Raw genomic sequence first — 56,972 nt, 5'->3', positions numbered from 1 at the left:
GCGTACTCGGTGGGAGTCGGAGTTCTAGTCGGTGGCGGGCTGGAGCAGGTCCCAGCGGTTGCCGTACAGGTCCTGGAAGACGGCGACGGTTCCGTACGGCTCGTGCCGCGGCTCCTCCAGGAACGTGACGCCCGCCGCGGTCATCCGGGCGTGGTCCCGGGCGAAGTCGTCGGTGTGCAGGAAGAACCCGACCCGTCCGCCGGTCTGGTCCCCGACCCGGCCGGCCTGCGCCTCCCCCTCGGCACGCGCGAGCAGCAGACCGCTGCCCGTGCCCGGAGTCCCGGGTTCGACGACGACCCAGCGCGATCCGCCGGGCCGGGGAGCGTCCTCGGCGAGCCGGAACCCGAGGGCCTCGGTGTAGAAGCGGATCGCCTCGTCGTAGTCGTCGACGACGAGGGTGACCAGGGCGATACGTCGCATCAGGGCCTTTCGGAGCGTGTGGTTGACGGGTGAGGTTATACGTAACACGCGCGGGACGCAAACAGCCCCGGCGTTCTGTACCTACTAGTATGTACACTCGCGGCAAATGACCCTGCGACTCCGGGAGACCCATGCCCTTCGTCCGCATAGACACGCTCCGGGCCGGCCCCGAGCGACTCGCCGCAATCGGCCGCGCCGTCCACGACGCCCTCGTCGAAACGATCGGCATCCCACCCGACGACCGCTTCCATGTCCTGGTGGACCACGATGGCGCGAGCAGCGCCCTCCGCTACGACGACTACCTCGGGGTGCACCGCGACGACGGCATCGTCTACGTCGCGATCACGCTGCGCTCCGGTCGCACGCCCGCGCGGAAGCAGGCGCTGTACCGGCGGATCGCCGAGCTCGCGCACGCCTATGCGGGCACGGAGCCGCGGAACGTGTTCGTCGTCCTGACGGAGAACGGACCGGCCGACTGGTCGCTCGGAGAGGGGCGGGCGCAGTACCTCGACACCCCGCGACCTAGGTCCACGGCCTACACCCCCAGCCCGAGGTGTTCCGCCCGGCCGGCCGCTAGCGTCGCGGGCATGAAGATCACCGAACCGTCCCGCACGCCCGAGCAGCGCAAGGCGGACCTCCTGCACCGTCTGGAGCGGGAGATGGACATCTGGGTCGCCACGGCGGACCCCGAAGGCGTGCCGTGTCTGGTTCCGCTCTGGTTCGTGTGGCACGACCAGACCGTGTGGCTGTGCACACGGCTGACCAATCCCACGGGCCGGAATCTGCGGGACGGCCGACGGGCCCGGCTGGCCTTGGGCGACACCCGGGACGTCGTGCTCGTCGACGGTGACGTGGAGACGTTCACGACCCCCGAGGTGCCGCCGGAGGCGGCCGAGGCGTTCCGCGCGAAGACCGGCTGGGATCCGCGCGAGGCTCACGCGTCGTACGCGTTCTTCCGGGTGCGGCCGAGCGCGGTCCAGGCGTGGTGCGAGCAGCACGAGCTGCCGCGCCGGCATCTCATGCGGGACGGTGCCTGGGTGGTCTGACCGGTCAACCGGCCTTTCGGCGCGGCGGCGCGTTCAGCCGGTCGAGTTCTTCGTCCGTGAGGCGGATCGCGCCCGCCGCCACGTTCTCCACCAGGTGATCGGGGTTGCCGGTGCCGGGGATGGCGAGCACATGGGGGCCCTGGTGCAAGGTCCAGGCGATGCGGATCTGCGCCGGACTCGCGCCGTGGGCGCGGGCCACGGCCCGCACCTCCTCGTCATGGGCGGTGGTGGCGCCGCGCTCACCGCCCTCGCCGGCGACGGCGTAGAACGGCACGAACCCGATGCCCTGTTCGCCGCAGATCCGCAGCAGTTCGTCGGTGGCGGGGTCGGGGCGGTCGAGGGCGTACCGGTTCTGCACGCAGACCACAGGCGCGATGGCCTGCGCCTCGGCGAGGTGGCGGAGCTCGACGTTGGAGATCCCCAGGTGGCGTATCAGGCCCGCCTCGCGCAGTTCCGCGAGGGCGCCGAAGTGCTCGGCGATCGAGTCGTACTGCGGCATCCGGCGCAGGTTGACCACGTCCAGGTGGTCACGGCCGAGCTGGCGCAGGTTCTCCTCGACGTGGGCGCGCAGGTCCTCGGGGCGGGCCGAGGTGCCCCACTCCCCCGACCAGGTCCGGTACGGGCCCACCTTGGTGACGATGACCAGGTCGTCGGGGTACGGCGCCAGCGCGGTGTTGATGAGTTCGTTGGCGGAGCGCAGCGACGAGAAGTAGAAGGCGGCCGTGTCGATGTGGTTCACGCCCAGGTCGATCGCCTTGCGCAGAACGGCGATCGACCGGTCGCGGTCACTCGGAGTGCCGAGATGGAAGGCGGCACTGCCCGTCAGCCGCATCGCGCCGAAGCCGAGGCGGTGGACGGGCAGGTCGCCGAGTTTCCAGGTTCCCGCGGCGTCCGCGGTGATCGTCTGTGAGCTCATCGGCGGAGTCTCACACAGACCTCGCCGTCAGCAGTAGAGGTTGCCGCCGGGGGACGTCCCGAGGATCTGCGTGAACCGCTGGTAGTTGTTCACACGGCTCTGCACCTGCGCCGGGTTCTTGCCGTCGCACTCCAGGGAGCCGTTGATGCTGCGGATGGTCTGGCCGAATCCGGCGCCGTTCACCATGGCGTTGTGCGGGGTCATGGTGCCGGGGCCGGTCTGGGTGTTCCAGTACCACAGGGCCGTCTTCCAGGCGACGGCGGCGTCGTTCTGGACCAGCCAGGGGTTGTTCAGCAGGTCGATGCCGAGCGCGTCGCCCGCGGCCTTGTAGTTGAAGTTCCAGCTGAGCTGGATCGGGCCGCGCCCGTAGTAGGCGGCCTGGCCGGCCGGACAGCCGTAGGGGCGGCTCCAGTCGCAGTAGTGCGGGTAGTTGGCGGTGTTCTGCTCCACCACGTGGACCAAACCGCCGGTCTCGTGGCTGACGTTGGCGAGGAAGGCGGCGGCTTCCTGCTTCTTCACGGTGTCGCTGCCGGTGTTGGCGAAGCCGGGGTAGGCGCTCAGGGCCGCGGTGAGACCGCTGTAGGTGTAGAAGGGATTCCGGTTCGGGAACATCTGATTGAACTGCGCCTCGGTCACGACGAAGCGCGCGTCGGGCGTGCCCGGACCGCTGTCGCAGGCATAAGGCTCCCAGTACCAGGTGCTGATGGTCGGGTCGTAGCCGGGGTTGGCGTGCTCGGCTATGTACGCCTTGCCGTCGGTGTAGCGGACGATGTCGCCGGCGGCGTACGACTTCCCGGCAACCCAGTTGGGATAGCTGGAGCACGCGGCGGCGGAGGCGCTGGTGGCGGGCAGGAGCACCGGCGCGGTGCCCGCGAGGGCGAGGGCGGCCAGGACGGCGGAGACGCGGCGTCTCGACACGGGATCAACTCCTTTGCGGGACACGGCCGCACCCGTCGCGGGCAGGGCGGAGCAGAGCCTTCACCGCACGCACCGGGAGGACCGGTCACGGCGTGGGCGCGGCCGTGGTGGGGGGTTGTCGGAGGCACACTCAACCGCGTTGGTCTGTACCAGTCAAGGGTGTAGACCAGTCATCCGCGCACCGGGGTCACCCCGGGCTCACACGCGCGCCGACTCCGCCGGCGTCGCGGTCAGCCGGTCCAGCAGGGACCGCGGCAGTACGTCGTCGCCGTCACCGAGCGGCGGCCGGCCGGTGCGCGGTGCGCATCCTTGACGGGGTTGGTCGAACGACACACCCCGGGATCGACACCCCGCGCCGCACGAGCGCGAGAATTCCTCCCATGAGCTCCGCATCCCCCGCCTCCCCGCCCCACCCCCTCGTCACCCGCGCCCAGCGGCTGGCGCACGATCTCCTCGTCCCGCACGCCGAGCGCGTCGACCAGGAGGGGGTGCCGGCGAGCCACATCGAGGCGGTGAGGCGGTCGGGCCTGCTCGGGCTGGGCGCGCCGGAGGAGTACGGCGGGGCGGACGCGCCCGCCGCCGTGGCGCGGGAGGTCGCGGAGATCCTGGCCGGGGCATGCTGCTCCACATGGTTCGTGCAGACACAGCACCACACTCCGGTGAAGCTGCTCGCCACGTACGACTCGCCGGTCCGGGAGAAGCTGCTGCGCCCGCTGGCGACCGGAGAGTCGCTGGCCGGCATCGCGTACGCGCACGTCCGTGCCTTTCCCCGCGTACCCGTGCGGGCCGTGCCAGAGCGGGGCGGCTGGCGCTTCGAGGGCACGGTGCCCTGGTACACGGGCTGGGGTCTGAACGACGTGATGCTGCTGGCGGGTGTGACGGACGCGGCCGAGGTGGTGTTCGTCGTGGCCGAGGCCCGCGAACAGCCGGGGATGCGCCCGTCGGCGCCGATGCGGCTCGCGGCCCTCACCGCCGCCCGTACGGTCTCCCTGGAGCTGGACGGCCTGTGGGCGCCGCAGGACGCCGTCGTGCTGCGCACCCCTCAGGAGCAGTTCGCCCTGGTCGACCTGCCCAGGGCCGCCAACACCAGTCCGGCCGTCTTCGGGGTGGCGAGCGCGGCGCTCGACCTGGTGGCGGACGCCCCGGACGGCCGGGAGCCGGCCCGGTCGCTGCGGGCCCGGCTCGACGAGGTCCGGCGGGAGGCCTACGCCCTGGCCGACCACCCCGTCCCGCACGAGTGCGTCCCGGAACGCCTGGCGCTGAAGACACGGGCGTACGACGTACTGCGGGCGGCCACGACCGCGGCGATCGTGGCCGGGGGCGGCCGGTCCATGGCCCTGGACAGCCGGGCGCAGCGGCTGGCCCGCGAAGGGATGTTCCTGCACGTGCAGGCCCAGACGGCCGAGGCACGCCGGATGCACCTCGGCGCGCTGGCGTCCGGCTAGTCCAAGCGGGGCAGCGCCGACGGTTCGTCCGTGCGGGACGGGACCCTGCCGCAGAACTCCGCTTCGATGACGTTGATGTAGAGCGAGGGGTCCGGGAGCCAGTCACCGTTGATGTTGAACGTCAGCTGGTGTTTCCCGTCCCGCGTGCCGACCATCGCGGACAGGGAGCCGTTGGTGCGGCCGCTCTTGCCCACGACCTTCACGCCGCAGGACAGCTGTGCGAACTCGACTCCGAGTCCGTACCCGAGCCCGCCCCCGGCGGGGACCTCGTCGAGCATCTGCGCCATCTGCTTCGGGAGCAGCAACTCGCCCTTGATCAGAGCCCTTTGGAAGCGGTTCAGATCGCCGCTGGTGGAGATGACATCGCCGGCCGCGCCCAGCCAGGTCATGTTCTGTTCGGTGGCGTCATGGATGAGGGCGTCCGGGGCGTCCTCGTGGAGCCGGGAGTAGCCGACGGGGTGGGGTTTCGGCATGTGGGGTGACGTGCCGGGGAACGACGTGCCGCGCAGCTTCAGCGGCCGGATGATCCGGCGGGTGATCTCCTGCGCGTACGAGCGGCCCGTCGCCTTCTCGATGACCATGCCGGCGATGACGAAGTTGGTGTTCGAGTACACCGGTGTCGTCTCCGGGTCGGGCAGCGGCGGGTACTTCAGCGCGACCGCCACGAGTTCCTCGGGCGTGTGCGTGTCGTACCGGTGCTCCGGGAAGCCGGGACCGGCGGCGTCGTGGCTGAACGCGGCGTCGTCGGTGTAGTTGGCGATGCCGCTGGTGTGGTTGAGGAGCTGCCGCAGTGTGATCTTGCCGCCGTCGTAGCCGTTGCCCCGCACGAGACCCGGCAGCCATCGCTCGACCGTGTCGTCCAGGCTCAGTCTGCCTTCGGCCTCGAGTTGGAGCAGGACGGTCGCGACGAACGTCTTGGTGATGCTGGCCCCGCGGAAGTGGTCGCGGGGGGAACGCTCGCGGCCCGTGCCGGTGTCGGCGTGGCCGGCCTCCGCGGACCAACTCCCCTTGCGGTCAAAGACCTTGGCGGCCACTCCGGGCAGTCCGCCCTTGTCGACCAGGTCACGCAGTGCGGTGCGGGTCGCCTCGTGGTCGCGCTGCGGCTGTGCCGCGTGTGCGGACGGGGCGAGTGCCGCCGTTCCGGCCGCCAACGCCACGGCCAGGCCGAATGAGACGGTGCGTGAAGCCCGCTGCTTCATGGATGTGTGCCTCCCGTTCACCGAGGGGCAGGGCTTGCCCCTCGGTGCGGATGACGCCCAACACGGGCTCCTGGGTTGATCGTTGGGGTGGGAGGCTGAGGTCTAGCTCGCAAAGGGCGCGAGCACGGCGGATTCGGTGGGCGGCGTGAGTGCGGTGGGTGCGGCTTCCTTGTCCGCGGGGTGTTGCCACAGCCCCTGTGCGGCGAGGCGCGGCAGCACGCCCTCACCGAACCAGTACGCCTCCTCCAGGTGGGGATAGCCGGAGAGGATGAACTCGTCGATACCGAGGGCCTGGTACTCCTTGATCCGCTCCGCGACCTCGTCGTGGCTGCCGACCAGGGCGGTCCCCGCGCCGCCGCGCACCAGGCCGATGCCGGCCCACAGGTTGGGGTGGATCTCCAGGCGTTCGCGGCTGCCGCCGCCGTGCAGGGCGAGCATGCGCCGCTGCCCCTCGGACTCGCTGCGGGCGAGCCCGGCCTGCACCGACGCCACGGTCTCCGGGTCGAATCCGTCCAGCAGCCGGTTCGCCTCTGCCCAGGCCTGCTCGGCGGTGTCGCGGGTGATGACGTGCAGCCGGATGCCGAAGCGGAGGGTGCGGCCCTCGGCGGCGGCCAGCGAGCGGATCCGGTCGAGCTTCTCGGCGACCTGTGGGGGCGGCTCACCCCAGGTGAGATAGACGTCGGCGTGCCGGGCGGCGATCTCACCGGCGATGGGCGAGGAGCCGCCGAAGTACACCTGGGGAACGGGGTCGGGCACGCGGGAGAGCTCCGCGCCCTGCACACGGAGGTGCTCACCGTGCAGGTCTACTGTCCCGCCCTGCCACAACTCCCTTACGACGTGCAGGAATTCACCGGTCCGGCGGTACCGGCTGTCCTTGTCCAGGAAGTCGCCGAAGGCACGCTGTTCCTGGTTCTCGCCGCCTGTGACGACGTTGAGCAGCAGTCGTCCGCCGGTCTGCCGCTGGAAGGTGGAGGCCATCTGCGCGGCCAGGGTGGGCGAGATCAGTCCGGGCCGGAAGGCGACGAGGAACTTCAGGCGTTCGGTGTGCTGGCTGACCATCGCCGTGGTGAGCCACGCGTCTTCGCACCAGGCGCCGGTGGGCGTGAGGGCCCCGGCGAAGCCCACCTCCTCCGCGGCGCGGGCGATCTGGCTCAGGTAGGCGACCGACGGCGGCCGGTCCCGGCCGGATGCGGTGGCCGGGGTGCCGTGGCCGCCGCCGACGACATGGCGGCTGTCGCCGTTGGTGGGCAGGAACCAGTGGAAGGTGAGGGGCACGGGGATCTCCCATCGATGTGGAACGTTCGTCGGCGCGGCGGCCGGCGGGTGTCAGCCCGCCGCGGTCAGGAGCGGTGTCAGCCCGCCGCGGTCAGGAGCGGGGTCAGCCCGCCACGGCCAGGAGCGGGGTCAGCCCGCCACGGCCAGGAGCGGGGTGCGGTCGAGCGCCGCGGAGAACTGGTCGACGACCTGGGTGAGCGCCTCGGTGGCGGCCGGCGCGACGGTGAGGAACCCGTCGTCGTGCACGGTGATGTCCTTGTCGAGGGTGAACCAGCCCTGCACTATGTGGGCCGCACCCATGGAGGTGAGCACCGGGCGCAGGGCGTAGTCGATGGCCAGGACATGGGCGATGCTGCCGCCGGTGGCCAGCGGCAGCACGGTCTTGCCGGTGAGTGCGTACTGCGGGAGCAGGTCCAGCAGTGCCTTGAGGACACCGGAGTAGGAGGCCTTGTAGACGGGCGTGCCGACGACGACGCCGTCGGCACGTGCGAACAGGTCGGCGGCCTCGACGATCGCGGGGTGCCGGAAGTCCGCGCCGAACAGGGCCTCGGCGGGGAGGGCGCGGACGTCGAGGGCGATCACGTCATGGCCCTGCGCGGACAGCCGCTCGTCCAGGTGGCGCAGAAGTCGGCTGGTACGGGAGGAGGCGGAGGGGCTGCCGGAGACGGACAGGACAGTGGCCATGGGGTCTCTTTCCGGGAGAAGGCGCGACTGCGCGTGGCAACGCCGAATTCGGGGCCGCCGCATTCAACGGGCATGGCTGAGTGCCGGATTCAGGCGTGAGGAAAACGCACCGCGCATGACGTGCCGTCGGCGCGACGGTGATCAGCCGACGGCGATCACGGCGGTGGGGAGAAGCGGCGAGCCGGGAGACTCAGGCTGCGGCGCGACAGGAAGCGCTGGAGACGCGTGCGAGGTCGACATGGCGTCGCCGCGTGAGGTCCAGTCGCATGGTCATGCCATGGATCGTGGCAGTGGAAGACGACGGCCGTCAAGGAGATCACGGCTCGTCTCGTATCCCGGACCACGGATTTCGGGACCTAGGAGTTCGGGGCCCTTGAATTCGGGGCCCTGGAACTCAAAACCCTGGAATTCAGTCGTCGTCCGACGGAACCACTACGAGGAAGGCGTCCGACTCCAGGTCCATCACGACGGTGGCCGGCTCACCCTCGGCGCGGCGGCGCGCCGCGTACTCCTCCGCCGGCCATGATCCGCGCGGAGATCCCGCCGGGAACCGCTCCAACACCTTCGCGCCGATGGCCGCAGACACGTCCGCTGCCCTCCCCTGTCCCGCGCCGCCTCCCGACGACGTCGATCGGTCACTGTCGTACACATCCGCTTGCCCCCGATCCGCCTGGACATGTACCGCCCGGTAGAAGTCCACGCCTCTGCCAACCTCTACACATAAAGGAAAAGTAAGCGCAGAATGAACATACGCGGCGCTTACCGCACACCCCACCAGACGCGGTCGCCCTGCAAGACGAAGGAGACGAATCATGGCCAACGTCTCGCCCACCAGAGGTGACATCACCAGTCACCCTGATGCCTCCGAGATGCGGGATCGGTACGCCCGCGTGCTCGGTGGCCGCGATGTCGCGCTCGTGGACGGACCGGTGTTCCTGCTCGGTCTGTACTGCGCGGCCTCCCCGTGGATAGTCCACTACACGACCAGCCAGCCGCCGCTCGTGACCCACAACCTGATCATGGGCATCGCGATCGGCCTCCTGGCGCTCGGGTTCACTCGCGCTCCGGAGCGTATGTACGGCCTGAGCTGGGCCATGTGCGCACTCGGGGTGTGGATGATCATCTCGCCGTGGGTCGTCGGCGAGAGCCCGGACGCCGGCGTCGTGTGGAACAACATCATCATCGGTGCACTGGCCGTGATTCTGGGTCTGGTGTGCGCCGGCACGGCGGCGAAGGCCTCCAAGAGGCCTTAGACCCATCGGAAGCAACCGAAGGCCGGTCCGCGCCCGGACCGGCCTCTCCGTGTCCGCACCGGAGTGTCCCGGCCGTCCGAGGGCACAAGCATCACAGCGGGGGTCCCGAGGAGAAGGGGCGGAGATGGAGATCGACGGCATCATCAGTGCCATCGTGATCGGCATCGTCATCGGCGTCCTGGGCCGGCTCGTCGTCCCGGGCCGTCAGCGGATCGGAATCCTGTGGACGATCCTCGTCGGCATCATCGCCGCGCTGGTCGGTTCCGCGATAGCCTCCGCGTTCGACGTCGCCGACACCAAGGGCGTCGACTGGGTCGAGTGGCTCATCCAGATCGGCCTCGCCGCGCTCGGCGTGGCCGCACTGGACCGCTCGAAGGCACGCCGCTGACCGCGTAGGACGGCGCGACGTCACGACGAGCGACAGCACGCGCGTGACACGAGGACACAACGCTGGCACCCGGCGTGCCGTGACCCGGCGGCCCGGCACGCCGGACCCGTGTGCCCACCGGCATCAGCGGCCCGCCGACCGCATCGCGGCGAGCCCCTCACGGCTTGACGGGTACAGCGGCGTCCAGCCCAGCTCGCGTTCCGCCTTGGCGCAGGACACCACCAGGCCCGACGACATCACCGTGTGCATGTACGACATCGGCTTCACCAGCCACAGCGGTACGCGCATCGGCTTCGGCAGTCCGAACACCCCGGCCCCGGCCTCGACGTGGGCGCGGAGGCCGAGCGGGGTGCGGTCGGCGATGTTGTACGCCTGCCCGGGCCGGCCGCGTTCCACGGCGGCGACCACCGCGCGGGCCGCGTCGGTGAGCTCCACCCACGGCAGCACCCGGCCGCGGTCGGCGGGCAAGGGCATTTGCCGCCTGCGCAGCAGGGGCAGCAGGGCGTCGGTGCCGCCGGGGCCGTAGAACAAGCCGAAGCGGAGCGCGACGCCCTCCAGCGCGTCGGTCTCGAAGGCGAGCCGCTCCTTGGTCCGCATCGCCGCGATGTGCCGCTCCAGCTGCGGGGTCCTGCCGCGCGGGCCGAAGGGGCCGTCCTCGGTGACCGGCCGATCCCCGTGGTCCCCGTAGCCGTAGCCGAAGACCATCGACTCCACGACGAAGCGGCGGGCACCGGTGACCCGGGCGGCTTCGACGAGATGCGCCGTGCCCTCGGTGCGCAGGGCGTCGGTGGCGAACATGTCGCGGTCGCGCATGGGGGGCTTGCGCAGCGCGGTCGCGGCGTGGATCACGGTGTCGAAGTGGTGTCCGTCGACGGCGCGCAGCAGCGCTTCGCGGTCCATGAGGTCGGCGCGGATGCCGTTGCCGGGGCTCCTGCCGAGTCCGGTGACCTTGTGGCCCGCCTCGGTCAGGGCGCGGGTGACGTGCCGGCCGAGGACTCCGCTCGCGCCGGCGAGGAGGATGCTCTGGTTCTTCTGGATCGTCGTCATGACCATGCGACGGATCGGGCGGGCATGGATGTGACATTTGCGCGGGAGCCGGGCGGCCGGCTACGGCGTGTACACGTAGGGTGTCGTCGTGGTCAGCGGTGTGAAGCCCAGCCGTTCCAGGATGGGGCGGCTCTGGTTGGAGGCGTCGACCTGGAGGTAGCGGTAGCCGCGTTCCGCGGCGACGTGGGCGCGGTGGGCCACCAGGGCGCGGTAGATACCGCGGCCGCGCCAGCTCTGGACGGTGCCGCCGCCCCACAGGCCGGCGAACCGCGTGCCGGGTACCAGTTCCATACGGGCCGCGCTCACCGGCTCGTCGCCGGCCATCGCCACGACCGCGACGACGGTGTCCGGGTCGGCCGAGAGCTGGGCGAGGAGCTCGTCGCGCAGCCGGGAGCTGTCCGTGCCGAACGCCTTCTCGTGGACGTCGGCCACGAGGCCCACGCCGGTCGGGCCGGTGACCGGCTCCAGACGGACGCCCGGCGGCGGTTCGGCGTCGAGAACCAGCTCGCCGATCTCGCCGATCATCAGCGTCTCCTCGGGTTCGGGCCTGAACCCGGCCGCACGCAGCCGCTGCCCGAGATCCGCCGGCCGGTCGTGCCCGTACAGCTTCCACTCGAATTCGAGACCGAGTCCGGTGTAGTGGGCGACCTGCCCGGCGATCGCCGCCTCCGCCTCCGCCTCGTCGAGGGCGGACCACACGACGCCGTTCCAGCCCTGCCCGCCGGCGACCCGGCGCACCACGCCACCGGTCCGTTCGACGCGGACGCCGGGGCCGTCCGGCCGCGCCCTCTCGCGCAGCTCGCGGTCGAACAGGGCGAGCAGCGCGGTGTGATCCATATGAGCCATGGGCACACCTCAGCAGGCACCTGACGTCCGGGCAACGCGTTTTCCGGTGCGGCCGAAAGCCCCAGGCGGCCGTACAGTCCTGTCGGTCACGTCGTCACCGGAGAGGACCCCGGCACCATGGTCGTGAAGGACACGGAACTGCCGTACCTGCGTCGCTGCGTCGAGCTCGCGGCCGAGGCGCTCGAGGCCGGGGACGAACCGTTCGGCTCGGTACTGGTCGGCGGGGACGGCACGGTCCTCGGCGAGGACCACAACCGGGTGGCCTCGGGCGATCGCACACGGCACCCCGAGTTCGAACTGGCGCGCTGGTCGGCGGCCCGTCTCACGCCCGGAGAACGGGCGGCTGCCACGGTGTACACCTCCGGCGAGCACTGCCCGATGTGTGCGGCCGCGCACGCCTGGGTCGGTCTGGGACGCATCGTCTACGTCGCCTCGTCCGAGCAACTCGCATCCTGGCTGAGCGAGTTGGGGGTCCCCGCGCCGCCGGTACGGACACTCCCCGTTCAGGAGGTCGCACCGGGCGTAGTCGTGGACGGGCCGGTGCCCGAACTCACGGAACGGGTGAGGGAGCTGCACGTGCGGTTCCATCGAGGGCACGCCTGAGGCGTCCCGGCCGGCCCCGGCCTGCCTGAGGCATTCCTCCCGCCACCGGGACCACACGGGGCCGGCCGCCCGAGATGCAGGGCGGTGCGGGCGAACTTACGATCGAATTCAACAGACCAGGCCTACGCCTCGGTCTCCCCGACGGGGGGAGCCGCATGTCCTTGCTGTCAGCACGTCGGCTGATGGCCGCCCACATCGCCCTCGTCACGGTTGCCACCATCGCCTACATGACCGTCCCGGCGGCGGCTCCGTCCCTGTGGGCAGCCATCGGACTCTCCGGCGTCGTCGCCGTGGTGATCGGCATCCGTGTCCACCGGCCCGCCCATCAGTGGCCCTGGTGGTTCCTGGCCGGCGGCCTGCTCACCTTCATCACGGGCGACACGTACTACAACGTGGTGGAGGAGCACTTCGGCACCTCCAACTCGTTCCCCTCCCCCGCCGACGCCTGCTACCTCGCCACCTACCTGCTCTTCGCGATCGGACTGTCGGGGCTCGTACGGTACCGGTGGGCCGGCCGCGACCTGCCGAGCCTGCTGGACGCGCTGATCATCACCGCGGGCCTCGCGCTGCCCGTGTGGGTGTACCTGGTGCAGCCGCTGGCGGTGGTGGAGGGGCTGACCTGGCAGCAGCGCGCCATCAGCATCGCCTATCCCCTCGGCGACATCCTCGTGCTGGCCCTGCTGACCCGGCTGCTGACCCCGAGTCCGCTCGACGGGCCCAACCGGGCCGTGCGGCTGCTGGTCGTCGGCACCCTGACGCTGCTCGGCTTCGACATCGCATACGGAATCCTGCAACTGAACGGCCTGTGGCAGACCGGCACCCTGCTGGACCTCGGCTGGATCGCCTTCTACACCGCCTGGGGCCTGGCCGCCCTGCATCCCTCGATGATCACGCTGACCGCATCCCTGCCGCAGCGGGAGTCCCTGCTGCCGCCGCCGCGCCGGCTGGTCGTACTGGCCGTGGCCACGCTGATCGCGCCGGGGATCCTGCTGTACGAGGGGCTGAGCAATCAGACCCGGGACGCCGCCGTGATCGCGGCCTTCTCCGGCGTGCTGTTCCTGCTGGTGATCCTGCGGCTGGCGGGGATGGTCGTGGCCCATCGCCGGTCGGTGACACGAGAGCTCGCGCTGCGCGGTGCCGCCGCCTCGCTGGTCTCGGCCTTCCGGCGGGAGGAGGTCGCCCAGTCCTGCCGCACGGCGGTCGACCGGCTGTTGGGGCCGGACGCACCGCACCGGACCCTGCTGCTGCCGACGGAGCGCGCGGCGGACCTCGGCGCCCGCGGCACCCACCTGGTGAGTCCGGCCGCCCTCGACCCCGGCGTCGTCGCCGAACTGGACGGCCTGCCCTCCGTCCTGGTCTGCCCCATGACCCAGCCCGACCGTCCGGCCGGGACCGTCCCGGGTGTCCTGCTGGTCGCCGCCCCCGAGCGACAGCTCACCGAGACCTGGGGCTCGCTGGAGATCCTGGCGTCGCACGCGGGCCTGGCCATGGAACGGGTCACGCTGCGCCAGGAGGTCTTCCGGCGGGAGAGCGAGGCGTACTTCCGCACGCTCGTCCGCAACGCCTCGGACGTCATCCTGATCCTGGAGGACGACGACACGATCCGGTACGCCAGCCCGTCCGCGCGAGCCGTGTTCGGCACCGACGACCTCATCGGCGTCTCGCTGCCGGATCTGGTGGATCCCGGAGACCGGGAACGGGCCGCGCAGGAACTGGCCACCGTACGGGAGAGGGGGGCGCGGGCCGGACACGACCACTGGTGGGTGCGGCGCCAGGAAGGACGTGTCGAGGTGGAGGTGCGGTGCAGCGACTTCCGGGACGAGCGGACCGTGTCCGGCCTGGTGGTGACACTGCGGGACGTGACCGAGCAACGGCGGCTGGAGCAGGAGCTGACGCAGCGGGCCTTCCACGATTCGCTGACCGGTCTGCCCAACCGGACCCTGCTGCTGGAGCGGATCGAACGCGCCCTGCTGCGCGGCCGCCGCGAGTCGTCCCTGACCTGTCTGCTCTTCATCGACCTGGACGACTTCAAGCTGGTCAACGACACGATGGGGCACCGGGTCGGCGACCATCTGCTGATCGCCGTCGGCAACCGGCTGTCCCGGGCACTGCGGCGCACCGACACCGCGGCCCGGCTCGGCGGGGACGAGTTCGCCGTGCTGATGGAGGACGCCAAGCAGCCGCTCGACGCCGAGCTGCTGGCGGCGCAGGTGATCCAGACGCTGGGCCGGCCGTTCGACCTGGCCGACGAGTCGGTGACGGTGTCCGCCAGCGTGGGCGTGGCCACCGCGCGCGACAGCACGGACGCGGAGGAGCTGCTGGGCCACGCCGACCTCGCGTTGTACGCCGCCAAGGCGGCGGGCAAGCGGCAGTGGCGCCGCTACCGGCCGCTGCTGCGCAGCCGCATGGTGGAGCGGCACGACCTCCAGACCCAGCTGGCCCAGGCGGTCGCCGACAAGGCGTTCGCGCTGCGGTACCAGCCCGTCGTGGACATCGCCGGAGGCGAGGTCGTCGGGTTCGAGGCCCTGGTCCGCTGGCCGCACGAGCAGCGGTCGGCCGTCGCGCCGGACCAGTTCATCAGCCTGGCCGAGGAGACCGGGCAGATCGCCTCGCTGGGGTCGTGGGTGCTGGAGAACGCGGTCAACGACATCGCGGACCTGCAACGGCTGCCGGGCCCGGCCCGTGCGCCGTACGTCAGTGTGAACGTCTCCGCGCGCCAGTTCCGCGACGCCGGGTTCATCGGGCAGGTCGGGCAGGCGCTGAGCACGCCCGGGCTGGAGCCCGGGTCGTTGCAGCTGGAGCTGACGGAGACCGTCCTGCTGCACCGCGACGACCGTCTCCAGACGGTGCTGCACACGCTCAAGGAACTCGGGGTGCACATCGCGGTCGACGACTTCGGCACCAGCTTCTCCTCGCTGCGCTATCTGCGGGACTTCCCCATCGACGTGTTGAAGATCGACAAGTCGTTCATCGACGACATCGCGCACGACGCGCAGCAGGTCGCGCTGGTCGAGGGCATCGTGCGGATCGCCGACACCCTGGGCCTCCAGGTCATCGCGGAGGGCATCGAGAACACCGCGCAGCGGGACCTGCTGGCCGGGATGGGCTGCCGGTTCGGGCAGGGGTACCTCTTCGCCCGGCCCATGACGGTGGAGCAGAGCGCGCACGTGCTGCGGGAGCCCAGCGCCCACCCCTACGCGCCGCCCCGTCCGGGGCGGCCGCGTCTCGACGCCGCCAAGGGACGCCGGGAGGCGCGCTGGGCGGACCTGGAGCATCTGCGCCGCACCAGCCCCATGAGCGACGCGGTCCTCGACGAGGTGCGCGGCCGGCACATCCGCAGCGGCGACCACTGGCTGATCGACTTCGCGTCCTGCAACTACCTGGGTTTCGACTGGGACCCGGAGATCATGGCGGCCGTCGAGCCCGCGGTACGCGCGTGGGGAACGCACCCCAGCTGGTCGCGGCTGCTGGGCAGCCCTCGGCTGTACCCCGACGTCGAGGAGCGGCTCGCCGCGCTGCTGGGCGCGCCGGACACAATGCTGCTGCCCACGCCGACGCTGATGCACACCTCGGTGATCCCGGCGCTGGCCGAGGACGGGCACGTCGTCGTGGAGGCGACCGCGCACCGGACCGTCTACGACGGCTGCGTGGTGGCGCGCGCGCAGGGCGCCACCCTGCACCGCTTCCACGCCGAGCGGCTCGACGAACTGTGTGCCCTGCTGTCCGGGGTGCCGCCGGGCACACCCCGGCTGGTGTGCCTGGACGGCGTCAGCAGCATGAGCGGCAACATCCCCGACCTGCCCGCGCTGGCCGCGGTGTGCCGGGCCGAAGGAGCGACGCTGTACGTCGACGACTCGCACGGCTTCGGCGTGATCGGGGAACGCGGGCCGGACGAGTCCTGCCCGTACGGCATGCGCGGCAATTGCGTGGTGCGGCACACCGGGGAGTCGTACGACGGGATCGTGCTCGTGGGCGGCTTCTCCAAGGCGTACTCGTCGCTGCTCGCGTTCCTGGCGCTGCCGTCGGAGCTCAAGAACCGCCTCAAGACCGCCGCCGCGCCCTATCTCTACTCCGGGCCGTCCCCGACGGCGTCGCTGGCCACCGCGATGGCCGGGCTGGACGTCAACGAGCGCCGGGGCGATGCCATCCGGGCCGATTTGTACCGCAAGACGGTCCGGGTGCTCGATCACCTGGAGGGCCTGGGAGTGGACACCCTCAACACGGACCGGCTGCCCATCGTGGAGGTTCCGCTGGCGAACCCCGCGGACCTGGACGCGGTCGCCGCGTACCTGTGGGAGGAGGGCATCTACGTGACGCTCGCCGCCTATCCGCTCGTGCCCCGTGACCGGGTGGGCTTCCGCATCCAGCTCACGGCGCTCAACTCCGACGACGACATCGACCGCCTGAACGGGACCATGACCCGGCTGTCCGAGCGTTTCCCGCTGCGGCTGAAGGGCTAGACGGCCATGACGACGCACAACGACGACGTGGACTGGGACCGCTGGCCGGTCGCCGACTACCTGCGCGAGAACTACCGCGAGGTGCATCCCTCGGACGCGGCGGTCATCGCGCACCACAGCGCGTTCTACCGCCGCTTCGCGCCCGGCGCCGTCGCCCGCTCGGTGGAGTTCGGCGCGGGGCCCAACCTCTACCCGCTGATCCTCGCGTCCGGCGCGAGCCGAAGGATCGACGCCGTGGAGGCGGGAGCGAGCAACGTCGCCTATCTCCGGGACCAGATCTGTCACCGCATCGACGCGAGCTGGCTCCCCTTCCACGTGCTGTGCCGGCGGCTCAACCCGGACATACCGGCGACCCTGGCCGGGGCGCTGGCGCATGTGAACGTCGTCCACGCCGACGTCCGGTCCCTGCCCCCCGGCTCGTACGAACTCGCCTCCATGCACTTCGTCGCCGAGGGCGCGACGGAGGACTTCGCCGAGTTCGCCGACTTCTGCCGCACCTTCGTCCGTGCCGTCGAGCCGGGCGGCCACCTGGTCGCCGCGTTCATGGAGAGCATGCCGACGTACCGCATCGGCCCGGCCTCCCGCTGGCCCGGCTGCCCGGTCAGCCCGGCAACCGTGACCGAGGTCTTCACCCCCCTGACCCGCGACCTGGATGTGACCCACATCGACGCGGACCCGACCCTGCCGGACTACGGCGATTCCGGGATGGTGCTGCTGACGGGGGTGGCGGAGGCGGTCTGACGACACCGGTCCGGCCGCCGCCGACGGCCGCCCGGCAACCCGCCGGGGCCTGCGGCGGCCGCAGCCTGCGGGCCGACCGGGCGGGGTGTCGCCGTCGACCATCGCAGCACGCTGAGCAGCCCGATGCTCTGGGGCCCACGGCGGCTGCCCGAGCACGAACCCGGCGCGCCGCCCACGCCTCTGCGGTGCGGCACCGCCGAGGGGCACCGGGCCGCTGACCCGCCCGACCGCGGCACACCGGCGTCGCCGTCCGGCGCGACCACCGCCGGGGGACGGCGCGCGTCCAGACGCGAGCGCCACGGCACGTGGCCGCCCGGTGGGACACGAAGGCTCGCTGCATCAGCAGCGGCACGGATGCCGTGGCGTCTCGGGGCCCGTGGGTCCGCGCATGCTCCGCTGCGTCAGCAGCGGAGCGGACGCCATGGCGTCTCCGTCCAGTGGGACCGTGAAGGCTCTGCTCCGGAAGTCCGGCGGTGAGACCGTCGAGGCCTGGCCCGCAGGGCCGTCGGTGCCCCGGCCGTGGCCGCCTGCCGTGGTGGTCGCCCTTCAGTCGTCCGCCCGCGGACGGAACCGTCGGCGCAGGACGACTCCCCCGGCCACCAGTGCCGCGCTCGCCGCGACGGCATGGAGGGTGTGGTCCGTGCCTGTGTGTGCCAAGGCGCCGGTGGCACGGGGGGCGGCGTGCGGGGCCGGTTCGGGGGCGGGGTGAGGCCGGGGCGGGGTGAACGGCTTCCGGGCCGGCTCCGGTGGGTGGTGGGGGCGGACCGGGCGGTCGCCCGGGGTGTTCGAGGACTCGTTGCCGGTCGACGGGTTGTCGATGCCGACCACGTTCACGGTGTTGCCGGTGACGTTGACCGGCAGGTCGACGGGCAGCTGCACGCCGTTGCCGGAGACCACGCCCGGTGAATCCTTTCCGCTGCCTTCCGCGACCGCGCCGCCGGGCTTGCCCGGCCGGCCGGCCCGCCCGTCGTCCTTGTTCGCGCAGCTGTTGCCCGCGGCGGGATTGAGGAGCCCCACCACGTTCACGGTGTTCCCGCACACGTTCACCGGGACGTGCACCGGCAGCTGGACGGTGTTGCCGGAGACCGCCCCGGGTGAACCGGCCGCCGCGCCCTCCGCCCCGGAGCCGGCGTACGCGGGAACGGTCAGGGCCATCGCGCCAGAGGCGGCGGCGACGGCGATCACACCGTTTCGGGTAACCCGTTTCATAGGTTCCCTGCCTTCCAGACATCGTCGCGGGCACTCACCCGCACGAGATAAAACGCGGACGGCCGGTCCGAGTTATGGCTTATCCGCCTTTCACTCCATCGAGCGGCCCGGTTGTCGAACTAGCGGTAAAGCCCTTCGTATACGCGACGCGGCCGCGCAGGATAGGGCACTCCGCCCCCGCCCGCTCGTCCGGAGGCGCGGCTTCCGGTGCCCGCTTATGGTGATCGAGGGCGCCGGTCCCCGGTCCGCTGCGGGGCGCCCCAGGGAGGCATCGATGCTGGCCAAGCTGTCCACGCGCCCTTCGGTGAGGCGCTGCGCGGTCCCCTGTGTGGCCGGGCTGGCCCTGCTGGGTGCGGGGCTGCCGGCCGCGGACGGTTCCGGGCCCGGCCTGGGGCGCTTCTACGACCAGAAGGTCAAGTGGTCGGCGTGCGAGGGCGAGGACATGCCGAAGGACCTCCAGTGCGGCAAGGTCACCGTCCCCCTCGACTACGCCGAGCCCGGGAAGGCGACCCTCGATCTCGCCGTGGCCCGATACCGGGCCACGGGCAGGTCCCGGGGCTCGCTGCTGCTGAACTTCGGCGGCCCGGGCGGTCAGGGCGTGGGCCAACTCGCCATGGCCGGCAAGGACTTCATGGGCCTGACGAACGGCTACGACGTGGTCTCCTTCGATCCCCGGGGGGTCGGCCGCTCCTCACCGGTCAGCTGCGGTACCGCCTCGGACGACGCACTGGACGCGACGGACGGCGACGCCGTGGCCGACCCGCAGGCCGTGCTCGAGAAGCTGCGCGACGCCGCGGCCGAGTGCAGCGAGCACTCGGGTCCGGTCCTGCCCCACATCGGCACGGTGAACGCCGCCCGCGACCTCGACGTCATGCGCGGCGCGCTCGGCGACGGCAAGCTCAACTACCTGGGTTTCTCCTACGGCAGCCGGCTCGGCGCGGTGTACGCGGCCCAGTTCCCCGACAAGGTCGGCAGGATGGTCCTGGACGGCGTCGACACGCTCACCGAGCCGCTGGCCGAGCAGGGTGCGGTGAGCGCGCAGGGGCAGCAGACCGCGCTGGAGAACTTCCTCGCCTGGTGCACGAAGGACATCGCCTGCCCGTTCGGGCAGAATCCGCGGGAGGCCAGGGAGCACGTCGTCCAGGTGGTCGAGTCGCTCGACCGGGACCCGGTGCCGACCGACTTCGGCGAGGCGTTCTCCGGCCAGGACTTCGCGGGCGCGCTGGCGCAGGGGCTGTACAGCAGGGAGCTGTGGCCCTCGCTCCAGCAGGCCGTCGCGCTGTTGCTCGAGGACGGCGACACCAGCCGCCTGGAGGCGTTCGCTTCCGGGGGCGTCGGCCGCCCACCGTGGCGGGCGGCCCACGGCGGGCTCGTCGACCCGCAGGACGTGCCCCTGGACAACCTGTCGGCGGCGCTGATGGCGGTGAACTGCGCCGACGATCCCGACCGCCCCTCCGCCGCGCAGGTCGGCAGGGACCTCGGCCGGCTGCGCGCCCGGTACGAGCGGGCGTCGCCGGTCTTCGGCCGGTACCGGCTCACCCAGGTGCTGATGTGCCACGGCCGCCCCAAGGGCACCGACTTCATCCGTGACGAGGTCAAGGACCTCGACATCCCGAAGATGCTGCTCGTCGGCACCCGGGGCGACCCGGCCACGCCGTACCGCTGGACGGTGGAGACGGCCGAGCGGATCGGGTCGTCGGCCGTGGTGCTCGACAACCGGGGCGAGGGCCACACCGGCTACGGCTCCTCCAAGTGCGTGCACCGCAAGGTCGACGCGTTCCTGCTGTACGGCACTCTTCCGCCGGACGGCAGTTCCTGCGGATCCGATCACGACTCCGAGTGAGCCGGTGCGGACGCGGCGGCCAGGCGCCGCGGTCGTCCGGGCCGCGGCAGGCCATCGTCTCGGTCATCGCGTCCGGGATCGCTGCCTCGGCACTCAGGTCGCGGTCGAAGGAGACCCAACCGGTGACGCCGCACATACGCGCAAGCACGTCCCGCAAATAAGTTGTATCTGCCATCTAGATTTTGAGCGTGTAACAGCGGTCGATGTCGGGCCCCCGACTTCCGGGACGGCGCGGCCGGATCCCCGCCCACCCGAACCGGTGGGTCGGTTGCCCCAAATGCCCCAATCGCGAATCGGTTCTATCGTTCTGTCATGGAGCACGTTATGAGTCCCGCGACCCTTGCCGAGCTGCGGCGCCCGCGCCCCTACCCCGCGGTCTCCGTGCTGACGCCGACCCACCGGCGCGATCCCCACAAGACCCAGGACCAGGTCCGGCTGCGCAACGCGGTGAGCGAGGCCAAGCGGCAGCTGGAGGCCGATCCGGCGATCAGCCGCGAACGACGGGCCGAGGTCGTCCGGCACCTCGACCAGGCCCTGTCCGAGGTCGATCTGACGCACGCCGAGGACGGCCTGGCGATCTTCGCCGCTTCCGGCGAGCACCAGGTGTGGTCGCTCGCCCGGTCCGTGCCCGAGCGCGTGGTGCTCTCCGACACCTTCCTCACCCGCAACCTCGTCTCCGCCCAGACGGCGGAGCGGCCGTTCTGGGTGCTGTCGCTCTCCGCCGACCGCGCGACCCTGTGGAACGGCGGTGTCGACCGCGTCGCCGAGCAACGCGCCGACGGCTTTCCGCTGACCCGCCGCGTGGAGAACTTCGACCCGGAACGGCAGGAGCGGATCGGCGACCTGCCGAGCGCCTTCCGGGAGGAGCGCACCCGCCAGTTCCTGCGCGAGACCGACACCGCGATGAGCACCGTCCTGCGGGAGCACCCGCGACCGCTGTACGTCACCGGCCCGTCGGCCGCCCTCGCCCTGCTGGACGAGGTCGGCAGCGCCACCAAGGGGGCGGTGCACGTCCCGCACGGCGGACTCGCGCACGGGACGCCCGAGTCGGTGTGGCAGGCCATTCGGCCGGTGATCGAGGAGGAGGCCCGCAGGAAGACGGAAGCCGTGACCCGCGCCCTCGAAACGGCCCGCGGGCGACGGGAGTTCGCCGCCGGTGTCGACGAGCTGTGGCAGAGCGCCCGGGACGGCCGCGTCCGGCTGCTCGCCGTCGAGGAGAACTACCGGGTGACGGTCCGCGACGCCGGGGACCATCTGATCCTCGCCGAGAGCGGCGACCTCGAGGGCCGCGAGGACATCGTGGACGAGATCGTCGAGCAGTGCCTGGAGACCGGAGCCGACGTCCGCTTCGTACCGGACGGCACGCTCGGCGAGGCGGACGGCATCGCCGGCGTTCTGCGGTACTGAAACCATCGAACACAGGGCCGTCGAACACTCGCGTCAACCGGGCGTCGCCTTACCGACGAGTCATCAAACCCCCTGTGTACTCTACGACTTGCCCCTCCGGAGAGCATGCTCCGCGCCTACCTCGGAGTAACTCCGTGAGACTGTGGCATATGCCAGAAGCACCACCGTATCGTGTGTCGCCGAATCCCTTACAGGGCGTCGCGCGCTGTGCAACAGTCGTAACGGTCCCTCCGTCCGCCTTGGTCGAACCGTCCCCGCATCGGAGTGCGTCATGCCGTCCCACCTCTCCGCGGACCGCCCAGCCGCCCAGCCGCCCGGACGCGGCTCGGTCGAGTCGCTGATATCGCAGACGCGACGGCTCAAGGGCGACGTGGACGCAGTGCGGCGCGACGTCGAGGAGGACGGACCGGACCACCCCCGGGGACGCTGGCAGCGCGCCCTGTACGACCTGGCCCTGCACCAGCTCAACGACCTCGACGAGCACCTGGCCCAGCTGCGGGACGGGCCCCTGCCCACGGAGGCCCCCGAACCCGCCGCGCCCGCACCCGGCTCACTGCTCAGCCGGGTCGGCAGCGCCGAGTGGAACCTGCTGACGGACGAGGCCAGTTGGTCCGGGGAGCTCTACCGGATCCTGGGCCGCGACCCCGCCGCTCCCCCGCTCACCCTCGACGAGCTGCCGTCCCTGGTCCTCGACGACGACCGGCCGAAACTGACGGCGATGGTCACGGACTGCCTCGTCGACGCCCGGCCCATCGACGGCGAGTTCCGCATCGCACGCCGGGACGGCGACGTACGGACCGTGCACATGATGGGCGAACCGGTCCTCGACGCTGACGGAAGCACCGCCTCGATGTGGGCCGTGCTGCGGGACGTCAGCGAACTGCGCCGCAGCCAACGGGTGGTGAGCGAGACCCGTGACTCGCTCACCGACCGGCGGCAGGACGCGCAGACCGAGCACCGGATCGCGGTCGAGTTGCAGGAGGCCGTGCTGCCGCAGTGGCGCGGCTCCCTGCGGCTCCCGCACCGGGGCCCCATGACCCTCGACCTCGCGGCCCGGCACCTGTCGGCGTCCACGAACACGCTGATCGGCGGCGACTGGTACGACGCGCTCGAACTGGCCGACGGCGAGACGCTCCTCAGCGTCGGCGACCTCACCGGGCAGGGCGTCGGCGTCACGTCGAACATGACGATGCTGCTCGGCGCCGTACGCGGGATGGCCATGGCCGGCGCCCCGCCCGGCCGGCTGATGGCCTGGCTGAACCAGTTACTCGACGCCACCGTGCAACCCGCCCTCGGCAGCGCCGTCTGCTGCCGCTACCGCCCCGGGACCCGCACCCTGGTCTGGGCGCAGGCCGGACACCCCGCCCCGCTGCTGTTCCGCGACGGGACGGGGCGCGTGCTGAACGCACCTGACGGCGTCCTGCTCGGCGCCACCTCGGGCGCCGTCTACGGGCAGGCCGAAGAGACCCTTGAGGTGGGCGACCTGCTGCTCCTGCACACCGACGGGCTGGTGCCCGGGCACACCGGAACGGCTGCCGCGAACCTCCTCCTCGACCTGGCGCCGCGGCTGACCGGGACCTCCACCGCACAGGACTGCCTGCGGACGGTGGTCCAGGAGTTCGGCGAGAGCCAGCGCGCGGACAACGCCTGCGTGCTCGTCGCCAGGGTCACGGCATAGGAAACTCAGGCCTGTGCGTTGGCGCCGCCCCTGCCCTTCGTCTTCGGCAGGGCGAGCTTGATCTCCTCCCTCAGCTCCTGGATCTTCGGGTAACCGGAGTACTGGGCGGTGAGCCGGTACATCTGGCGCAGCCGGTCCCAGGTGCGGTGGGAGGAGTTGGAGCCCATCGACACCAGGGCCAGTCGCGCGTACCGGTCCGCCTGTTCGGGGTCGTCGGCGATGAAGCAGGCCGAGGCCATGGACAGGTAGTCGAAGATCTTCGACCGCTGCCGCCCGTCGATCCGCAGGGCGAGGGCCCTGTCCGCGTAGTACTGCGCGTGCACGGCCGCGTCCGGCTCGAACTCCGCCAGCGTGCGGTAGGACAGGGCCTGCATTCCGTACAAGTCGGCCTCGTCGAACAGCTGCATCCAGCTCGGCGCCGGGACGTCGCCCTTGTCGGAGACGAAGAGGTCCTCCGCCTGCCCCAGGGTGCGTCGCATCGCCTGGCCCTTGCCCATGGACGCCTGGGCCCAGGCCTCCACGGTGCACAGCATGGCCTTGGTGCGCGGCAGCACCTCCTCGCCGGAGCCGGACTGGGCCAGCTTCATCAGGTCCAGGGCGTCGTCCGGCCGGCCCAGGTGCACCATCTGGCGGGCCGCGCGGGACAGTGCCTCGCCCGCGCGGGGCCGGTCCCCGCCCTCTCTGGCCGCGTGCGCGGCGATGACGAAGTACTTCTGGGCCGTGGGCTCCAGGCCGACGTCGTGCGACATCCAGCCCGCGAGAACGGCCAGGTTGGCCGCGACGCCCCACAGGCGCCGCTGGAGATGGGGTGGGTGACGGTAGGCGAGCATGCCGCCCACCTCGTTGAGCTGGCCCACCACGGCCTTGCGCTGGAGCCCGCCGCCGCGGGCCGCGTCCCAGGCGCGGAACACCTCGACCGAGCGCTCCAGTTCCTCGATCTCCTGCGACCCGATGGGGGCGGCCTCGTAGCGGTCGAACCCAGCGGGGTCGGCGTGCAGGGGATGGTCGAGGTCGGGAGCGTCGGCAGCCAGGGCAGGGTCGGTGTGCAGCCAGTCGTACATGGCGCTGCTGAGTGCGGATCCCGCGGCGAGCGCGGCGCCCGCGCCCACCAAGCCGCGTCGGTTGAGCATGAGGTCCATTCCCGTGAATTCGGTGAGGACCGCGGCGGTCCGCTCGGGCGCCCACGGCACTCCGTCGGGAGACTCCGCACTCCCGCCGCCCTGCCGTTTCCCCGCACGCCCGTGCCGCACCAGACCGAGGTCCTCGATGGTCACGACACGGCCGAGACGCTCGGTGAACAGAGCCGCCAGCACCCGCGGTACCGGATCGCGCGGGATCTCTCCCATGTCGATCCAACGCCGCACCCGGGAGGTGTCGGTCGCCAGCTGGGGGTGGCCCATGGCCGCCGCCTGCCGGTTGACCAGCCTCGCGAGTTCGCCCTTGGACCAGCCGGCCAGGCCGAACAGGTCCGCGAGCCGGGTGTTGGGTTGTCCGCTCACGTCAAGCCCCCAGGTTCTCGGCTGAGTTGACAGTAGCCCGGGGAGACTTGCCGGGCGACTATTCGCCAGGGTTCGCCAGGGTGCGCCAGATGGTGTGCCACTGGGCATCGGGTGTCAGGTAGGAACGCGCCACCCCGACCCGGTCGCCGCAGGGACATTCCCCAGGGTGCTCCCGGGAGTCCGGGCCGGGTGGTGCGCTGTCGTCGCAGGCACACGAAGGGATCTGTTCAGCCCATGTACACAGCATCGTCCTCCGTGTCCGCACCGCCCCGGCCGCTGCACCCCCGTCCCACGGACAGCGGCCCCTACCTCGCCCCCGCGCGGCCGGCGGCCCCCGTGCTCGGTGCGGGCAGGGCACGGCGCGGCGCGGTACTCGGCACCCAACCGCTCAGCGGGAGACTCGACTTGTCCGGCCCCCAGGGCGCGCAGCTGCGCACGGCGATCGCGTCGGTGCACCGCATCTGCCCGGAGTTCGCCCCGGTGCAGGTCCTGCGCCGCAACGGACGGGCCGTGCTCCTGGTCGGTACGACCGGCCGCAGCTCGGCCGTCGCCAAGTGTTTACTGGACCACTCCCCCGCCTGGGCCGAGCGGATCCGCCACGAGATAGCGGCGTACCGCTCGTTCGTCCGGCATCGCCCTCCGGTGCGGGTGCCGAGACTGATCGCGGCGGACCCGGACAACTGCACACTGGTGATCGAACGGATGCCGGGGCGGGTGGCGGCACTCCAGCGGCACCCGGCCGAGGCGCCGCCGCGGGCGGACATCAAGGCGGCACTCGGCGCGATCTGCCGGCTGAACGCCTGGCGGCCGCCGGCGGGCACGTTCGACGCCCCGCTGGACTACGCGGCCCGGATCTCGCGGTACCACGAACTGGGCCTGCTCACCGACCGGGACCTGGGTGATCTCCAGAAACTGCTGCACGGCATCGCCCAGGCGGCCGGGCGGCAGGGCATGGGCCAGTTCTGCCACGGCGACGCACTGTTGTCGAACATCCTCCTGTCACCGGCCGGTCCAGTGCTGGTGGACTGGGAGCACGCGGGCTGGTATCTGCCGGGGTACGACCTGGCGACGCTGTGGTCGGTGCTCGGGGACGCACCGGTGGCCCGTCGCCAGATCAGCCAGATCGCCCAGTCGGCGGGCCCGGCGTCCAGGGACGCCTTCCTGGTGAACCTGATGCTGGTGCTGACCCGGGAGATCCGTACGTACGAGACGGCCGTGCAGCGTTCGATGCACGACGCGACCCCGGCGGCACCGGGTACGGCCCACCCTGGTGCTGCGCCGTCCGGCGAGGAGCAGCGGCTGCTGCTGCGGCGGCTGCACGACGACTGCCAGATGGCCCGGCGGGCCGTGCGCGCGGCGGTCGGCACTCGCTGACGGGGACGAAAGGGCCGCTGTGTGCCTGGTCAGGCGCACAGCGGCCCTTTCGTGTGCGGGCTGCCGCCGGGTTCAGCCCTGCTGGAAGAGCTCCGCGGGCAGTGGTTTGAGGAGGGCGTACAGGTCGTCCGTGATGGGGCGGTCCCAGGCGGCGATGGTCACCAGGACGTTGTCGCTGCGGTCGAACTGCACGCAGGAGATGCGGCTCTCGGAGAGCTTGACGCGGCGCACGATCAGGAGGTTGTCGCCCTGCATCACCGGCACGTCCTCGGTGCTGACGACGGTGATCTCCTCGTCGTTCTCCAGCGCCAGCAGCAGCTGGGCCACCTCGAAGGGGACCTGGCCCTCGGGGACGTCCCGGGCCGGTGAGCCTTCCGGCAGATTGCCGATGATCATCGCGGGGCCACGGCCGCCGAAGAGGTCGTAACGCAGGAAGACGCCCTGGCAGGTGCCGTCGGGTGCGGGCAGCAGTCCCGCACCGAGGTTGCCGGGCCAGTCGCCCGGGTCCATGGCCAGTACGTCGAAGTCGGGCCCGGCGGGCGTGGCGCTGCGGCGGCGGAGGAACGACATGCCGCCATGGTACGTGGCCCGGCCTGCGAAGTGTCGGGAGGGCGGCGTCCGATCGGCCCTACGGCGCCGTCCGGTGCCGTTGGTGGTGGCGGGCCACCCGGGCGCGGTTGCCGCAGGACGGTTTGCACCACTCCTGGCGCGGGTGGTCCTTGAGGAAGTACCGCACGCAGCGGGGCGCGTGGCAGGCCCGCAGCCGGTCGCGGTCGGGGCTCGCGAGGAAGGCGATCACGGCGTGTGCAAGGGCGGCCGTGAGGTCGTCGCCGGCGCGTACGGGCTGTGGCCGGACGTCGGGTCCGGCCCCCTCGGGCCAGTCCAGGACGGGCACGGTGGGGGTGCGGGCGGCGGCCTCGTTGAGGCGCCGTACGGCCTCGGGTGCGGGCAGGAGGCGGGCCGCGTCGGCGGGGCTCGGCGCTCCGGGGCGCACGGCGCGGGCGAAGAGCGCGCGGACGGCGGCCCGCAGGTCTCGGACGGCGGCGAGCTGCGCGGCGTCGGCGGTGAAACGGCCGGCGTCCGGCAGGGCCTCGGGGTGTGTCCGGACCCAAGCGGTCAGGCCTGCCGGTTCGGTCAGGTCGTCGGCGACACCGCCGTTGCCGTCGTGCCGGACGGTGAGGGCCAGGTCCAGGGCGAGCCGGGCGTCCCTGCTGATCGGTTCCCGCATGGGCCTAATGATAGGCCTGCCGGTTTCCATTACAGCGGGGTCAGTCCTCCGGCGGTGCCGGCGGGACCACGGCGACGGGGCTCGCGGCGTGCAGCAGGACGGCGTGGGTGACCGAGCCCAGCATGCGGGCGGGCGCCAGCAGGTGCCGCCGGTGGCGGCCCACGACGACGAGGTCGGCGCCCGGGGAGGCCGCGACGAGGTGTCCGGCGGCGTCGCCCGCCGCCGCCAGAGGCTCGACCGGGACGTCGGGGTGCCGTTCGCGGTACGGGGCGAGGAAGCCCTCGGCGAGGATCCGGGTCTCGTCCTCGATGACGTCCTGGTCGACGATCGGCGGGGGCAGTTCGCCGGGCGTCATCCAGGGCTGCGCGGGCCACGGGTAGGCGGCGACCGCCTGGAGCCGGGCACCGCGCCGGGCGGCCTCGGCGAAGGCGAATTCGAGCGTGGCCTCGTCGGGGCCGTCCACCTTCAGGCCGACGACCACGCGCGAGCCGGCGCCGGTCGGAGGCCCGCCCTGGGCCTCGCGCCCGGGCCGGGGCACCACCACGACAGGGCATTCGGCGTCGCGGGCGGCGGCGATGCCGTTGGAGCCGAGCAGCAGGCTGGCGAAGCCACCGCGGCCCCGGGAGCCCAGGACCAGCAGTTGGGCGGAGGCGCTCTGTTCGGGCAGGACGGCGCCGGGCGCGCCCTCCAGGCCGACGTACTCCGTGTCCGGCAGGCCGCCGAGACCCTCGAGATCGGCCCGTACCCGGTCGAGCACCGGGTCGTCCTGCGGGTCCGGCGGTCCGGCGGCGAGCACCTCGGGCTGCGCCCAGTGGGCGTACTGGCGCACGTGCACCACACGCAGGGGTGCCGAACGCCGGCGGGCCGCGTCGAGGGCCCACTCCAGGGCGCGCATGCTGTGGTCCGAACCGTCGACCGCCGCGATGACCGGCAGGGTGCTCATGGGTTCCTCGCCTTCCGGGATACGACCGTGCCTGAAGGCCCAGCCTGGCTCAGGCGCGGGCCCGGGAGGACGTCTCAGGTCGCGTGTCCGGAAATGCGGGCGGAACACACCCGGATCGGCCGCGGGTTCACGGCCGTCCGGGACGGTTCGCATGGTGCCGTGATCAAGGGCGCACGGCGTCGCGTCAGGTGAGGTCGAACTCCCCCTCCCGCGCTCCCGACACGAACGCGCCCCACTCGGCGGGCGTGAAGATCAGGGAGGGGCTCTCCGGGCGGGCACTGTTCCGCATGGCGATGAAGCCTTCCACGAAGGCGATCTGGACATCCCCCCGCCCCCGGCTGCTGGACTGCCACTGTGCGTTGGTGAGGTCCAGCTCCGGCTTGTCCCAGCCCGTGAGCGGGCGCTGCTGGGTGGTGGTCTCGGCCACGTCCGTGCTCCTCCCGATTCGTCGTCCGCGGCCAGCCTAGCGATCGCACCCCACGGCCAACAGGGCACGTGAGGGGGACCTTTCAGGAGTCCGGTGGTTCGGCTCCCACGAGCCACATGGAGAAGAACTGCGAGCCGCCGCCGTAGGCGTGGCCGAGGACCCTGCGGGCGCCGTCCACCTGGTGTTCCCCGGCCTGTCCGCGCACCTGGAGCGCCGCCTCCGCGAAGCGGATCATGCCGGAGGCGCCGATGGGGTTGGCGGACAGCACGCCGCCCGACATGTTGACGGGCAGGTCCCCGTCGAGTTCGGTCACGCCCGCCTCGGTGAGCTTCCACCCCTCGCCCTCGCCGGCGAAGCCGAGGTTCTCCAGCCACATCGGCTCGTACCAGGAGAACGGCACGTAGATCTCGGCGCCGTCGATCTCGCGGCGCGGGTCGGTGATGCCGGCCTGCCGGTAGACGTCGGCCGCGCAGTCCTGGCCGGCCTGCGGTGAGACGAAGTCCTTGCCGGCGAAGAGGGTCGGTTCGCTGCGCATGGCGCCGCCCAGCATCCAGGCGGGCGGTAGCGGTGCCCGGGCGGCCCCGGCGCGGTCGGTGAGGATCATGGCGCAGGCACCGTCGGAGGAGGGGCAGGTCTCCGAGTAGCGGATCGGGTCCCACAGCATGGGCGAGGCCATGACCTTGTCGAGGGTGATGTCGTGTTCGTGCAGGTGGGCGTAGGGGTTCTGCAGCGCGTTGCGCCGGTCCTTGTAGGCGACCAGGGCGCCGACGGTCTCGGGTGCGCCGCTGCGCCGCATGTACGCGCGGATGTGCGGGGCGAAGAACCCGCCGGCTCCGGCGAGCAGGGGCTGCTGGAAGGGGATGGGCAGGGACAGGCCCCACATGGCGTTCGACTCGGACTGTTTTTCGAAGGCGAGGGTGAGGACGGTGCCGTGGACGCGGGCCGCGACGAGGTTGGCGGCGACGAGCGCGGTGGATCCGCCGACCGAGCCCGCGGTGTGCACGCGGAGCATGGGCTTGCCGACGGCGCCGAGGGCGTCGGCGAGGTAGAGCTCCGGCATCATGACGCCCTCGAAGAAGTCGGGCGCCTTGCCGATCACGACGGCGTCGACGTCGGCCCACGTCAGCTCGGCGTCGTCCAGGGCCCGTCGGGCCGCTTCCCGGACGAGCCCCGCGATGGACACGTCCCGGCGTGCCGCGACGTGCTTGGTCTGGCCGATGCCGACGACGGCCACGGGCTCCTTGCTCATCGGGGTTCCCCTTCGAGTACGGCGACCAGGTTCTGCTGGAGGCAGGGGCCGGACGTGGCGTGGGCGAGGGCGCGGTCGGACTCGCCGCGGTGGATGCGGGCGGCGGCCTCTCCGATGCGGATGAGACCGGCGGCCATGATCGGGTTGGCGGCGAGGGCGCCGCCGGAGGGGTTGACGACGACCCCGTCGGCGAGGCGGAGGGCCTTGCGCAGGACGATCTCCTGCGCGGTGAAGGGCGCGTGCAGCTCGGCGGTGTCGACGGGCCGTTCGAAGGCACCCGCCCGTTCGGCGGCCAGGCGGGTGGACGGCGAGTCGGTCAGGTCGCGCACGCCGAGGCCGTGGGCCTCGATGCGGTGGTCGATGCCGCGGATCCAGGCGGGGCGCGCGCACAGTTCACGGGCCCGGTCGCCCGCCGCGAGGACGACGGCGGCCGCCCCGTCGCCGATGGGCGGGCAGTCGCCGGTGCGCAGCGGCTGTACGAGGTAGTCGCCTTGCGGGGCGGGCTCCCTGAGCTGCGCATGCGGGTTCGCCGTCGCCGCCTCGCGGTTGCGGGCGGCGACGGCCGCGAGGGCGGGTTCGTCGGTGTCGCCGGCGTCGATGAGGGCCTGCGCCTGGAGAGCGGCGAGCGCCACGGAGTCGGGCCACAGGGGTGCCACGTAGTACGGGTCGAGCTGGCGGGTGAGGACGTCGCGGACCGAGCCGGGCGAGGACTTGCCGTACGAGTAGACCAGGGCGGTGTCGGCGTCGCCGGTGAGGAGTTTGGTCCAGGCCTCGTACAGGGCCCAGGCGCCGTCCATCTCGACGTGCGACTCGGAGATCGGGGGCCAGGCTCCGACGCCGTCGAGGGCGAGGGTGAAGGAGAAGGCGCGGCCGGCGAGGTAGTCGCTGGAGCCGGAGCAGGTGAAGTCGATGTCGGCGGTCTTCAGGCCGGTCCGGTCGAGGACCTCGTGCAGCACCGGCATGAGCATCTCCACCTCGGAGAACTCCTCGCTGGTGCGCCGGTGATCGGTCTGGGCGAAGGCCACGACGGCGATCTGGCGGTCCCCCGGTGCGCTCGTCACAGCAGCTCCTTGTAGGTGTCGTAGTCCGCGTCCGGTTCGCCCGTCGGCCGGTAGTGGTCGGGGTAGCGGGAGCCGTCCGTCCACACCGGTTCGACGCGCAGTCCCATGCGGACCTCGTCGTACGGGATGCCGCCGATACGGCCGTGCAGCGCGAGGTCGGCGCCGTCGAGGGCGATGTGGGCGTAGACGTAGGGCACCTCGATGTCGAGGTTCTTCGCCTTGATGTTGACGATGCAGAACGTGGTCACCGTGCCGCGCGGCCCCACTTCGACCTGTTCGGCTGTGGCCACCCCGCATGTGGGGCACGCGCCCCTCGGCGGGACGTACACCTTCCGGCAGGACGGGCAGCGCTCGCCGACGGTCCGCCGGCCGGAGAGGGCGTTGATGTAGGCGGTCTGCGCGCGCCCGGGCGAGTAGGTGTAGTCGAGGCGAGCGGCGGCGACGATGCCGGTGACCGGGTCTTCGAACTCGCCCGTGTGGCCGGCCGATTGAGCCTCGTTGCCGTCGTACGGCTCGAAGCAGGCGATGTCCGTGATGGCGCCGGTGCGTTCCGCCGCCCAGCGGATGCGGACGCGCATGCCGGTGTGCACGGCGTCGGGGCCCGGGGCGTCGAGGGCGTGCAGCAGGGCGGTGTCGGCGCCGTCGAGGCGGACCAGGACCCAGGCGAAGGGGGTGGTGAGGGGCTGGCCGCGGCGGGGGGCGTGGTTCCAGGCCCAGGTGGTGACTGTGCCGGTGGGTGCGACCTCGACGAGGTCGCGGATGTCCTCGGCGGTGACGGGGTCGTATTCGACGGGTGGGACCAGGGTGCGGCCGTCGGTGGTGCGCACGCCGAGGACGACGCGTTCGCGCAGGCCGGTCAGGAAGGCGCTCTGGACGGGGCCGAGGGAGCGGGTGAAGGGGAACTCGACGACGAGGGGGGCTTTGAGGACTTCGGGCATGCCGGAGGGCTCCTTCGGTCAGGCGCGCTTGTAGACGGGCGGTCGTTTCTCCGCGAAGGCGCGGGCGCCCTCCTTGGCGTCGGCGGTGTCGAAGACCGGCCAGCCCCGGGTGAGTTCGGCCGCGAGGCCGTCGGACTCGGACATCTCGGCGGTCTCGTAGACGGATGCCTTGACGGCCTCGACGGCCAATGGGCCGCAGGAGTTGATCTGTTCGGCGATCTCCAGTGCCTTGGCGAGCGCGGTGCCGTCCGGGACGACGTGTCCGATCAGGCCGGCGGCGGCGGCCTCGCGGGCGCTGTAAGGGCGGCCGGTGAGGAGCATCTCCAGGGCGTGGGTGCGCGGGATCTGGCGTTGCAGCCGGACCGTGGAGCCGCCGATGGGGAACAGGCCGCGCTTCACCTCGAACAGGCCGAAGGTCGCGGACTCGCCGGCGACGCGGATGTCGGTGCCCTGGAGCATCTCGGTGCCGCCCGCGACGCAGTACCCCTCGACGGCCGCGATCACCGGCTTGCGCGGGCGGTGGTGGCGCAGCATCGCCTTCCAGTGCAGGTCGGGGTCGGCCTTGAGCCGGTCGCGGTACTCCTCGCCGGCCATGCCGTCGCCGGCGAGGGCCTTGAGGTCCATGCCCGAGCAGAACGAGCCGCCCGCGCCGGTGAACACGATCGAGCGGACCGAGTCGTCCGCGTCGGCCTCCAGCCAGCCGTCGTGGAGGCCGACGAGCATCGGCAGCGAGAGCGCGTTCCTGGCTTCGGGCCTGTTGAGCGTGAGTATCAGCGTGGCGCCTTCGCGCTGCACGGTGAGGTGTTCCGTCCCACCCATGGCCAACTCCCCTCTCGTGGAACGAGAACAGGTTGCAGTAGCGCGGGAGGCACTTCAAGGGTTTTCTGACAGGCAGTCAGATTTCTTCGCGCGAGCCCTTCACAGTTGGACCGCCCTTTGCTCTGATGACCGGCGAACCGTCCGATGCCAGGCACGTCCCGGGGTCAGGAGGAGCGGTGGAGTACAACCTTGCCGACCTGTTCGAGTCGGTCGTCGACGTGGTTCCCGACCGTGAGGCGCTGGTGTACGTCGACCATCCGGGCACGGGCGCGGAGCGCCGCCTGACGTACGCGGAGCTGGACGCTGCGGCCAACCGCGTCGGCCACCATCTGCTCGACAGCGGGATACGCCCCGGCGAGCACCTCGGACTCCACCTCTACAACGGCGTGGAGTACCTCCAGACGGTGCTGGGCTGCCTGAAGGCGCGGATCGTCCCGGTCAACGTGAACTACCGGTATGTGGAAGAGGAGTTGGTGTACCTCTACCGGGACGCGGATCTGGTGGCGCTGGTCTTCGACGCGGAGTTCACGGACCGGGTTGCGGCCGCGCGGCCCCGGGCGGAGAGACTGCGGCATCTGATCCGGGTGGGTGCGCCGGCGCCGGGGGCCGCCGCTGTGCCGTGTGCGGAGTTCGCACAGGCGGAGTCCACGGGGTCACCCGAGCGCGGCTTCCCGGCCCGCTCGGGTGACGACCAGTTCATCATCTACACCGGCGGTACGACCGGGATGCCCAAGGGGGTGATGTGGCGGCAGGAGGATCTGTTCTTCGCGGGGCTCGGCGGGGGCGCGCCGACCGGTGAACCGGTGAAGAAGCCGGAGGAGCTGGCCGAGCGGGTCGCGGCCGGTGGCGCGGGGATCACCTTCTTCCCCACGGCCCCGCTGATGCACGGCACCTCCACCCTCACGGCGTTCATCGGCTTCAACTTCGGGCAACGGGTGGTCATCCACCGCAAGTTCGTGCCGGAGGAGGTCCTGCGGACCGTGGAGAAGGAGAAGGTCAGCAGCATCTCGCTGGTGGGGGACGCGATGCTGCGGCCCCTCATTGACGCGCTGAGGGGTCCGCTGCGGGACATCGACCGCTCGTCGCTGTTCAGCGTGTCGTCGTCCGGCGCGATCATGTCGGACACGGTGCGCCGGCAGTTCCGGGAACTGGTGCCCAACGCCATGCTGCTGAACAACTTCGGCTCGTCGGAGTCCGGTTTCAACGGGACGGCGACCGAGGACTCGGGTCCCGAGCGGGGCTTCCGGGTGCGGGTCCACGCGCGCACGCAGGTGGTGGACCCGGCCACGTACGAACCCGTGTCACCCGGCGAGGTGGGCAGAGTCGCCCAGTGCGGCCATGTGCCGCTCGGCTACTACAACGACCCGGTGAAGACCGCCGCCACCTTCTTCGAGAAGGACGGCCGGCGATGGGTCCTGCTCGGCGACATGGCCACCGTCGACGAGGAGGGCGTGGTCACTGTCCTGGGCCGTGGCTCGCAGTGCATCAACACCGGCGGCGAGAAGGTGTACCCGGAGGAGGTCGAGCAGGCCCTCAAGTCCCACCCGGACGTCTACGACGCGCTGGTGGCCGGGGTGCCGGACCCGCAGTGGGGCCACCATGTGGCGGCCGTGGTGCAGTTGCGGGAGGGGGCGGCGCGGCCCTCGCTGGAGGACATCCAGACACACTGCCGTGACCGGCTCGCCGGTTACAAGATCCCGCGCCAGCTGGTGATCACGGAGTCGGTCCAGCGGTCGCCGAGCGGCAAGGCGGACTACCGCTGGGCGCGGGAGGTGGCCGTGGCGGCGGACGGGTGATTCTCCGGCCGGTCGATTGAACCTAGGGTGACGTGCGGACGTACTGGTGGTGGCAGGCTCGGTCTCCGGGCTCTGTTTGCCATGCCCAGCAAGACCGCACGGAAGGACCACCGAGTGTCGCTCTTCACTCGCTCCCAACAGCAATCGGGCACGACCGGGAGCGGGGCGGAACCGGATGACGACAACGGCGCGGCGGGGCCGGGCGGCGGCACGGCCGCGGTGGATTCCGACGGTGGCACTCCCGCGGCGGGGCGGGACGGCGAGATGGCCGGGGTGGATTCCGGCGGCGAGACGTCTGCGGCGGGATCCGACGGAGATGCCGGCATGGCGGGGTCCGACGGGGACGCGAGCGCGGCGGAGTCCGACGGGGACGTCGGCACGGCCCCGGCGGAGCCGCGGGACGACGCGGGCACCGCAGGCCCGGAAGGTGACGTCGATACGACGGAGCCAAACAGCAGCGCGGCCCGGACGGACGCGGACAGCGAGACAGATGCGGTGGGGTCGGACAGCGCAGCAGCCCCGGCGGACACGGACGGCGACACCGTCACAGCGGACGCGGACAGTGGCACAGCCGCGCCGGGCCCGGGCGGTCACGCCGGCACGACGGAACCGGCCGGCGACACAGCCGCGCCAGGCTCGGACAGTCACGCCGGCGCGGCAAGCCCGGACGGCAACGCAAACACGAAGGAACCGGGCAGCAACACGGTCCCGGCGAACGCGGACGACACAGTCGCGCCGGAGTCGGACAGCGGCGCCGGGATGGCGAGCCCGGGCGGCGGCGCCGGCACGAGGGAGCCGGACAGCCACACGACCCCGGGGACCACGGACGGCACAGTCGCGGCGGAGTCGGACGGCGGCGCCGGGATGGCGAGTCCGGACGGCGGCGCCGGCACGAGGGAGCCGGACAGCAACGCGACCCCGGGGACCACGGACGACGGCACCGCCGCGGCGCATGCGGACAGTGGAACCGCCGCGGCGGAACCCGGCCGTGACCCCGCCGCTACGCACCCGGACCGCGCCCCTGCCGCGCGAGAAGAAGGCGCCGGCGCCGGGGCTCAGGAAGCAGACGCCGCAGAAGAGCCGGACGCGGCGAAGCCCGGCTGGTTCGGATGGCGGCGTCGCCATCCCCGGGCGGCGCGCGGCGTCAGTGTGGGGACGACCGTGCTGGCCGGCCTGCTCGTGGTCTTCGCGCTGCTCCTGCCGAACCGGATCGAGCGGATCGAGTTCGCCTCGTTCGTCCGTATCCCCGCCGAGGGCGTGCTGCTCGCGGGACTCCTGCTCGCGCTGCCGCCGAGGCCCCGGCGCCTCATGGCGGTCGTCGCGGGCGTGTTCCTCGGGCTGGTCACGGTCCTGAAGTTCCTCGACATGGGCTTCTACCAGGTGCTGGCCCGGCCCTTCGACCTGGTCCTGGACTGGATCCTCATCGAGCACGCCACGGACTTCCTCCGGGAGACGTTCGGCCGGACCGGACAGGTGCTGGCCGTGATCGGGGTGGTCGTGCTGCTCGTCGCGGTGCTGGTCCTCACGACGCTCGCCGTGGTGCGGCTGACGAACCTGATGGTCCGGCACCGTCCCGTCGCCGCCCGTACGACGCTGATCCTCGGCACTGCGTGGATCACCTGCATGACCCTGGGCGTGCAGATCGGCACCGTGCCGATCGCCACCAAGGGCAACGCGGAGTTCCTCGGCAACCGGGTGGAGCAGGTGCGGGCCGGTCTGAAGGACGCCCGGGTCTTCGAGAAGCAGGCCGCCGTGGACGCCTTCGCGAAGACACCGCCGGACCAGTTGCTCACGGGTCTGCGCGGCAAGGACGTGCTGTTCACCTTCATCGAGAGCTACGGCCGGGTCGCGATCGACGACCCGGCGATGGCCGGACAGACCGACGCCGTGCTGAAGGAGGGCACGTCTTCGCTCAAGGCGGCCGGCTTCGAGTCGCGCAGCGGCTGGTTGCAGTCGCCGGTGACCGGCGCGGGCAGCTGGCTCGCCCACTCGACCTTCCTGTCCGGTCTGTGGATCAAGAACCAGCAGCGGTACCGCAGCCTGACCACCAGTGACCGCATGACGCTGACCAACTACTTCCGCAAGACCGGCGCCTGGCGGACCGTCGGCATCGTCCCCGGCGTGCGCCGGGCCTGGCCGGAGGGGAAGTACTTCGGCCTGGACCACATCTACGACTCCGAGCACCTCGGCTACCACGGCCCGTACTTCAGCTGGACGCCCGTGCCCGACCAGTTCAGCATGGAGGCCTTCCAGCGCCTGGAGCACGGCAAGAAGGACCGTGAACCGATCATGGCGGAGATCATCCTGGCCTCCAGCCACAACCCCTGGTCGCCCATCGCCCGCATGATCGACTGGGAGGACCTCGGCGACGGTTCGGTGTTCCACCGGATCAAGAAGGAGGGCACCGACCCCACAGAGGTCTGGAAGGACCCGGAGAAGGTGCGCACCGAGTACCGGCGCGCCATCGAGTACTCGATCCGCAGCCTGACCGAGTGGGTCGAGCGCTACGGCGACGAGGACACGGTGCTGGTCTTCCTCGGCGACCACCAGCCGGTGCCGACGGTCACCGCCGGGGACACCGGCAAGGACGTGCCGATCACGATCGTCGCCCGCGACAAGAAGGTGCTGGACCGGGTCGCCGACTGGGGCTGGACCGACGGCCTCAAGCCGGCCCCGGACGCGCCCCGGTGGGGCATGGACAAGTTCCGCGACCGTTTCATGACGGCGTACGGTCCGCAGGGCTGAGGAACTCCCCCACGGCTGCGAGGAACTCCTCGGGCCGTGCCTCGTGCACGAGATGCCCGGCGTCGATGGTGACGCGCCGGGCATCGGGAAGCACCTCGGCAAGGGCGGCGATCTGTTCCTGGGGGATCAGGCTCGTCGGCCCGCCACCGATCAGCAGCGTGGGCATGGTGATCCGCCCCATGTGGTCCCACCACACGGGATCCGGGGCGTTGCGCTGCTCGTCGGTGGCGAGGATCATCGCCCAGTCGTACGGCAGGTCTCCGTCAGGCCGTACGGCCGGCGGGCGCGGCGGGTCCAGCGGGAAGGGCGCGGGTACGTCCTCCAGAACGAGCCGCCGGACGAGCCGCGGGCTGTGCTGGGCGAGCAGATACGCGACGGCACCGCCGAGCGAGTGACCCACGACGTCGGCGCGGGCGATGCCGAGCGCGCGGAGGAAGGCGAGCACGTCGTCCCGCATGGCCTCGTAGGCGTATCCGCCGGGCCAGTCGCTGCGGCCGTGCCCGCGCAGGTCGGGGGCGTACACCCGGCGTGGCCCGGCGGCCAGCGCGGGGGCGACCTCCGCCCAGTCGGCACCGTCGGCCCCGCGGGCGTGCAGGAGGACGACGGGCGGCGCGTCCTGCGGCCCCCAGACGCGGTAGGCCAGGGTGATGCCGTTCGCCCGTACGGTGCGCGGTTCGGTGTCCATGCCGGGCACGGTAGCGGGGTGACGAGCGCGGACCGGGCTCGCTCTGCGGACAGCAGAGGAGCTCAGTCCCGTGAGGTTGCTCATGGAGGGGCGGCGTGACGTCAGCCGTCCGAGGCCGCGAGTCCGGGCTCCCTTCCCAGGCTCTGCCTGAGCTCCCGCTTGAGGATCTTCCCGCTGGCGTTGCGCGGGAGTCCCTCCGCGAACACCACCCGTTTCGGTGCCTTGAAGGGGGCGAGCTTCTCGCGGGTGTGGGCGATGAGCTCCGCCTCGGTGACCTCGCCGCGTGGGACGACGACGGCCGTGACGGCCTCGATCCAGCGCTCGTCGGGCAGGCCCACGACCGCGGCCTCGGCGACCTGGGGATGGGTGTACAGGGCGTCCTCGACCTGGCGTGAAGCGACCAGTACGCCACCGGAGTTGATGACGTCCTTCACCCGGTCGACGATCGTGTAGTAGCCGTGCGCGTCCCGTACCGCGAGGTCGCCGGAGCGGAACCAGCCGTCGCGGAAGGCCTCGGCGGTCTCCTCGGGCTTGTCCCAGTAGCCCTCGCACAGTTGCGGGGAGCGGTAGACGATCTCGCCGGGGGTACCGTCCGGTACGTCCTTGCCGTCCTCGTCGACCACACGCGCGTCGACGAACAGCACCGGACGGCCGCAGGAGTCCATACGCCCCTTGTGTTCGTCGGGGGCCAGGACGGTGGCCAGGGGGCCGATCTCGCTCTGCCCGAAGCAGTTGTAGAACGCCAGGTCCGGCAGGCGTTCCTTCAGCCGCTCCAGGACGGGGACCGGCATGATCGACGCCCCGTAGTACGCCTTGCGCAGGCCGCTCAGGTCGCGGGTGGCGAAGTCGGGGCGGTTGGACAGGGCGATCCAGACGGTGGGCGGGGCGAACAGGCTGTCCACGCGGCCCGCTTCGGCCAGGTCGAAGAGCCGGTCGCCGTCGGGTGCGTCGAGGATGATGTTCGTCGCGCCGACCGCGAGGTAGGGCACCAGGAAGACGTGCATCTGCGCCGAGTGGTAGAGGGGCAGCGCGTGTACGGGCCGGTCGCCCGCGCTGAGGTTGAGGGCGGTGATCGCGCTCAGGTACTCGTGGACCAGGGCCCGGTGTGTCATCATCGCGCCCTTGGGCAGGGCCGTCGTCCCGGACGTGTACAGCAGTTGTACGAGGTCCTCGGTGCGCGGCTCGGGGCCGTCGTACGGCGTCGCCTCGGTGAGCCGTGCGAGGAGTGAGTCGTCGGCGTCGCGCAGGGGGAACGACCGTACGCCGTCGGGAAGTCGTCCGGCGAGGTCCGGATCGGCGAGGACCAGGGAGCTGCCGGACTGGCCGACGATGTAGGCGAGGTCGTCGCCGGTCAGGTTCTGGTTGACGGGTACGTGCACCAGGCCCGCGCGGGCGCAGGCCAGGAAGGCGATCAGGTAGGCGTCGGAGTTGTGGCCGTACGCGCCCACCCGGTCGCCCGGGGACAGCCCCTGGCCGAGCAGGAGGCTCGCCGCGCGGGAGACGGCCGTGTCCAGTTCGTCGTACGTCCAGGTGCGGTCGCCGTACTCCACCGCGACGCGTGCCGGGGTGCGCCGGGCGCTGCGTCGCAGGACTCCGTCGACCGTGCTGCCGTGTCCGGGCGTCGTCATGACACCTGATCCTCGGTTCACCGCCGGGTGAGGTCAAGGACCGACCGGCTCAACCCTGCCGCAGCCAGAGGCGTCCCGAGTGATGGTACTGACGTGCGCACGCAGCACATCCGTACGCTCAAGTCTCCTTTCCCTCAAAGATGTTGGAGGGCACGATGCGCAGCCGCCTGAGACGACTCGTTCTCGGGGCCACGGCCCTGTTCACGGCCGCGTCCGCGTTACCCGCGGCCGCCGCCTCCGGCCAGGGACGGGCGGAGCAGCACCCGTCCCGCGACGGCCTGTCCGCCGTCATCCGCTACACCGAGTACGGCATCCCGCACATCCTCGCGAAGGACTACGCCGGCCTGGGCTTCGGTACGGGCTGGGCGCAGGCGTCCGACGAGGTCTGCACGCTCGCCGACGGGTTCGTGACCCTGCGGGGCGAGCGCTCCCGGTACTTCGGCGCCGCCGCGGCCGCCGGCGGCGCCCTCTCCGGGGCCAGGACGAATCTCGCCAGTGACCTGTACTTCCGCGGCGTCCGTGAGACCCGCACGGTGGAGAAGCTGCTCGCCGGGCCCGCGCCCGTGGGCCCGAGCCGTGAGGTCCGGGACATGATGCGCGGCTGGGCGGCCGGTTACAACGCCTGGCTGAAGCAGAAGAAGATCACGGATCCCGCGTGCGCGGGCGCCTCCTGGGTCCGTCCGGTCACCGAACTGGACGTGGCGGCCCGTGGCCTCGCCATCGCCTCCATCTCCGGCGAGGGGCGCTTCGTGGACACGATCACGGCCGCGCAGCCACCGACCGGAGCCGGCACCGCCTCCGGCACCCCGTCCTCCCGGCCGGCCGCCCGCACGCCGGACGCGAAGTCCGTGGCGAAGGCGGCCGACGAGCTGTGGGGCGATCCCGGCATGGGCTCCAACGCGGTCGCCTTCCGCGGCGACACCACGGCGAACGGCAGCGGTCTGCTGCTGGGCAACCCGCACTACCCGTGGCAGGGCGGGCGCCGGTTCTGGCAGTCGCAGCAGACGATCCCCGGCGAGCTGAACGTCTCCGGCGGCTCTCTGCTCGGTACCCCGGCGATCTCCATCGGGTTCAACGCGCATGTGGCGTGGAGCCACACCGTCTCGACCGGCATTCCGGCCAACTTCCACCAGCTGACGCTGGATCCGGCCGATCCCACGACGTATCTCGTGGACGGCGAACCGGAGCGCATGAAGAAGCGGACGGTGACGGTCGCGGTGAAGGACGGCGCACCGGTGACCCGCACCCAGTGGTGGACCCGGTACGGCCCTGTCGTCACCTCCCTGAACTCCCAGGTCCCGCTGCCGTGGACGGGGACGACGGCCTACGCCCTGCACGACCCGAACGCCGCGAACCTCCGCTTCGCCGACACCTCGCTCGGCTTCAGCAAGGCGCGCAGCACGGACGACGTCCTCGGGTCCCTCGCCCGGCACCAGGGCATCCCCTGGGTGAACACGATCGCCGCCGACCGCGCGGGGCATTCCCTCTTCACCCAGTCCCAGGTACTTCCGCGCATCACCGACGAGTTGGCGCAGCGCTGCTCGACGGCGCTGGGCAGGACCACGTATCCGGCGTCCGGTATCGCGATCCTCGACGGCTCGCGCGGCGACTGCGCCCTGGGCAGCGATCCGGGCGCGGTGGCGCCGGGCATCTTCGGGCCGGCGCGGATGCCGACGCTCAAGGACGCGCCGTACGTGGAGAACTCCAACGGCACCGCGTGGATGACCAACGCCGACCGGCCGGTCACCGGATACGAGCGGGTCTTCGGCACGGTGGGGACGGAGCTCGGCCTGCGCACGCGCGGCGGGATCGAGGACGTGGCGGCGATGGCGGACCGGGGCCGCCTGACCGTACGCGACCTGCAACGGCAGCAGTTCGCCAACCGGGTGCCCGCGGGTGACCTCACCGCGGCGGACGTGGCACGGGCGTGCGCCGCGCTGCCCGGCGGCACGGCGACGGGCAGCGACGGCGAGGCGGTCGACGTCTCGGAGGCCTGCGGGGTGCTGACGGCGTGGGACCGCACCATGAACACGGGGAGCCGGGGCGCGCTGCTGTTCGACCGCTTCTGGCGGAAGCTGGAACAGACGGTGCCGGCGGCCGAGATGTGGAAGGTGCCGTTCTCGGCGGCGGACCCGGTGCGTACGCCGAACACGCTGAACACGGACGCGCCCGGCTTCGCGATCGCCCTCGCCGACGCGGTGGCGGAACTACGCGCGGTGGGTATCGCGCTCGACGCGCCGCTCGGCGCCCACCAGTTCGTCGTCCGCGGCGGTGAGCGCCTTCCGATGCCCGGCGGCTCGGGGCGGCTCGGCGTGTGGAACGTGCTCGAACCGCAGTGGAACGCGGCCCAGGGCGGTTACACGGAGGTGCCGTTCGGCAGCAGTCACCTCCAGGCGGTGGGCTGGGACAACAGCCGCTGCCCGGTGGCCCGCACCCTGCTGACGTACTCCCAGTCGTCGAACCCCGAGTCGCCGCACTACGCGGACCAGACCCGGCTGTTCTCCGATGAGAAGTGGGTGACGTCGCGCTTCTGCGAGAAGGACATCCTGTCCTCGCCGAAGCTGAAGGTCGTCCGGGTGCACGAGCGCCGCTGACCGTGGCCGAGGGGTGCCGCTCCCGGTGGGGCGGCACCCCTCGTCGCGTCACCCGCGCCCGGCTCGGGGCCCGTACATCAGCCGGCGCAGCACCGCTTCGGCGGGGCCCCGTCGGCCGGCCCGTTCCAGGACGTACGCCCCGGCCACGGTGGCCAGCCAGACGGCGAACGCGAAGAGCGCCATGGTCGTGCTGCCCAGGTGTGCGCCGAGGCCGAGTCCCCAGGCGGCCAGCACCGGGGCGAAGAGCAGCGAGTGGGCGAGGTAGCAGGACAGGGACCGCTTGCCGACGGAGGCCACCGCCGTCACCGCCGTCGTGCCGCGGCGGGGCCCGCGGGTGGTCCACCAGTGCGCGAAGAGGGCGACGGCCGCGACATAGCCGAGGCCCGCGGCGTTGCCGGTGATGTCGCGCAGAGCCGTGAGCGCCCCGGATTCGCTCTGCATGTCGTCCGGCACGTCCAGGACGCCGAGGTGGGCGAGGGCGGCGGGCAGCGCGCCGAGCCAGCCGGCCGCGATGCCGATGACCGCCGTCCGGCTCAGCAGCTTGCGGTGGCGGCCCGGTTCCTCCAGGATGCGGCGGCGTGCGGCCCAGAAGCCGAGCAGGAAGAGGATGTACCCGCCGCCGACGAGGGTCAGCGGGGCGGCGGCGAGGGTGACGAACAGGCCGGTCTCGAGCCGGGTGCCCGCCGCGGTGAGCCAGTTCTCCTCGTCCGACGCGTACGCCTTGAAGCCGGCCTCGGCGTCGGCATCGCCCAGCGTGCCCAGCTCGCCCTGGAGGAGGGCGGCGATGACGGGCCCGGCCGTGACGAGCGCCATCAGGGCGACTCCGATCCAGATCCACCAGGTCAGGGCTCGGTCGCCGCACCGCAGGAAGGCCAGGCCCAGGATGAGGCTCAGGACTCCGTAGAAGCCGAGGATGTCCCCGGCCATCAGCAGGGTGGCGTGGGCGAGACCGATGACGATCAGCCAGAGGCTGCGCCTGCGCAGGACTTTCGCGGCGTCGCGCCCGTCGGTGCCGGCGGCGGTCTGCCGGAGGTAGAGCTGCATCATGCCGTAGCCGAAGAGGAAGGCGAAGAGCGGGTAGATCCGCAGGTCGAGCACCATGATCATGGTGAACTGCACGGCGTGGTCCAGCCATGAGCCGTCCACGGGCTGCCATCCGGAGGGCCCGCGCCGGGCCGCCCACAGATGGAAGGCGGTGTTGGACAGCACGATGGCCAGCAGCATGATCCCGCGGGCGAGATCGGGGGCGAGTGCCCGTTCGCCCTGGCGTACGCCCCCACGCCGCAGCGTTCCCTCTTCGGTCGCGATCGTCATGGCCTCACGCTAGGAAGGCGGGGCCCGGCCGGACATCGGCCGGAGGGCGAGCGGGCGCCGACCAAAGGATGACGCCCGTGCCCGCCGGTGCGACCAAAGCCGCAGCGCCGCCTCACACCGGTCGGGTCCGGCCCTCCCAGTACGGCTCCCGCAGTCGCCGCTTGTACAGCTTGCCGTTGGGGTCGCGGGGCATCTCGGTGATGAAGTCGACGCTCCTGGGCCGTTTGTAGCCGGCGAGCCGGTGCGCGCAGTGGTCGAGGAGGTCGGCCGCGAGGGCGGGCCCGGGCCGGTGTCCGGGGGCGGGTTCGACGACGGCCTTGACCTCCTCGCCCCAGTCGTCGTGCGGGATGCCGAAGACGGCTGCGTCCGCGACGGCCGGGTGGGCGAGCAGGGCCGACTCGATCTCGGCCGGGTAGATGTTGACGCCGCCGGAGATGATCAGGTCGATCTTGCGGTCGCGCAGGAAGAGGTAGCCGTCCTCGTCGAGGTGGCCGAGGTCGCCGACGGTGAAGAAGTCGCCGATGCGGTTCTTGCGGGTTTTGGCCTCGTCCTTGTGGTACGAGAAGCCGCCGGTGTTCATCTTCATGTAGACGGTGCCGAGTTCGCCGGGCGGCAGCCGGTTGCCGTCGTCGTCGAAGATCGCGAGCTCGCTGATGGGCCAGGCCTTGCCGACGGTGCCGGGCTTCTTCAGCCAGTCCTCGGCGGTGGCGAAGGCCCCGCCGCCCTCGCTGGCCGCGTAGTACTCCTCCACGCAGGGGCCCCACCAGTCGAGCATGGCCCGTTTCACGTGGTCGGGGCAGGGGGCGGCGCCGTGGATGGCGTGCCGCATCGAGGAGACGTCGTAGCGGTCCTTCACCTCGTCGGGCAGGGCCAGCAGGCGGTGGAACTGGGTGGGGACCATATGGGTGTGGGTGCAGCGGTGGGCGTCGATGAGGCGGAGCATCTCCTCGGGCGTCCACTTGTCCATCAGGACCAGCCGGTGACCGATGTGCAGGGACGCGCCCGCGAACTGGAGGACGGCCGTGTGGTACAGCGGCGAGCACACCAGGTGGACGTTGTCGTCGAACGGCCGGATGCCGAAGATGCCGAGGAAGCCACCGAGGTAGGCCCCCTCCGGGGGCTTTCCGGGCAGCGGGCGGCGGATGCCGCGCGGGCGGCCGGTGGTGCCGGAGGTGTAGTTCATGACCCAGCCGAGCGTGCGGTCGGCGGGCGGCGACTCCGGCTGCCCGTCGAGGAGTTCGGCGTAGGCGCGGAAACCCTCGACCGGGCCGACGGCGTACCGGTGGGTGGCCGGGAGGCCGGCCTCGTCGGCGGCGTGGCGGGCCGCGTCGGCGAAGCGCTCGTGGGCGAGGAGGACCTTGGCGCCGGAGTCGGAGACGATCCAGGCGATCTCCGGTCCGACCAGGTGGTGGTTGACGGGGACGAGGTAGAACCCGGCCTGGCTGGCGGCGAGGTACGCGGTGAGGAACTCGACACCGTTGGGCAGGACGACCGCGAAGGTGTCGCCGCGTTCCAGCCCGGCCGCGCGCAGGCCGTGGACGAGCCGGTTGGCGGCGGCGTGCAGGCGGTCGGCGGTCCACTCCTCGCCGCCGGGGGCGACCAGGACCGCGCGGTCGGGGTCGGCGGTGGCCTGGGCCCAGAAGCCCGCGGGAACGCTGCTGCTCACTGGCCGCTCCTTCCGGCGATGCGGTTGACGCGGTCCACGGCCTGTTCGAAGCCGCGGGTGAGGTCGTCGAAGACGGCCTGGACACTGCGTTCGCTGTTCATCCGGCCGACGATCTGCCCGACCGGGGTGCCGAGCAGGGGGTCGACCTCGTACTTCTGGATGCGCGAGACGGCCTCGGCGACCAGCAGCCCCTGCAACGGCATGGGCAGCGTGCCAGGGCCGTCCGGGTCGTCCCAGGCGTCGGTCCACTCGGTGCGCAACTGGCGTGCCGGCTTGCCGGTCAGCGCGCGGGAGCGGACGGTGTCGCCGGAGCCGGCCGCGAGCAGCTTGCGGGTGAGGGCGGGCGAGTGGAGGTCCGCTTCCATGGTGGTCAGCCACAGGGAGCCCAGCCACACGCCTTGAGCGCCGAGAGCGAGTGCGGCAGCCACCTGCTGTCCGCTGCCGATGCCGCCGGCGGCCAGCACGGGCAGCGGGGCGACGGCCTCGACGACCTCGGGGGTGAGCACCATGGAGGCGATCTCGCCGGTGTGGCCACCGGCCTCGTAGCCCTGCGCCACGACGATGTCGATCCCGGCGTCCTTGTGCTTGCGGGCGTGCCGGGCGCTGCCCGCGAGAGCCGCGACGAGGACGTCCTGGTCATGGGCGCGGGCCACGACGTCGGCGGGCGGGGAACCGAGAGCGTTGGCGAGGAGGCGGATCGGGTAGTCGAAGGCGACGTCGAGCTGGCTGCGGGCGACCTGCTCCATCCAGCCGGTGATGCGCCAGCCGGACGCCTCGCCCTCGGCGAGCTCGGGCACGCCGTGTTTGGCGAGGGTGTCCCGGACGAACTGCCGGTGCCCCTCGGGGATCATCGCCTCGACCTCCGCCTCGGTGACGCCCTCGACCTTCTTCGCCGGCATCACGACGTCCAGGCCGTAGGGCCGGCCGTCGACGTGCGCCTCGATCCAGTCCAGGTCGCGTTTGAGTTCGTCGGGGGCGGTGTATCGGACCGCGCCGAGCACGCCGAAGCCGCCGGCCCGGCTGATGGCCGCGGCGACGGCGGGGAACGGCGTGAAGCCGAAGACGGCGTGCTCGACTCCCAGTTTCTGGCTCAGCTCCGTCTGCATGGGCGCAGGATGCCGGACTCCTCCGGAGGACGGAAGGGGTTTCCTGATACACCGTCAGATTTATGGGCGGTGCCCGGGGACATACTGTCCGGGACGTCCAGGGCGGTTCGGCGGGAGGATGCACGGTGAGCGAAGACGCAGCGGACAGAGCGACGACGAACGGCGGGCTGACGCGCAGGCGTGCCCTGGTCCTGGGTGGAGCCCTGGCCCTCGCCCCCTTACCCGCCGAGGCCGCCCCGGTCACGGCGCGTCCCACCCTGCGGCACGGCCCGGCCGCCCGCGCCGGGCTGCTCCCCTCCCATCTGCGCCAACTCATCGTCGATGCCGAGGCGTTCCTCGGCCCCTCCCCCGAGCACCCCTGGTACGCGGGCGCCGTCCTGCTCGCCGGACGGGGCGGCACCGTCGCCCTGCACCGGCCCATCGGCATGGCGGTGCGCTACCGGGCCTACGACGAGAAGACCGACACCGGCGTCGAGTTCCCGGCCGGTGAGCAGATCCCCATGGCCGAGGACACCGTCTTCGACCTGGCGTCGGTGTCGAAGCTGTTCACCTCGATCCTGGCCGTGCAGCACATGGAGCGGGGCGGACTGGAGCTGGAGGCGAAGGTCGCCTCGTACCTGCCGGACTTCGGCCGGGCGGGCAAGCAGGAGATCACGATACGTCAGCTGCTGACGCACACCTCGGGTTTCCGCGCCTGGATTCCGCTGTACAGCGCTCCAACGTACGAGGAGAAGCTCCAGCTCATCTGGAACGAGGCTCCGGTCAGCGCGCCGGGCACGACGTATCTGTACTCGGACCTGAACCTCATCTCGCTCCAGCTCGTGCTGGAACGGATCACGGGCCGCTCCCTGGACGTCCTCCTCCGCGACGAGATCACCGCGCCGCTCCGCCTGCGCCGCACCCGCTACAACCCGCCCGCCTCCTGGCGGCCGAAGATCGCGGCCACGGAGGACGCGCGCCCTCCGTGGTCCGGGCTGGACCGGGGCCTGGTGTGGGGCGAGGTGCACGACGAGAACGCCTTCAGCCTCGGCGGGGTCGCGGGCCACGCGGGCGTGTTCTCCGACGCGTGGGACCTCGCGGTCCTCGGCCGTACGCTGCTCAACGGCGGCGTGTACGGACGGGCGCGGATCCTGGAGCCGGAGTCGGTGGAGCTGATGTTCACCGACTTCAACACCGCGTTCCCCGGGGACGAGCACGGCCTCGGCTTCGAGCTCTACCAGCACTGGTACATGGGCGCGATGGCCACACCGCGCAGTGCCGGGCACACCGGCTTCACGGGCACCTCGCTGGTGCTCGACCCGACGACCGACTCCTTCCTCGTCGTCCTGGGCAACTCGGTTCATCCGGTGCGCAGTTGGCGGTCCGGGTCGGCTCCCCGGGTGGCCGCCGCGAACCACCTGGCGCGGGCCGTCCCGGTCCGGCCGGTGTCGGGACGCAGGGCATGGTTCTCCGGGATGGCGGTCCTGGCCACCGCGACGCTCACCCTCCCCGCGCTCGACACCTCGTCCGGCCGGGCGCGGCTGCGCTGCGCGCTGTGGTGGGACACCGAGCCCGCAGCCGACATGCTGGTCCTGGAGGCGACGGCCGACGGGGGCACGACCTGGCAGCCGGTTCCCTTCACGACGTCGCGCAAGGGCGAGGATCCCCGGCAGCACCCCTCGGGCTCGGTCACGGGCTGGTCCGGCCGTGTCTGGCACCGGCTCACCGCCGACCTCCCCGCCGCGCGCACGCTGGCCCTGCGGTGGCGGTACGCGACGGACCGGCGGTACGTCGGCCGTGGGGCCTATGTGGACGGGCTGCGCGTGGACGCGGCAGACGGCGCCCTCTTCGACGAGGCGCGTCCGGCGGACGCGGCGCGCGTCGAAGCGGTGGGGTGGACGCCGTCGGCCGACTGAGCCGCCGCTGCGGTCACTGGTTGAAGACGGCCTTCTGCACCTCGTTGGGGCCGTCGAAGCGGTCTTCCTTCAGTCCGTCGAGGGTGCTGACGACCTTCTCGTCCGCGTGATTGCTGCGGGCACGCTCCACCAGGTGCTGCTTGTCCGTCGGGTAGTCCATGCCCTTGAGGGCCTTCTGAAGGTCGGTCGGGCTGAGCTCGGCCATGAGAGCCTCCCGGGGGTGGTGCGACCGTCCGCGCGGGGCGGCCGGCTGGTACGGATACCTTCGTGCTGTCGGAGTGCCCCACAGGACGGCAGTGATTCAGTCGCTCCCGGTTTCCAGCACCGCCATGGCCGCGTTGTGCCCCGGCACCCCGCTGACCCCGCCCCCGCGTACCGCGCCGGCCCCGCACAGCAGCACGTTCGCGTGCCCGGTCTCCACGCCCCAGCGGCCGGTGCCGTCCTGGGCGTGGGGCCAGCTCAGCTCGCGGTGGAAGATGTTGCCGCCGGGCAGCCCGAGGTCCCGCTCCAGGTCGAGCGGGGTCCGGGCCTCGATGCAGGGCCGTCCGTCCGCGTCGGTGGCCAGACAGTCGGTGAGCGGTTCGGCCAGGTGGGCGTCGAGCTGGGCGAGCGTCGACTTCAGCAGTTCCTCGCGTACGGCGTCGTTGTCCCGCTCGAACAGGCGGGCCGGGGTGTGCAGGCCGAAGAGGGTGAGCGTCTGGTAGCCCTGGTCGGCCAGGTCCGGGCCGAGGATGCTCGGGTCGGTCAGCGAGTGGCAGTAGATCTCGGAGGGCGGCGCGGCCGGCAGGTCACCGGCGGCGGCCTGGGCGTGGGCGGTGGCCAGCTGCTCGTAGCCCTCCGAGATGTGGAAGGTGCCGGCGAACGCCTCGCGTGGGTCCACGGCGTTGTCACGCAGCCGAGGCAGCCGCGTGAGCAGCATGTTCACCTTGAGCTGGGCGCCCTCGGCGGGGGCCGGGGGTGTGTCGCCGGTCAGTTCGGCCAGGGCTTGCGGGGAGGCGTTGACCAGGACGTGGCGGGCGGCGACGGTGCCCTCGCCGTCGGCGGTGCGGTAGGTGACCTCGGCCTCCCGGCCGTCCGTGGCGATGCGCAGCGCCTCGTGGCCGGTGGCGAGGACGGCGCCCGCGGCGCGGGCGGCGTCGGCCAGTGCGTCGGTGAGGGCGCCCATACCGCCCACCGGCACGTCCCAGTCGCCGGTGCCGCCGCCGATCACGTGGTAGAGGAAGCAGCGGTTCTGCTTCAGCGACGGGTCGTGGGCGTCGGCGAAGGTGCCGATGAGCGCGTCGGTGAGGACCACGCCGCGCACCAGGTCGTCCGCGAAGTGCTCCTCGACGGCGCCCCCGAGCGGCTCCTCGAACAGCATGCGCCAGGCCTGCTCGTCGTCGAGGCGGCGGCGCAGTTCCTCGCGGGTGGGCAGCGGCTCGGTGAGGGTCGGGAAGACCCGCTGGGCGACGCGGCCGGTCATGCCATAGAACTCCTGCCAGGCCCGGTACTCGCGGTCGGAGCCGGTGAACCGGGCGAAGGCCTCCCTGGTCCGCCGTTCGCCGCCGCCGACGAGGAGACCGGTGGGACGGCCGTCGCGTTCGGCGGGAGTGTAGGAGGAGACGGTCCGGGTGCGCACCCGGAAGTCCAGGCCGAGGTCCCGCACGATCTTCTTCGGCAGCAGGCTGACCAGGTACGAGTAGCGTGACAGCCGGGCGTCGACCCCGGCGAACGGCCGGGTGGACACCGCCGCGCCGCCGGTGTGGTCCAGCCGCTCCAGCACCAGCACGGAGCGGCCGGCCCGGGCCAGGTAGGCGGCGGCGACCAGGCCGTTGTGGCCTCCGCCGACGATGACGGCGTCGTACGTCCGGTGTGCGCGGGGTCCCAGGGGTGCGGTCATGGTTCTTCGTAACACGGGGTGATCCAGGTCGGCCAGACGAACGGCGACAGGGTGCGCTCTGCTCCTCGCACGACGCCGCCCCCGTCACCCCCCGGCCGACGCCCGCTGCCCGCGCAGGGCCGCCACCCTCCGGTACAGCGCCACGGCCTCGTCGCTCCGGCCCAGCTGCTGGAGGCAGTGCGCTTCGTCGTTGCGGCTGGCGAGGGTGTCGGGGTGGTCCGGGCCGAGGACACGTTCGCGGGCGGCGGCCACCCGGCGGTACTCGGTGAGCGCCTCGGACCAGCGGCCCAGCCAGCCCAGGCCGACGGCGACCTCGCGGCGGCTGACCAGGGTGTCCGGGTGGTCGGGGCCGAGGACCCGCTCGCGGACGGCGCTCACCTCCCGGGACTCGGCGAGGGCCTCCTCCCAGCGGCCGAGCCGGCCGAGGTTGACGCACCGGCCGTGGCGGGCGCGCAGGGTCTCGGGGTGCGCGGGGCCCTGGGCCCGGGTGCGGTCCGAGGCCAGGGCGGTGTAGAGGTCCAGGGCGTCCGCGCTCTGGCCCAGGCGGCCCAGGCTGATGCCGATCTCGTGGCGGGCGGCGAGCGTGTCGGGGTGGTCGGGGCCGAGGGCACGGCCGCGGGCCTCGGCGACCTCTCGGTACGTCTCCAGGGCCTCGGGCCAGCGACCGAGCTGGCCGAGCGCGTAGGCGACCTCATAGCGGGTGACCAGGGTGTCGGGGTGGTCGGGGCCGAGCACCCGGACGCGGGCGGCGGCCACCTCGCGGGCCATGCGGTAGGAGTCCTCCAGGCGGCCCAGGCGGCTGAGGTTGAAGGCCAGGTTGTGCCGGCAGCGCAGGGTGTCCGGATGGTCGGGACCCATCATGCGCTCCCGGGCGGTGAGCACCGACGTGTACACCCGGTGGGCGTCGAAGGGGCGGCCGAGCTGGCCGAGCACGTAGGCCATCTCCTGGCGGGCCGCGAGCGTGTCGGGGTGGTCGGCACCGAGCGTGCGGATCCTGGCCTCGGTGACGTGCTTGTACTCGCGCAGCGCGTCCGGTGCGCGGCCGGTGCGGCTGAGGGTGAAGGCGACCTCGTAGCGGCTGGCGAGGGTGTCCGGGTGGTCGGGGCCGAGCAGGTGCTCGCGTTCGGCGGCGACCGCCCGGTGCACCTCCCCCGCCTCCGCCCAGCGGCCGAGCCGGCCGAGGCTCAGGCCCGCGTTGTGCCGGCCGGCCAGGGCGGTGAGGACCTCCGGGGACGGGGCGGGCCGCTGCTCGGGGGCGGGCTCCCCGACGGGGCCGGTGGCGGGCCGCGCGATCCACTCGCCGGACAGGCCGGACGCCGGGTCCGGCGGCGTGCTGCGCAGTCCGGTGCCCGCCGCCTTGTGGCCGGTGGTCATGCCGTGCGTCCAGGACGGCAGCCGGCCGGCGTGTGCCGGCGCGTCGGGAGCGGGCCGGGCCGCCACGACGGTCGGCACGTACGCGGGCGCGGCCCGGTGCGCGCTGATCCGGCGGGCCAGCTCGCGGGCGTCGCCGGGGCGTTCATCGGGTTCCTTGGCGAGCAGGTCCAGGATGATCCGCTCCAGGTACGCGGGCAGTTCGGGTCGGTGCTCGCGCGGCGGGCGGGGCGGCGTGTCGCGGTGGCCGACGAGGATCGCCCAGGCGTCGTCGAGGTCGAACGGCGGTACGCCGGTGGCGATCTCGTACAGCACGCAGCCGAACGAGTACAGGTCGCTGCGCTGGTCGACCTCGGTGCCGCCGATCTGTTCCGGGGACATGTAGTGCGGGGTGCCCATGGCGATACCGGTGCCGGTCAGCCGGGAGGTGAAGCCGATGTCGTGGCCGAGGCGGGCGATACCGAAGTCGCAGATCTTCACCGTGCCGTCGCCGATCCGCACGATGTTGGCGGGCTTCAGATCGCGGTGGACGATGCCCTGTTCGTGGCAGTAGGCGAGGGCGGCGGCGACCTGCTCGGCGATCTCCACGACGTCCGCGACCGGCAGCGGGTGCTGCTTGTTGTCCTCCAGGAGCTGGCTGAGGTTGCGGCCGTCCAGCAGTTCCATGACGAGGTAGAGGACGCCGTCGGACTCGCCGAAGTCGTGCACGACGGTGATGCCTCGGTGCTGGAGCGCGGCGGCCACCCGGGCCTCACGCCGGAACCGTTCCCGCAGCACGCGGGTGAACGCGTGGTCGTGGTTCGGGCCCAGCGGTTTGAGGCACTTCACGGCGACGTGCCGGCCCAGGGACTCGTCCCGTGCCCGCCACACCTCGCCCATGCCGCCGCGCCCGATCCGGTCGAGCAGCCGGTACCGGCCGTGGATGAGCCTGGTCTCCCCCATCTCGCGCGACGCTCCCCCCGGTAGCTGTTCGCCCGCCCCTCCCCTGGTGCACCCAGTATGGCGGGCTATCGTCCGAGTTTGTACGGTGCCGGACGCGCGTCCGCTCCGAGCCTCGCCATGGCGCGCAGGATGTGTTTGGGCGGGAGTTGCCACCTCACACGTGCGGGAACGCGGCGCAGCAGGAGGCCGGTGAGACGCAGTTGCCGGGTGACGGTGGCGGGTGCGGGGGCCGGTCTGCCGTACAACTCGTGGGCGTACGGAGGCAGGGAGGCGTACGCCAGTTGTGCCACGCGCCGCCACAGCACCTCGCGCAACGGTACGAGAACGGGATGCGTCGGCGGGCGGAGCAGGAAGTCGTCCACCTCGCGCGCCTCGGGCCCGGCGGCCAGTTCGGGGCGCACCTTCTCGAAGTACGCCGCCAGCCCGGCCCTGTCGGCGGGTACGGTGCCGGGGTCGAGGCCCACCAGGCGTGCGCTCTGCCGGTGTTCGGCGACGTAGCGGTCGGCCTCGGCGTCGGTGAGCCGGAACCCGGACCTGCGCAGGACGTCCAGATAGGAGTCGATCTCGGCGCAGTGCACCCAGAGAAGGAGACCGGGTTCGTCGACACCGTAGCGCTCGCCGGTGTCCGGGTCGGTCGCCGTCAGCATGCTGTGGATCTTGCGGACTCGGGCGCCCGCCCGCTCGGCGGCCTCGGTGGTGCCGTACGTCGTCGTCCCGACGAAGTTCGCGGTGCGCATCAGGCGTCCCCAGGCGTCGCGCCGGAAGTCGGAATTCTGCATGACGCCGCGTACCGCGCGGGGGTGCAGGGCCTGGAGGTAGAGCGCCCGGATGCCGGCGATCCACATCATGGGGTCGCCGTGCGTCTGCCAGGTCACCGAACCTGGTCCGAACAGCCCGGGGTCCGCGCCGGTCATGCGACTCACCTCCGCCCGGCGCCCACGATGACACAGTTCGAACAATCGGTCGATACCGCCGGGTTGGTCGTCTCACCCGGCCGTTCGCCCCGTTGCCGTCCGATTGTTGAGATTTAACCGACCCGGTTCAAGCTTTGGTAAGGCTCTCCTTATATGCTGACGCCGCCGATCAAGCTCCCCGCCGGGCCGCTGCGGCATGCCCCACTTCCGCACGACAGGACTGACATGCGCACCACCTCCCGCGGTCTCATAGCGGCGCTCGTTCTCCCCCCTCTGCTGGCCGGCTGCTTCGCGCCGAGCGACAGCGGCGACGGCACGGGGGCCGGAGCGGGATCGGGCGGGCGGCTGCGGATCGCGCTGGCCGTGCCCCCGGTGCAGGCGCTATCCCCGTACAGCAACGACGCCACCGTGCTGAGCAAGCTGTCCGTCGCCGAGGGTCTCACCGCCCTCGACCGGAACGGCACGGCCAAGCCCGGGCTGGCGAAGTCCTGGAAACAGGACGACGAGACCACCTGGACCTTCGAGCTGCGCAAGGCCGAGTTCCAGGACGGCACCGAGTTCACCGCCCAGTCCGTCGTCAACGCGCTCGACCACGCGAGCGCGGCCAAGCCCAAGCCCCGCGTGCTGAGCGACGTGGCCCTCACCGCCAAGGCCGAGGACGCCGACACCGTCACCCTCACCACCAAGTCGCCCGACCCCGTGCTGCCGCTGCGGCTGGCCAGTCCCGCGCTGGCGATCCTGTCGGCGAAGGCGTACGGCAAGGACGGTGCCGCCAGCCCGGTCGGCACCGGCACCGGCCCGTTCGAGATCACCCGGCTCAGCGGCAAGACCAAGGCGAAACTCGACCGCTTCGAGGGCTACTGGGGCGGCAAGGCGAAGGCGCCCGGCATCGACGTGAGCTGGATCGCGGACGGCACGGCACGCGCCAACGCGCTGCGCGGCGGCGAGGCCGACATCGCCGAGTGGATCCCCACCGCCCAGGCGAAGCTGCTCGACAAGGCCACGCGGCACGAGGTGCCCTCCGTGCGCACCGACAGCCTGATCCTCAACACCGGCAGCGGCCTGTTCACCGACGCCGGTCTGCGCGCCGCCGCCCGGGAGGCAGTCGACGGTTCCGCCCTGGTCGACTCCGTCTTCGGCGGGTACGCCGACCCCGCGCAGGGCCTGTTCGGGCCCGCCGTGCCGTGGGCCGCCGACAAGAGGGTGGACGTGACCGGCCGCGCCGGGGCCGACACGACCGCCCAGGTGAAGGCCGGGACCAAGGGCAAGACGCTGCGGCTGGCCACCTACACCAACCGGGCGGAGCTTCCCGAGGCCGCGACCGTGCTCCAGCAGCAACTGGAGAAGGCCGGGTTCACCGTGAAGCAGGACGTGCGCGAGTACACGCAGATGGAGGCCGACCTCCTCGCCGGGAAGTACGACGCCCTCGTCTTCTCCCGGGTCACGCTCCTCGACACCGGTGACGCGGTCGACTACCTCGCCAGCGACTTCACCAGCGAGGGCGTCTACAACATCCCCGGGCTGAAGGACGGCGCGGTGGACAAGGCCATCCGGGCCGCCGCCGCGGAGCGCGACACGCAGCGCCGCCAGGAGAAGATCATGCGGGCGGAGGCGGCGATCCTGCGCACCGACGCCGTCGTTCCGCTGGTCCACGAGCAGGCGGTGCAGGGCATCGCCACCGGTGTCGAGGGCGTGATCCTCGACCCGCGCGAGCGCTCTCTCGTCGATGTCGACACGCACGCCGGGTAACGCATGAGCGTCGCCCACGCCCCCGCCGCCCGTCTGTCCCTCTGGCCGGCGGCGGCCGGCCGTGTGCTCGCCGGAGCCGCGCTGCTCGGTGCGGTGGCCCTGCTGCCGTGGCTGACCGGCACGGACCCGGCCCGCACGGTGCTGCGGGCCCGCTCCGCCGACCAGAACCCGACAGCCGCGGAACTGGCCGCCGTACGTGAGCAGTTGGGTCTGGACGAGGGGCCGTTCGCGCATCTCGCGCACTGGCTGGGCGGCCTGCCGCGCGGGGACGCGGGCGTCTCGTGGGTCTCCGGCGAGCCGGTCATGCCGCAGGTGGGGACCGCCCTGTCGGTCTCGCTGACGCTGGTGCTGGGCGCGTTCGTGGTGACCGCCCTGGTCGCCGCGCTGGTGTGCGCCCGCACCGTGTTCCTCGGCTCCCGGCGACGGTTGCGGCAGGACCGGGCGGGCACGACGGCCGCCGTGCTGGCCGCCCTGCCGAAGTTCCTGCTCGCCTCGGTGCTGGCCACCGTGTGCGGCGTCTGGTGGGGGTGGTTCCCGTCCAGCGGGTGGGAGGGGCCGCAGTCGATGGTGCTGCCCTCGCTCGCCCTCGGCATCCCGTCGGGCGCGATGCTCGGCGGGCTGCTCGACCAGGCGCTGCCCGCCGCCTTCCACGAACCGTGGGCGCGCACGGCGTACGCCGTCGGGCTCCCGCCCGGCAACATCGCCCGCAACGCGCTGCGCCGCACCCTGCCCGGCATGCTGCCGCAGCTGCTGCCGACCGTCGTGGCCCTGGTCGGCGGTGCGGTCGCGGTGGAGAAGATCTTCAACATCCCCGGGCTCGGCCGGCTCGCCCTGGAGGCCGCCGTCGCGCAGGACCTCCCGGTGCTCCAGACCGCGACCCTGGCGCTGGTCCTGCTCGGCGTGAGCGCCGGCATCCTGATCCGGGCCCTGCGCCACGCGCTCCTCGGCCGCCCCCTGCGCGACGGCGCCCTGCCGACCCTGCACCGGCCCCCGCTCGTCCCGCCGCGTTCCCTGCGCTGGATCACCGCGGCGTGTTCGGTGGCCCTGATCGCCCTCGTCACGGCGGGCCTCCTCCGTGACCCCTTGCAGGTCGACACGGCGGCGCGGCTGGTGGCCCCGTCCCTCGAACACCCCTTGGGCACGGACGCGCTGGGGCGGGATCTGCTGGCCCGGCTGGGCCACGGGGCGCTGCGCACGGCCGGTGTCGCCCTCGCCGTGACGGTGGTCAGCGCGGTCACCGGTCTCCTGCTGGGCATGGCTCCGCGGGCGAGCGCCGGTCCGACGGAGGTCGTGTCGACCCTGCCCGCGGTCCTCTCCGGACTGCTGATCGCGGGCGTGACCGGGCCGTCGGTGTGGGGCGCGGCGATCGCGGTCTGTGTGGTCGGCTGGAGCCCGTACGCCGCCCAGACCGCCGCGCTGCTCGAACAGGAACGCGCGAGCGGTCACATCGCCGCGTCCGTCGCACTCGGCGCGGGACGGCCGCACCTGTTGCGCCGTCACCTGCTCCCCGCGGTGCTGCCGGCCCTGCTCCGCAACGCCCTGCTGCGACTGCCGACCGCCGTCCTGGTACTGGCCTCGCTCGGCTTCCTCGGCCTGGGCGAACAGCCGCCCACCCCCGAGTGGGGCCGGCTGCTGTCGGAGAACCAGCCGTACGCCGAACTCGCCCCCTGGACGGTGCTCGGCCCGGCCGCCGCGCTGGTCGTGCTCTCCGTGCTGGCGGTGACGGGCAGCGCGCTGGGACGCGAGAAGGGCGAGTAGCAGGCGCCCCGGCC

General features: G+C 72.2%; 46 protein-coding genes and 1 pseudogene. 18 read left to right on the top strand and 29 right to left on the bottom strand.

Annotated features, from left to right (window positions below; translation table 11 throughout):
- Nucleotides 1-24 precede the first annotated feature (24 nt).
- Nucleotides 25-420, bottom strand: a complete 396-nt coding sequence (locus QC385_RS24300) for a VOC family protein (protein ID WP_279543471.1) — start codon at nucleotides 418-420, stop codon at nucleotides 25-27.
- A gap of 131 nt (nucleotides 421-551) precedes the next feature.
- Here QC385_RS24300 and QC385_RS24295 point away from each other — a divergent pair.
- A pseudogene (locus QC385_RS24295) lies at nucleotides 552-932 on the top strand (tautomerase family protein); the annotation flags it as partial.
- Nucleotides 933-1,007: 75 nt separating this feature from the next.
- Complete coding sequence (locus QC385_RS24290; protein WP_279543650.1) at nucleotides 1,008-1,466, top strand: pyridoxamine 5'-phosphate oxidase family protein; 459 nt, start codon at nucleotides 1,008-1,010, stop codon at nucleotides 1,464-1,466.
- 4 nt (nucleotides 1,467-1,470) lie between these two features.
- Here QC385_RS24290 and QC385_RS24285 read toward each other — a convergent pair whose 3' ends face one another.
- Together QC385_RS24285 and QC385_RS24280 are read right to left on the bottom strand one after the other, a co-directional pair.
- Nucleotides 1,471-2,382: an oxidoreductase gene (locus QC385_RS24285; protein ID WP_279543470.1), complete on the bottom strand. Its 912-nt coding sequence runs from the start codon at nucleotides 2,380-2,382 to the stop codon at nucleotides 1,471-1,473.
- Nucleotides 2,383-2,409: 27 nt separating this feature from the next.
- On the bottom strand, nucleotides 2,410-3,300 hold the full coding sequence (locus QC385_RS24280; RefSeq protein ID WP_279543469.1) for a glycoside hydrolase family 19 protein: 891 nt from the start codon (nucleotides 3,298-3,300) through the stop codon (nucleotides 2,410-2,412).
- 380 nt (nucleotides 3,301-3,680) lie between these two features.
- Between QC385_RS24280 and QC385_RS24275 the strand changes: the two genes are divergently transcribed.
- A complete protein-coding gene (locus tag QC385_RS24275) occupies nucleotides 3,681-4,745 on the top strand; it encodes an acyl-CoA/acyl-ACP dehydrogenase (RefSeq protein WP_279543468.1) in 1,065 nt (354 codons plus the stop codon).
- Here the strand turns inward: QC385_RS24275 and QC385_RS24270 are convergent.
- The 5 genes from QC385_RS24270 to QC385_RS24255 form a co-directional block, all read right to left on the bottom strand.
- The gene (locus tag QC385_RS24270; protein ID WP_279543467.1) at nucleotides 4,742-5,944 is read right to left on the bottom strand and encodes a serine hydrolase domain-containing protein; all 1,203 of its coding nucleotides are present in this window, start codon (nucleotides 5,942-5,944) and stop codon (nucleotides 4,742-4,744) included. The genes QC385_RS24275 and QC385_RS24270 overlap by 4 nt on opposite strands.
- A gap of 102 nt (nucleotides 5,945-6,046) precedes the next feature.
- Nucleotides 6,047-7,219 (bottom strand): LLM class flavin-dependent oxidoreductase, encoded by a 1,173-nt coding sequence (locus QC385_RS24265; protein ID WP_279543466.1) that lies wholly within the window; start codon nucleotides 7,217-7,219, stop codon nucleotides 6,047-6,049.
- Nucleotides 7,220-7,348: 129 nt separating this feature from the next.
- A complete protein-coding gene (gene ssuE / locus QC385_RS24260) occupies nucleotides 7,349-7,903 on the bottom strand; it encodes an NADPH-dependent FMN reductase (RefSeq protein ID WP_279543465.1) in 555 nt (184 codons plus the stop codon).
- A 190-nt stretch (nucleotides 7,904-8,093) separates the two neighbouring features.
- Nucleotides 8,094-8,171 (bottom strand): putative leader peptide, encoded by a 78-nt coding sequence (locus QC385_RS44295; protein WP_351405193.1) that lies wholly within the window; start codon nucleotides 8,169-8,171, stop codon nucleotides 8,094-8,096.
- Nucleotides 8,172-8,312: 141 nt separating this feature from the next.
- Nucleotides 8,313-8,489: a hypothetical protein gene (locus QC385_RS24255; RefSeq protein ID WP_279543464.1), complete on the bottom strand. Its 177-nt coding sequence runs from the start codon at nucleotides 8,487-8,489 to the stop codon at nucleotides 8,313-8,315.
- A gap of 226 nt (nucleotides 8,490-8,715) precedes the next feature.
- On the opposite strand from QC385_RS24255, the gene QC385_RS24250 reads away from it, so the two are divergent.
- Together QC385_RS24250 and QC385_RS24245 are read left to right on the top strand one after the other, a co-directional pair.
- Nucleotides 8,716-9,156, top strand: a complete 441-nt coding sequence (locus tag QC385_RS24250; RefSeq protein ID WP_279543463.1) for an SPW repeat protein — start codon at nucleotides 8,716-8,718, stop codon at nucleotides 9,154-9,156.
- Nucleotides 9,157-9,280: 124 nt separating this feature from the next.
- Nucleotides 9,281-9,544, top strand: coding sequence for a GlsB/YeaQ/YmgE family stress response membrane protein (locus QC385_RS24245; RefSeq protein ID WP_279543462.1), 264 nt, complete (start codon nucleotides 9,281-9,283; stop codon nucleotides 9,542-9,544).
- A 123-nt stretch (nucleotides 9,545-9,667) separates the two neighbouring features.
- Here the strand turns inward: QC385_RS24245 and QC385_RS24240 are convergent, their stop codons facing one another.
- The gene (locus QC385_RS24240; RefSeq protein ID WP_279543649.1) at nucleotides 9,668-10,591 is read right to left on the bottom strand and encodes an NAD-dependent epimerase/dehydratase family protein; all 924 of its coding nucleotides are present in this window, start codon (nucleotides 10,589-10,591) and stop codon (nucleotides 9,668-9,670) included.
- A gap of 60 nt (nucleotides 10,592-10,651) precedes the next feature.
- Nucleotides 10,652-11,428: a GNAT family N-acetyltransferase gene (locus QC385_RS24235; protein WP_279543648.1), complete on the bottom strand. Its 777-nt coding sequence runs from the start codon at nucleotides 11,426-11,428 to the stop codon at nucleotides 10,652-10,654.
- Between the two features lie 126 nt (nucleotides 11,429-11,554).
- Between QC385_RS24235 and QC385_RS24230 the strand changes: the two genes are divergently transcribed.
- The 3 genes from QC385_RS24230 to QC385_RS24220 all read left to right on the top strand — a co-directional run bounded on the left by QC385_RS24230 (nucleotide 11,555) and on the right by QC385_RS24220 (nucleotide 17,241).
- A complete protein-coding gene (locus QC385_RS24230) occupies nucleotides 11,555-12,040 on the top strand; it encodes a nucleoside deaminase (protein WP_279543461.1) in 486 nt (161 codons plus the stop codon).
- A 182-nt stretch (nucleotides 12,041-12,222) separates the two neighbouring features.
- Nucleotides 12,223-16,500, top strand: coding sequence for an aminotransferase class I/II-fold pyridoxal phosphate-dependent enzyme (locus tag QC385_RS24225; RefSeq protein ID WP_279543647.1), 4,278 nt, complete (start codon nucleotides 12,223-12,225; stop codon nucleotides 16,498-16,500).
- Between the two features lie 6 nt (nucleotides 16,501-16,506).
- Nucleotides 16,507-17,241, top strand: coding sequence for a class I SAM-dependent methyltransferase (locus QC385_RS24220; protein ID WP_279543460.1), 735 nt, complete (start codon nucleotides 16,507-16,509; stop codon nucleotides 17,239-17,241).
- Between the two features lie 546 nt (nucleotides 17,242-17,787).
- On the opposite strand, the gene QC385_RS24215 is transcribed toward QC385_RS24220, so the two are convergent.
- On the bottom strand, nucleotides 17,788-18,450 hold the full coding sequence (locus QC385_RS24215; protein ID WP_279543459.1) for a chaplin: 663 nt from the start codon (nucleotides 18,448-18,450) through the stop codon (nucleotides 17,788-17,790).
- Nucleotides 18,451-18,724: 274 nt separating this feature from the next.
- Between QC385_RS24215 and QC385_RS24210 the strand changes: the two genes are divergently transcribed.
- The 3 genes from QC385_RS24210 (at nucleotide 18,725) to QC385_RS24200 (ending at nucleotide 23,378) form a co-directional block, all read left to right on the top strand.
- A complete protein-coding gene (locus tag QC385_RS24210; RefSeq protein WP_279543458.1) occupies nucleotides 18,725-20,293 on the top strand; it encodes an alpha/beta hydrolase in 1,569 nt (522 codons plus the stop codon).
- A gap of 312 nt (nucleotides 20,294-20,605) precedes the next feature.
- On the top strand, nucleotides 20,606-21,700 hold the full coding sequence (locus tag QC385_RS24205; RefSeq protein ID WP_279543457.1) for a baeRF3 domain-containing protein: 1,095 nt from the start codon (nucleotides 20,606-20,608) through the stop codon (nucleotides 21,698-21,700).
- A gap of 271 nt (nucleotides 21,701-21,971) precedes the next feature.
- Nucleotides 21,972-23,378: a PP2C family protein-serine/threonine phosphatase gene (locus QC385_RS24200; protein WP_279543456.1), complete on the top strand. Its 1,407-nt coding sequence runs from the start codon at nucleotides 21,972-21,974 to the stop codon at nucleotides 23,376-23,378.
- 5 nt (nucleotides 23,379-23,383) lie between these two features.
- Here QC385_RS24200 and QC385_RS24195 read toward each other — a convergent pair whose 3' ends face one another.
- Nucleotides 23,384-24,877, bottom strand: a complete 1,494-nt coding sequence (locus QC385_RS24195; protein WP_279543455.1) for a DNA-binding protein NsdB — start codon at nucleotides 24,875-24,877, stop codon at nucleotides 23,384-23,386.
- Between the two features lie 234 nt (nucleotides 24,878-25,111).
- Here QC385_RS24195 and QC385_RS24190 point away from each other — a divergent pair, with 234 nt between their 5' ends.
- Entirely contained in the window at nucleotides 25,112-26,251 is a 1,140-nt protein-coding gene (locus QC385_RS24190) for an aminoglycoside phosphotransferase family protein (RefSeq protein ID WP_279543454.1), read from the top strand.
- A 72-nt stretch (nucleotides 26,252-26,323) separates the two neighbouring features.
- Here the strand turns inward: QC385_RS24190 and QC385_RS24185 are convergent, their stop codons facing one another.
- The 8 genes from QC385_RS24185 to QC385_RS24150 all read right to left on the bottom strand — a co-directional run bounded on the left by QC385_RS24185 (nucleotide 26,324) and on the right by QC385_RS24150 (nucleotide 32,916).
- Entirely contained in the window at nucleotides 26,324-26,821 is a 498-nt protein-coding gene (locus QC385_RS24185) for a hypothetical protein (RefSeq protein ID WP_279543453.1), read from the bottom strand.
- 58 nt (nucleotides 26,822-26,879) lie between these two features.
- A complete protein-coding gene (locus QC385_RS24180; protein ID WP_279543452.1) occupies nucleotides 26,880-27,479 on the bottom strand; it encodes a CGNR zinc finger domain-containing protein in 600 nt (199 codons plus the stop codon).
- A 40-nt stretch (nucleotides 27,480-27,519) separates the two neighbouring features.
- A complete protein-coding gene (locus QC385_RS24175; protein ID WP_279543451.1) occupies nucleotides 27,520-28,422 on the bottom strand; it encodes a universal stress protein in 903 nt (300 codons plus the stop codon).
- 184 nt (nucleotides 28,423-28,606) lie between these two features.
- A complete protein-coding gene (locus QC385_RS24170) occupies nucleotides 28,607-28,849 on the bottom strand; it encodes a DUF397 domain-containing protein (RefSeq protein ID WP_010033039.1) in 243 nt (80 codons plus the stop codon).
- Nucleotides 28,850-28,931: 82 nt separating this feature from the next.
- Nucleotides 28,932-30,098 carry a thiolase domain-containing protein gene (locus tag QC385_RS24165; RefSeq protein WP_279543450.1) on the bottom strand — a complete coding sequence of 389 codons (1,167 nt, stop codon included), beginning with the start codon at nucleotides 30,096-30,098 and terminating at the stop codon, nucleotides 28,932-28,934.
- Nucleotides 30,095-31,159, bottom strand: a complete 1,065-nt coding sequence (locus QC385_RS24160) for a thiolase domain-containing protein (protein ID WP_279543449.1) — start codon at nucleotides 31,157-31,159, stop codon at nucleotides 30,095-30,097. Before QC385_RS24160 ends, QC385_RS24165 begins: the two co-directional genes overlap by 4 nt.
- Nucleotides 31,156-32,097, bottom strand: coding sequence for a Zn-ribbon domain-containing OB-fold protein (locus QC385_RS24155; RefSeq protein ID WP_279543448.1), 942 nt, complete (start codon nucleotides 32,095-32,097; stop codon nucleotides 31,156-31,158). Before QC385_RS24155 ends, QC385_RS24160 begins: the two co-directional genes overlap by 4 nt.
- Nucleotides 32,098-32,115: 18 nt before the next feature.
- The gene (locus tag QC385_RS24150) at nucleotides 32,116-32,916 is read right to left on the bottom strand and encodes a crotonase/enoyl-CoA hydratase family protein (RefSeq protein WP_279543447.1); all 801 of its coding nucleotides are present in this window, start codon (nucleotides 32,914-32,916) and stop codon (nucleotides 32,116-32,118) included.
- A 176-nt stretch (nucleotides 32,917-33,092) separates the two neighbouring features.
- Here QC385_RS24150 and QC385_RS24145 point away from each other — a divergent pair, with 176 nt between their 5' ends.
- Both QC385_RS24145 and QC385_RS24140 read left to right on the top strand, forming a co-directional pair.
- The gene (locus tag QC385_RS24145) at nucleotides 33,093-34,712 is read left to right on the top strand and encodes an acyl-CoA synthetase (RefSeq protein ID WP_279543446.1); all 1,620 of its coding nucleotides are present in this window, start codon (nucleotides 33,093-33,095) and stop codon (nucleotides 34,710-34,712) included.
- Nucleotides 34,713-35,471: 759 nt separating this feature from the next.
- Nucleotides 35,472-37,457 (top strand): sulfatase, encoded by a 1,986-nt coding sequence (locus QC385_RS24140; protein WP_443032987.1) that lies wholly within the window; start codon nucleotides 35,472-35,474, stop codon nucleotides 37,455-37,457.
- On the opposite strand, the gene QC385_RS24135 is transcribed toward QC385_RS24140, so the two are convergent.
- Both QC385_RS24135 and QC385_RS24130 read right to left on the bottom strand, forming a co-directional pair.
- Nucleotides 37,429-38,142, bottom strand: a complete 714-nt coding sequence (locus QC385_RS24135) for an alpha/beta fold hydrolase (RefSeq protein WP_279543445.1) — start codon at nucleotides 38,140-38,142, stop codon at nucleotides 37,429-37,431. The genes QC385_RS24140 and QC385_RS24135 overlap by 29 nt on opposite strands.
- A 101-nt stretch (nucleotides 38,143-38,243) precedes the next feature.
- The gene (locus QC385_RS24130; RefSeq protein WP_279543444.1) at nucleotides 38,244-39,770 is read right to left on the bottom strand and encodes an acyl-CoA synthetase; all 1,527 of its coding nucleotides are present in this window, start codon (nucleotides 39,768-39,770) and stop codon (nucleotides 38,244-38,246) included.
- Nucleotides 39,771-39,925: 155 nt separating this feature from the next.
- Between QC385_RS24130 and QC385_RS24125 the strand changes: the two genes are divergently transcribed.
- A complete protein-coding gene (locus QC385_RS24125) occupies nucleotides 39,926-42,364 on the top strand; it encodes a penicillin acylase family protein (RefSeq protein WP_279543443.1) in 2,439 nt (812 codons plus the stop codon).
- Between the two features lie 48 nt (nucleotides 42,365-42,412).
- On the opposite strand, the gene QC385_RS24120 is transcribed toward QC385_RS24125, so the two are convergent.
- The 3 genes from QC385_RS24120 to QC385_RS24110 form a co-directional block, all read right to left on the bottom strand.
- Entirely contained in the window at nucleotides 42,413-43,678 is a 1,266-nt protein-coding gene (locus QC385_RS24120) for a DUF418 domain-containing protein (RefSeq protein WP_279543442.1), read from the bottom strand.
- A gap of 112 nt (nucleotides 43,679-43,790) precedes the next feature.
- Nucleotides 43,791-45,344 carry an acyl-CoA synthetase gene (locus QC385_RS24115; RefSeq protein ID WP_279543441.1) on the bottom strand — a complete coding sequence of 518 codons (1,554 nt, stop codon included), beginning with the start codon at nucleotides 45,342-45,344 and terminating at the stop codon, nucleotides 43,791-43,793.
- The gene (locus QC385_RS24110; protein WP_279543440.1) at nucleotides 45,341-46,450 is read right to left on the bottom strand and encodes an NAD(P)H-dependent flavin oxidoreductase; all 1,110 of its coding nucleotides are present in this window, start codon (nucleotides 46,448-46,450) and stop codon (nucleotides 45,341-45,343) included. Before QC385_RS24110 ends, QC385_RS24115 begins: the two co-directional genes overlap by 4 nt.
- Before the next feature lie 62 nt (nucleotides 46,451-46,512).
- On the opposite strand from QC385_RS24110, the gene QC385_RS24105 reads away from it, so the two are divergent.
- A complete protein-coding gene (locus QC385_RS24105) occupies nucleotides 46,513-48,345 on the top strand; it encodes a serine hydrolase (RefSeq protein ID WP_443032977.1) in 1,833 nt (610 codons plus the stop codon).
- Between the two features lie 13 nt (nucleotides 48,346-48,358).
- On the opposite strand, the gene QC385_RS24100 is transcribed toward QC385_RS24105, so the two are convergent.
- The 4 genes from QC385_RS24100 to QC385_RS24085 all read right to left on the bottom strand — a co-directional run bounded on the left by QC385_RS24100 (nucleotide 48,359) and on the right by QC385_RS24085 (nucleotide 53,451).
- Nucleotides 48,359-48,550 carry a DUF2795 domain-containing protein gene (locus QC385_RS24100; protein WP_279543438.1) on the bottom strand — a complete coding sequence of 64 codons (192 nt, stop codon included), beginning with the start codon at nucleotides 48,548-48,550 and terminating at the stop codon, nucleotides 48,359-48,361.
- A gap of 96 nt (nucleotides 48,551-48,646) precedes the next feature.
- Entirely contained in the window at nucleotides 48,647-50,224 is a 1,578-nt protein-coding gene (locus QC385_RS24095; RefSeq protein WP_279543437.1) for a phytoene desaturase family protein, read from the bottom strand.
- A gap of 84 nt (nucleotides 50,225-50,308) precedes the next feature.
- Complete coding sequence (locus QC385_RS24090; RefSeq protein WP_279543436.1) at nucleotides 50,309-52,537, bottom strand: serine/threonine-protein kinase; 2,229 nt, start codon at nucleotides 52,535-52,537, stop codon at nucleotides 50,309-50,311.
- 65 nt (nucleotides 52,538-52,602) lie between these two features.
- Nucleotides 52,603-53,451, bottom strand: coding sequence for an oxygenase MpaB family protein (locus QC385_RS24085; protein ID WP_279543435.1), 849 nt, complete (start codon nucleotides 53,449-53,451; stop codon nucleotides 52,603-52,605).
- A 225-nt stretch (nucleotides 53,452-53,676) separates the two neighbouring features.
- Between QC385_RS24085 and QC385_RS24080 the strand changes: the two genes are divergently transcribed.
- Both QC385_RS24080 and QC385_RS24075 read left to right on the top strand, forming a co-directional pair.
- A complete protein-coding gene (locus QC385_RS24080; protein WP_279543434.1) occupies nucleotides 53,677-55,200 on the top strand; it encodes an ABC transporter substrate-binding protein in 1,524 nt (507 codons plus the stop codon).
- A 3-nt stretch (nucleotides 55,201-55,203) separates the two neighbouring features.
- Nucleotides 55,204-56,958 carry an ABC transporter permease subunit gene (locus QC385_RS24075; RefSeq protein ID WP_279543433.1) on the top strand — a complete coding sequence of 585 codons (1,755 nt, stop codon included), beginning with the start codon at nucleotides 55,204-55,206 and terminating at the stop codon, nucleotides 56,956-56,958.
- Nucleotides 56,959-56,972: the final 14 nt, after the last annotated feature.

The organism is Streptomyces sp. DH10 (genome assembly GCF_029813805.1).
GTDB classification, from domain to species: Bacteria; Actinomycetota; Actinomycetes; order Streptomycetales; family Streptomycetaceae; genus Streptomyces; species Streptomyces coeruleofuscus.
Note: the sequence above shows the minus strand (reverse complement) of the source record. Positions and strands in the feature narration are given on the sequence as shown.

Coding starts and splice junctions, on each gene's coding strand:
- QC385_RS24215 (WP_279543459.1), bottom strand. CDS start 18,450: ATGAAACGGGTTACCCGAAACGGTGTGATCGCCGTCGCCGCCGCCTCT.
- QC385_RS24120 (WP_279543442.1), bottom strand. CDS start 43,678: ATGACGATCGCGACCGAAGAGGGAACGCTGCGGCGTGGGGGCGTACGC.
- QC385_RS24080 (WP_279543434.1), top strand. CDS start 53,677: ATGCGCACCACCTCCCGCGGTCTCATAGCGGCGCTCGTTCTCCCCCCT.
- QC385_RS24185 (WP_279543453.1), bottom strand. CDS start 26,821: ATGTCGTTCCTCCGCCGCCGCAGCGCCACGCCCGCCGGGCCCGACTTC.
- QC385_RS24075 (WP_279543433.1), top strand. CDS start 55,204: ATGAGCGTCGCCCACGCCCCCGCCGCCCGTCTGTCCCTCTGGCCGGCG.
- QC385_RS24175 (WP_279543451.1), bottom strand. CDS start 28,422: ATGAGCACCCTGCCGGTCATCGCGGCGGTCGACGGTTCGGACCACAGC.
- QC385_RS24245 (WP_279543462.1), top strand. CDS start 9,281: ATGGAGATCGACGGCATCATCAGTGCCATCGTGATCGGCATCGTCATC.
- QC385_RS24085 (WP_279543435.1), bottom strand. CDS start 53,451: ATGACCGGCGCGGACCCCGGGCTGTTCGGACCAGGTTCGGTGACCTGG.
- QC385_RS24300 (WP_279543471.1), bottom strand. CDS start 420: ATGCGACGTATCGCCCTGGTCACCCTCGTCGTCGACGACTACGACGAG.
- QC385_RS24285 (WP_279543470.1), bottom strand. CDS start 2,382: ATGAGCTCACAGACGATCACCGCGGACGCCGCGGGAACCTGGAAACTC.
- QC385_RS24135 (WP_279543445.1), bottom strand. CDS start 38,142: ATGGACACCGAACCGCGCACCGTACGGGCGAACGGCATCACCCTGGCC.
- QC385_RS24165 (WP_279543450.1), bottom strand. CDS start 30,098: ATGAGCAAGGAGCCCGTGGCCGTCGTCGGCATCGGCCAGACCAAGCAC.
- QC385_RS24230 (WP_279543461.1), top strand. CDS start 11,555: ATGGTCGTGAAGGACACGGAACTGCCGTACCTGCGTCGCTGCGTCGAG.
- QC385_RS24140 (WP_443032987.1), top strand. CDS start 35,472: ATGGCGAGCCCGGGCGGCGGCGCCGGCACGAGGGAGCCGGACAGCCAC.
- QC385_RS24290 (WP_279543650.1), top strand. CDS start 1,008: ATGAAGATCACCGAACCGTCCCGCACGCCCGAGCAGCGCAAGGCGGAC.
- QC385_RS24125 (WP_279543443.1), top strand. CDS start 39,926: ATGCGCAGCCGCCTGAGACGACTCGTTCTCGGGGCCACGGCCCTGTTC.
- QC385_RS24130 (WP_279543444.1), bottom strand. CDS start 39,770: ATGACGACGCCCGGACACGGCAGCACGGTCGACGGAGTCCTGCGACGC.
- QC385_RS24180 (WP_279543452.1), bottom strand. CDS start 27,479: ATGCGGGAACCGATCAGCAGGGACGCCCGGCTCGCCCTGGACCTGGCC.
- QC385_RS24235 (WP_279543648.1), bottom strand. CDS start 11,428: ATGGATCACACCGCGCTGCTCGCCCTGTTCGACCGCGAGCTGCGCGAG.
- QC385_RS24155 (WP_279543448.1), bottom strand. CDS start 32,097: ATGCCCGAAGTCCTCAAAGCCCCCCTCGTCGTCGAGTTCCCCTTCACC.
- QC385_RS24090 (WP_279543436.1), bottom strand. CDS start 52,537: ATGGGGGAGACCAGGCTCATCCACGGCCGGTACCGGCTGCTCGACCGG.
- QC385_RS24250 (WP_279543463.1), top strand. CDS start 8,716: ATGGCCAACGTCTCGCCCACCAGAGGTGACATCACCAGTCACCCTGAT.
- QC385_RS44295 (WP_351405193.1), bottom strand. CDS start 8,171: ATGCGACTGGACCTCACGCGGCGACGCCATGTCGACCTCGCACGCGTC.
- QC385_RS24190 (WP_279543454.1), top strand. CDS start 25,112: ATGTACACAGCATCGTCCTCCGTGTCCGCACCGCCCCGGCCGCTGCAC.
- ssuE (WP_279543465.1), bottom strand. CDS start 7,903: ATGGCCACTGTCCTGTCCGTCTCCGGCAGCCCCTCCGCCTCCTCCCGT.
- QC385_RS24225 (WP_279543647.1), top strand. CDS start 12,223: ATGGCCGCCCACATCGCCCTCGTCACGGTTGCCACCATCGCCTACATG.
- QC385_RS24150 (WP_279543447.1), bottom strand. CDS start 32,916: ATGGGTGGGACGGAACACCTCACCGTGCAGCGCGAAGGCGCCACGCTG.
- QC385_RS24095 (WP_279543437.1), bottom strand. CDS start 50,224: ATGACCGCACCCCTGGGACCCCGCGCACACCGGACGTACGACGCCGTC.
- QC385_RS24105 (WP_443032977.1), top strand. CDS start 46,513: ATGGGCGGTGCCCGGGGACATACTGTCCGGGACGTCCAGGGCGGTTCG.
- QC385_RS24200 (WP_279543456.1), top strand. CDS start 21,972: ATGCCGTCCCACCTCTCCGCGGACCGCCCAGCCGCCCAGCCGCCCGGA.
- QC385_RS24100 (WP_279543438.1), bottom strand. CDS start 48,550: ATGGCCGAGCTCAGCCCGACCGACCTTCAGAAGGCCCTCAAGGGCATG.
- QC385_RS24110 (WP_279543440.1), bottom strand. CDS start 46,450: ATGCAGACGGAGCTGAGCCAGAAACTGGGAGTCGAGCACGCCGTCTTC.
- QC385_RS24240 (WP_279543649.1), bottom strand. CDS start 10,591: ATGACGACGATCCAGAAGAACCAGAGCATCCTCCTCGCCGGCGCGAGC.
- QC385_RS24210 (WP_279543458.1), top strand. CDS start 18,725: ATGCTGGCCAAGCTGTCCACGCGCCCTTCGGTGAGGCGCTGCGCGGTC.
- QC385_RS24270 (WP_279543467.1), bottom strand. CDS start 5,944: ATGAAGCAGCGGGCTTCACGCACCGTCTCATTCGGCCTGGCCGTGGCG.
- QC385_RS24205 (WP_279543457.1), top strand. CDS start 20,606: ATGGAGCACGTTATGAGTCCCGCGACCCTTGCCGAGCTGCGGCGCCCG.
- QC385_RS24275 (WP_279543468.1), top strand. CDS start 3,681: ATGAGCTCCGCATCCCCCGCCTCCCCGCCCCACCCCCTCGTCACCCGC.
- QC385_RS24220 (WP_279543460.1), top strand. CDS start 16,507: ATGACGACGCACAACGACGACGTGGACTGGGACCGCTGGCCGGTCGCC.